Here is a 57671-nt window from a genome sequence, read left to right on the forward strand (position 1 = left end):
TTGGCCAACCTTTGTATTCGTGATGTCATAACCGTTCACTTCGGATTGATATCCCGCTACTGGTTGTTCTTTCACTTCATACTTGTAGGCTACTCCATTCGCATCGTATGCCGCTAAATCTTTAAATGTATATTTCCAACCTGTTACTTCACTTACTTCTTTCGTATCAATCTTTTGACCGTTTTGAAGTAAGTCTACTTGAATTGTTTTCGGACGTTCTTTCGCATTGTCGTCTTTCCACGTTTTTGTTCCTTCTACTTTTGTTTGGCCAACCTTTGTATTCGTGATGTCATAACCGTTCACTTCGGATTGATATCCCGCTACTGGTTGTTCTTTCACTTCATACTTGTAGGCTACTCCATTCGCATCGTATGCCGCTAAATCTTTAAATTCGTATTTCCAACTTGTTGCTTCACTTACTTCTTTCGTATCAATCTTTTGACCGTTTTGAAGTAAATCTACTTGAATCGTTTTCGGACGTTCTTTCGCATTATCGTCTTTCCACGTTTTTGTTCCTTCTACTTTTGTTTGACCTACTTTTGTATTTGTGATGTCGTAACCAGTTACTTCTGATTTGTATCCCGCTACTGGTTGTTCTTTCACTTCATACTTGTAGGCTACTCCATTCGCATCGTATGCCGCTAAATCTTTAAATTCGTATTTCCAACCTGTTGCTTCACTTACTTCTTTCGTATCAATCTTTTGACCGTTTTGAAGTAAATCTACTTGAATCGTTTTCGGACGTTCTTTCGCATTATCGTCTTTCCACGTTTTTGTTCCTTCTACTTTTGTTATTTGTACCACTTTTGTATTTATAATGTCATAACCTTTGACTTCTGTTTGATATCCATCTACTGGTTGTTCTTTTACTTCATACTTATATCCTTTGCCATCTGCATTGTATGCCGCTAAGTCTTTGAATTCATACTTCCAGCCTGTTGCTTCGCTTACTTCTTGCGTTGCGATGACCTGACCATCTTGTAGTAAGTCTACTTTGATTGTTTTCGGACGTTCTGTCGCATTATCGCCTTTCCATATTTTTGTTCCTGTAATGAATGTAGTTTTCACTTTATTCGAAATCGGCAACTTAACTCCATTTACAGCACCTGATTTAACTTCAAAACTTACTTTTTCCTGAGGATTGAAATCAATATACTCTGGAGCTGAAACCTCTTGCACATAATATTTACCTGATTGTAAATTAGGAATTTCAATTATTCCTTTTTCATCCGTTACATATACATCTCCAACTTGTTCACCTGACTCTTTATACAACTTAAACGAGACATTCGGTATTACTTTGTCTTCATCCGTTCCAAGGTGCTTAACAATTCTTAATGTTCCTTTAGGAGGTAAATCACCTTGAGCACCACCACCAGATGTTATATTTGTGACTGTGGCACTACCCGACTCAGAAACCGGTTGTTTGTATAGAATTTGATAATCAATCTTATAATCATTCTTAAAAGATTCTTGGCTCTTTCCACTTTCCGTTATAGTACTTGTATAAAAAACGGTAAAAGACCTAGCACTTCCCATATTCCAATTAATCACGACTTTAAATGAATGACCGTCGTCATTAAACTGAACATATCCATAACGTTGATCTTCAAATTGTTTAATTGATAAAGACTCTCTGTCATTAACTGTTATCCGAAAACTATCTTTATTAAGTGTTTGACCTTCCTGTAAACTGTCAGACACAACAATATCTCTACTTAAATATTCTTTGTTTAAGTTTATATTCAAGAACCAACGCACTTCATCCGGGGTATCTGGTTGAATATCACCAGTTTTGTAGAAAAACGGTTTAGAGCCTGTACCACCACCACTGGTTGGACCGGTAATCGTTACAGTTTGCTTATCTAAAGTTGTGCCTAAATTTGTTTCAACATCTTTCGTTTGATCCGTTCCTACATTAGTAGCTTGAACTGTAAAATTAAAATGCCCTTTAATATTGTGGAGTTTCTCCACAATATCATTAAATGTACATACCACATTACCTGCACTTACTTTACAAGTGCCAAAATTATTACCTTGCCCATCATTTAACGGAATCGTTCCGTTAAATCCTTGTAATTCTGGGGGCAGCGTTAATGTTAGTGTATCTCCAGACTTCATATTATTTCCAGATTTATCACTAAAAGTTACATTTATTTTAGCCTGTTCGCCGTAACTTAGTTTTGTTTTATCAATCTTAAAACTATCCACAAATCCTGTTGTATTTAACTCTTGTGCATTTGCTATTATAGGCATTAAACTTTGACCTATTGTAAACATAAAAAGCATTAGAATTGAAAAAATCGAAGTGACTCTTTTTACCATATCATTCTCCTATCAATTATTTTTAGATGGCTTCTAATATGAATATGCTATGACAATGACTCAATAGGCTGATGGTATTTTTCTCTTTCGACTGTTATAAGCTTAAAAGCTTGAAAATAGATCTCTATAAATGATTCTTCTACTCTCCATACATCTTCATTTTTTCTAATGTAACACTAAATCTATTAATTTTAATATTTACATCCCTAACATATCATGATAGTATTACAACTAGGAAAATTATATTCTCTCACCATTCCTATCAAATCTCAAAATCTTAAGTTGTATCATATATGCCATCTTATTGTGAGCATAAATTTCTGGTTAATAATGTTTTCATTTAAGTGCTATTGGTTTATTCATATTACTTTCCGTTATTATTAGATTCATAACATCATTATGTCCAAGTTTGATAGCACCTTTTTAATGATTCACAATTTTATTCACCAGAACCCTTCACCTCCCTCTTAAAGGCATTTTCCATGCTCTCACCCGTAATATTAGGACTATTTCAACAATAAAAATAGTTTTTGTAACTTTTGTAACCAATTTTGTAATTAAAGAAACCTAACAGTTGTTCCAACATGGATAAATACCAAATTTCGGATAGACCTCCTGTTTTATAGTCCCTCCTATCTGTACCGAAATATCAATTTTTAATGCTTAATATATATAAAACAAAGAAAGAGTAGTAAACATACACGTCAATCAGATGAAAGTTAAAAAGCTGAATTTTCAGTCTTTTTTATTTTAAAGGAGGATATTTGCAACTACTCTTTCTTTGTGATTATGAGTTTAACACTAAACATAAGGTATAACAAGACAAAAATATACAATTTTCTGATAAATTCGACAATTATTTGAAAGTTAATATAACACCACTTATCGTTAATTAATATGTAATACAAAGAGGCTATTTCAACAAAAAATATTTAAACATTAAAAAAGAAGAACCCTCACTTACTGAAACTCTTGAAGTGGCTCATAAGCGGATTGAGCCAACTGGCGTTTCCCTTTCTTCTGATGGTTTGAATCAACATTTTATTTCTCATACCTATATCTAACAAAAATAAACCAGATGCTGAAAAACATCTGGTTTATTTTTGTTAACTTCATGACCATGGATGGTTGTCCCATCCTTTCCACCTATCAATTATCATTCCTTTTCGTCTTCTTCTTTCACAAGATACGCTTTTTCATATGCAGGCTTCAATGTAGATTCATCTTCTTTATCGACTTGCTTAAAATGAAACCTCCTTTGTTTATCTTTACGATCCTCATACTCTGTCCGAAGTTTTGCGGTTCGATTTTGCTGATTCTCGAAACTACTCTTTGATATTTCTAATTTCACTGCGAGGCCATTGATAAATCGAATGATTAAGTTACCATCTGCTAATTCTTTATTGTTTTCAATATGAAAGTGAGACAACCAGGCACATTCCTTTCTAGAATAAGAATACGTAGGAAAAAAGTAAAGTTGATCTGTCGGACTAATCGCAATGGGTGCTTTGTGCGTAATACGTGTCAACTCTTTTGTACCGTCTTTTCTACCTAAAAAACTAGATCCGTGCTTGCGGCAACTTCGTTCGACAATATCAAGTGGCTTTTGAAACATGAAAAAAGAGTCTTCTACTTCAACCACTCGCGTTACAATACGTTTTTCTCCTAAAATAACTGGAAGTAAGGCCATAGTGTTCTTGTTTACGACATAGTTTTCGACGTAGCGTTCTACTTGTTCACCCATCTTACATTCGCTCCTTCATTATTTTTTCTTACAATCCATAACAGCAGCTGCATGGATAATTGTATCACCCAAAACCCAAAATAGTTAATATTTTCAAATATTTTACATTTTCTTATAAAACTTTAAAATTTCATAATATTCCTTCATATAAATATCTATATAAAATCTCCATATTTCTCTACAGGAAAAAGATATATTGTTATATAAAAACAGAAATTTTCTTTTTTGAAATATTTGTAACATAACAAAATCTTGTTTCACATATATGATTTAGTAAACTTGTACAAATTACCTATTCCCTATATATTTCCACACCCATTTACGTATCTCTCTTACAGGAAAAATAAAACTTTTATCATTTTTCGGTAGATGTTTTACAATCGTTGGCTTAATTGTAAAGGAAGTTTTTTTGCTACGCTCAAACTCGAATGGAAAGATGATTACAAAATTCTCAACAAAAAAAAGGATGGCATATGCCATCCTTTTTTATCGCGTACTATAAAATTATAGTTTTACAACGTTTTTAGCTTGAGGTCCGCGGTTGCCATCTTCGATTTCGAAGCTAACTTTTTCGCCTTCTTCTAAAGATTTGAAACCTTCAGTTGTGATTGCAGAGAAGTGAACGAATACATCGTTTCCGCCTGGAACTTCGATGAAACCGAAACCTTTTTCGTTGTTAAACCATTTTACTTGTCCTGTTACTGTCATAATTATTTCCTCCTAAGAAAATATAAGTTTTTTTAGTCTTCATACATAAAAAAAGAATCCACACATTATCAAATACGAAACATAAAACAGTTCTCACATACTTTTTCTCGTTCGTTTTCAGCACTTGATAATATATGGATTGCTTGATTTAGTTATTCAACTGAGATAATCATAGCATACTTAAAATAGAATGTACAATATTTTTTGAAATTCTAATTTTCTAATTTTTGGTATCCCTCATAAAATACAGTATTCCTCGCTGATAGAATGTTTTCACCCATCGAGCTTTTTATGAGCAATTATTGTTAAATGGCATTAATCATTACAATCGAAACAATGAGATGAATTACGCCGTCTGTCCAGGAATAACATTAAACGGTGTTAACATAAACAGCTTCATACCAAAATCTAGCAACAACATTTTCACTAACGTAATGCTTACTATACTAACTAATGCAAAATATAAACTTTGCATAAATGTTAATTCGTCCTGTATCAAACCTAAACTTAATAGAAACAGCAACAACATAATAATATTAAATTCCGGATAACCTGTTACTGTCACCACGATTCCAAGTAAAATTGTAAAGACAATACTTAAAGCGATTACCATTGTATAGGACAGGCGATTGTAACGAATTAATTGAATGTATAATAAGACGTGACTAATACCAATCAACATAATCGCGATCATATCATAAACATACATTACAGCTCACCCTTTAACAGTTGACGTACTTTGCGCACTAAACAGCGGAATACATACAAAAGAAAAGCAGGTGCCCTTAAAGGACACCCGCTCCCTCACTTATTTCGTAAACTGCGCCTCTTCCGTAGACCCTTTCAGAGCCGTTGTAGAAGATGTTCCGCCTGTAATCACTTGTGCTACTTCATCAAAGTAGCCTGTTCCAACCTCGCGCTGATGACGCGTTGCAGAGTAGCCGTGCTCTTCTGCTGCAAATTCTGCTTGTTGTAATTCAGAATATGCTGCCATACCGCGCTCTTTATAGCCACGCGCGAGTTCAAACATACCGTAGTTTAATGCATGGAATCCTGCAAGTGTTACGAATTGGAATTTGTATCCGTATGAAGCAATTTCTTTTTGGAAGTTTGCAATCGTTTTTTCATCTAATTTTTGTTTCCAGTTAAAAGATGGTGAACAGTTATACGCTAGTAATTTCCCTGGATATTTCTCATGAATTGCTTCCGCAAAACGCTTTGCATCTTCTAAATTCGGTTCAGATGTTTCACACCAAACAAGATCTGCATACGGTGCATATGCTAAACCGCGCGCAATTGCTTGATCAAGCCCTGCGTTTGTACGGTAGAACCCTTCTGGTGTTCTCTCTCCTGTAATAAATTCTTGATCAACTGGATCAATATCACTCGTAATTAAATCCGCAGCATCTGCATCCGTTCTTGCTACAATAATTGTTGGCACGCCCATTACATCCGCAGCAAGTCTAGCAGAAATTAGATTACGTACCGCTGTTTGCGTTGGTAGTAATACTTTTCCGCCTAAATGTCCGCATTTTTTTTCTGAAGATAATTGATCTTCGAAGTGAACGCCTGACGCGCCTGCCTCAATCATACCTTTCATTAATTCAAATACGTTTAACTGTCCACCAAATCCTGCTTCAGCGTCCGCAACAATTGGTACAAAATAATCTGTATCACCGCTTCCTTCCATATGCTGAATTTGATCTGCACGCTGCAATGTTTGATTAATACGCTTTACAACAGCTGGTACACTGTTCGCTGGATATAAACTTTGGTCCGGATACATGTGCCCGGATAGATTGGCATCCGCTGCCACTTGCCAACCGCTCAAATAAATTGCTTTTAATCCTGCTTTCACCTGCTGCATCGCTTGGTTTCCTGTTAACGCACCAAGCGCATTAATATAATCTTCTGTATGAAGTGATTTCCAAAGCTTCTCTGCCCCGCGGCGTGCTAATGTATGTTCAATATCAATTGACCCGCGCAGACGAATTACATCCTCAGCAGAATAAGGACGCGTTACCCCTTTCCAACGTTCATCTAACTCCCAGCTTTCTTGTAACTTTTGTACTCTTTCGTTTTTCATCTCTTCCATCCCCTTTTCCTTTTATAAAATCTCGTAACCTGGTAATGTTAAAAATGTTTCAAATTCATCATTACGCACCAAATTAGTAAAAAGCTTTGTTGCTTCTACAAATCTACCTTTCTCAAACTGTTCCTTGCCAATCTCTCGTTCTATTTTCGCTAGCTCTTCCGATTTAAACTCTTCTACTAAAGCAAATGTAATCTTGCGACCATCGTTTAGCTTCCCGCCTTCATGACGAATCCATTGCCACACTTGCGCACGTGAAATTTCTGCCGTTGCTGCATCTTCCATCAAATTATAAATCGGTGCTGCCCCGCGGCCACTTAACCATGATGCAATATATTGAATGCCGACGCTAATATTCATACGAAGCCCTTCTTCTGTAATCGTTCCCACTGGTACTTCTAACAAATCCTTTTCTGTTACATCAATCTCTTCACGCTTTCTAAAAATTTGATTCGGTGTTTTCATAATGTGATTAAACACTTCCAGCGCAACCGGTACAAGTCCCGGATGGGCAACCCAAGTCCCGTCATGTCCATCTAAAGCTTCACGTTCTTTATCAGCACGAACTTTTTCAAAAGCAGCTTCATTCGCTTCCGGATTATTTTTAATCGGAATTTGTGCTGCCATTCCGCCAATTGCTGGTGCATTCCGGCGATGGCACGTTTGAATTACTTTTAAAGAATACGCACGCATAAACGGAGCCGTCATTGTAACTTGCGCTCTGTCCGGAAGTAGAAATTCGTTATGATTACGAAAGCTTTTTAAGAAACTAAAAATATAATCCCAACGCCCGCAATTTAGCCCTGCTGAATGATCACGGAGTTCATATAAAATTTCATCCATTTCAAAAGAAGCGTGGATTGTTTCTAATAACACTGTTGCTTTAATCGTTCCATTCGGAATCCCGATATATTTCTGTGCAAAAATAAAAATATCATTCCACAACCTAGCTTCTAAATAGCTCTCCATTTTCGGTAAGTAAAAATATGATCCGCTTCCTTTTTCTAATAATGTTTTTGCATTATGGAAAAAGTACAAACCAAAATCAACGAGACTACCTGACATCTTTTCTCCATCGACTAACATATGTTTTTCTTCTAAATGCCAGCCACGCGGACGAACAATAAGTACAGCTGTTTTATCACTTAAACGATATTCCTTGCCACTAGGGTTTTTATATGAAATCGTTCCCTTCACTGCATCTCTTAAATTAATTTGGCCATCCATCGCATTTTGCCACGTTGGCGAATTAGAATCTTCAAAGTCTGCCATAAAGAGATGTGCGCCTGAGTTTAAAGCATTAATAACCATCTTACGATCTACTGGTCCTGTAATCTCCACACGACGATCTTCTAAATCTTTTGGAAGCGGGGCAATCGTCCAATCTCCAGCACGTATATGTGCTGTTTCTGGTAAAAAGCTTGGAAACTCCCCTGCATCAATTCTTTTTTGCTTTTCCACACGTTTTTGCAGTAAATTTTTACGGCGTGTATTAAAATTCTCATGCAGCTCTTTTAAAAAAGTGAGCGCTTCCGGTGTCAAAATTTCTCCATACGCCGGTAATACTTCTAAAGCGAGTGTAACCCGTGAAGTTTGCGTCGACATATTAGCATCCCCTTCGTAAACTGTTTTATAACAGATTTGATTTTATGTTTATATTATATAACAAATTTTCTGAAAGTGAAGGAGTTTTTTGAAAATTTATCCTTTTTCTATAACATCCATCTATTCAAAACCGGTACTTTTCTTACTAGTAAATGAGGTAGCATCGTATTTTGCAGCATATTTAAAGCTCTTACCTGTTACCCTTTACTAAAACAAAATGAGTGCAGTTGTTATATAACAACCGCACTCGTTTTGTTGATTATGTTTTACTTTCCTCTAATACTACTGTCTTTGTTTTGGATTTTTGAAAAGTAAACGCCATCCCAACAAAAATCAAAATAATTCCCGCTGTCTGCATCGTGGTCGGACGAAACCCTGTAAATGCTGTATCAAGTAAAATAGCTACACCTGGATCCAAAAATACTAATACAGAAATAAGCCTTGTTGGTAAATCTCTTAAACTATCAAAAAATAGGTAATAAACAAAGCCAGTATGAATAAGTCCTGTCGCTGTAATCGCAATCCAATTACTCTCTGTTAACCCTTGAAACGCTCCAAAGTCTACAAATGGTAGTAACAGAAATATCCCTAAAAAAGTTTGCAAAAATGTCATTGCATATGCACTTGTTTGTTTAATCCCTTTCCCTAACAAGGTGGTAAATGCATAAAATAATGCTGCAAGAAGTGCCCAAACCATCCCAGAGGACATTAACTTTTCTATCGAAATACTTCCATCTACTCCCGCTACTAAAACAGTACCGAGAAAACAAATAACAATTGAAATAACAGATAGCACTGTTAATTTTTCTTTAAACACAACACTCCCAATCATTAATACGATAATTGGTGCAAGATGATACACAGAAATTGCAATTGTCACTGACATGACTTCGAAAGCTTTAAACAGAAACACCCAGTTAAAAACAAGAAAGACACCACACGCTAATATTTGCAGTATTTCTTTTCGATTCCACTTTTCTTCTTTAAACTGACCTGTTGCAATCCAACATAACGTTAAAAATATAGTGGCACAAATACAACGAACAAATACTAATTCAAATGATGGTAAATTTGTTTTCACTGAAAAAAATCCGATTGAGCCAAAAATAGACATCGATATGATCATTTTTATAGCTGGCGATGATTTTGTTTGGAATAACCTATTTGTGGCGCTCTTTTGAAACAATATAAACAACCCCCATTAGTTTAAAACGAACATTTACATTTCAAGTTTCGTAATATTCTCAATTTTAAATATACAATAAGATGAATGGAATGTAAAAAATCGTAAAGATACTTAAAGCCATTTATTCTCACGAAGTGGCATTTGCAATCCTCATTCCTTTTACAATGTAAAGCATCATTGTAAAAAATAAAGATGATAAAGGGCAATATAGAAATACTCGTTTTCCCCGTTATAGCCACCTATATATTTTACCATATTTTACATAAAAATATTTTTTCCTAAACAATCTATTTTGATTTTCTAACATATACATCACGGCTATGTAAACAAAGAGTGACATCCTCTCTTTTGTTTTCACATGGCATGGGGCGAAAATAGGTACTGATCCTTCTATGCATGGACAGATCCTGTTGTAGCTTTGGAATAAAGTTTGATCCAAAACATGTTGTTTATTTTAGAATTGACATGAAATTATATTAAGTTTATACTGTCAGTAACATATCACTGTTAATGACAGTATAATGTTATTAACAGTAATATGTTGCTGTTATAATAACAAAACTATTTTTCACATTTCATTAAGGAGGTTAGATGTTTTATGAAACATACAGGGAGACATACAGGTGCATTTCTTTTGCTGTTTTTAACAGAGGGAGATAGCTATGGAGGGAAACTTCTGCAGAAATGTGAAGAAGAGCTTCCCATCAATCCAATTGATAGTGCCATTATATACCGCACCCTAAAAAAATTAGAAAACGAAGGTGCTGTTGAGTCTTATTTGGACACATCTGATCAAGATAAGCCGAGAAAGATGTACAAAATTACTACAGTGGGAAAAAAACAATTAGAAGAGTTTCAAATAGATATTGAAGAAAAAATTAAAAACTTATCATTTTTCTTAGACAAATATAAAGACTGGAAAGAGTCTAATCATGATTAATGGCGCTCTCCTTTACTCTTTAGCCATTATTCTTATCAGTATTTCTTTTGTAAAGGATCGGAATAAAACAAAAGATGCTCTATTAAAGTCATGGAAAATGTTTCGTAATCTTATACCTTCCATGCTATCAATTATGCTTTTCGTTGGACTATCACTATCTATATTAACGCCTTCCTTCATTTCTTCCATCATTGGGGAAAAATCTGGATTCATCGGTATTGTTTATTCAGCAATAATTGGCTCTGTTGCACTCATTCCAAGCTTTGTTGTGTTTCCTCTTGGAAATACATTAGTCCAAAATGGTGCGGGCCACCCTCAAGTTGCGGCGTTAATGTCTACATTAATGTCAGTAGGAATCACAACTTTACCGATGGAACAGAAGATATTTGGGCGAAGTTTTGCTTATTCTCGAAATGCATCTGCATTGTTAATGTCTCTTATATTCTCGTATATTATTTGGGTGGTGATGGTATGAATGAATTAAGAAGATATCGTTTCTTTTTCATTTTACTATTGGGACTCATTATATTGACTTTTATAAACCAATCGTTGGGATGGAACGCATTGCAATTAACAGGGAAAAGTATTTTAGATATGCTGTTTCTACTTCCTCCTGTCTTAATATTCGTAGGGTTGCTTGACCAGTGGGTGAAGAAAGAGACATTAATTAAATATATGGGAGAAAAATCTGGCATCTATGGCATCTTGTTCTCCCTATTATTAGGAGGAATTGCAGCTGGTCCCCTCTATGTTGCTTTTCCAATCGCGGCACTTTTATTAAAAAAAGGAGCGAGCATACGGTACATTGTATTTTTTTTAGGAGTTTGGACAACTGCAAAATTACCGGTTATTGTATATGAATTTTCTTCATTTGGAGCTAAATTTACACTCATTCACATTTGTTTTGGTCTATTATTTTTCTATTTAATGGGTATTATTTATGAGAAGTTCTATGATAAACGACAATTGTTGAAATATGATATAACTAAAGAAGGATAGAGTTAGAGGAATCGTTCTTTAAGCCTCTAACTTTTAGCTCCTTTCGTAACTGTAACTTTTAATTGAACTCTCCCCACCTTCACTTCGTTTAGAGGAGAAGACTTCTCAGTTAAAATGATAAAATTTCACAAAAAACACTTCATACTTTTGGGATTTCCGCATATAAATCACAGCTATGTAAACAAAAATTGACATCCTCTCTTTTTGTCTTAACACGGCATCGGGCGAAAAAGGGCTCTGACCGCTTCTATCCATGGACGGACGCTCTTTTCCACACCAAAAGGATAAGGTTTTATCTCTTTTCCTAAACTTATACGCAAAGAAATGAGAAGCAGCGTCACCGCTGCTCCTCATTTCTTCTGCTTCTCATACTGCTCAAACACATGAATTCTTTCAAAAATTGGCGGATGTGTATACAAGAAAAACTTCACTAACGCCGGTGGATTCACTTGACTTAAACTTGTTTTCGATAAATACTGGAACGTCTTTACACCAGACTTTCCATCTTTCGTCATATCTAAAGCATATTGATCAGCTGCCCGTTCTTCTATACGTGATACGTAGTTTGATAGCGGGCTTACTGCAAAAGATAACACAGAGGAGATAAGAAAAAATAATGGGATAATCGATAAGCACGCCATCTTTGATAGGCGCAATGTATCTCCCCATTTTCTGAGGCACATATTGATAATACGGCTAATCAAATACATCCCTACAAACGTTAACACAATATAACTCGCCACACCCCTATATATATGTTTCATCACGTAATGTCCCATTTCATGAGCCATAATAAATAAAATCTCTTTATCTTTTAACTGCTGGAGCGTTGTATTCCACAATACAATTCGAGAATTCAATCCAATTCCTGTCACATATGCATTTAGGGCCGTTGTTTTTTCAGACATGTTCACTTCATATACATGCTCAGCTGGAATATCTGCCCTGTCCGCAATTGCTAAAATTTTCTTCTCTAAGTCTTTATTTTGCAATGTAGAAAAATCATTGTATAACGGATCAATTACAACGGGCTGTACAAAGGTTAAAAAAATTGTAAACGGTACTGACAAAGCCCAACCAGCTAGCCACCACCGCTTCGGAAATTTATAAATCAGCCATAAAAGAACAGAAACAACGAGAAACATCATAATATAATTTACCCAAAAATCAATTACATGATCTTTTATCCAACTCGCTGTGGATTGCGTTGAAATACCGTAATCAATTGAGATTTGATGCCCCATCCATTGCAGAGGCAATGCAAGAACGGTTGTAAGCAATGATAAATAAAAGAGATAGATAGCAACTTGAATAACCCGTACTTTCGTCGTTTCTTTTGACCATTTTTCAAAACGATTTGATATACCTAAAACAAGCACAAACAATAAAATAATCCATTCAAGAGGCGTCGCTAAAAAAAAGAGTAAATTTTTCACACGCGAATAATCTTGACTTAATGTAAGTTCCTTTGCATTCATAAACGTCTCTGGATCAGCACTCGTTCCTTTATACATATCTGGAATAATTTCATGATTCCATCCAAATAAATACCAATATATAAATAACGCAAAACCAACGTACAAAAAAAGTGACCACTTCACAACCTTCTTCACGGTATCTCCTCCTCTATGCTGCCTGTCTCTTATTATTGTAAGTTCGTTCCTCCTAAAATAGAACAAGCTAATACATCGAATTGTCATGCAATTTTCAATCCCTTCCCATGAATTTTCGGATTTTTCTTATAAAATAAAATTAGGAGGAGGATGGAAATTGAAAAAAATTTATATTACGTTTACATTAGGTTTAGTCATCGTAATTGGAATTGGAATTTACTATTTTACAGATTATCGTAAAGCTTCTGCTGAAATACCACGTGGAATCGTTATGGAGGATGTAAATGGTACAACGCTATCTTTTGATCAACTACCAAAAAAGCTTAAACTCGTAGAATTTATATACACAAAATGCCCTGATATTTGTCCCGTTACTACATACAAAATGAAGCATTTACGAGACGAACTAGAAAAGGATAAACTATTTGGTAAAAAAATTGAATTTATTACAATTACCATTGATCCTAAGTTCGATACAAAAGAAATATTAACTACATATGCCAACACATTTGAAATGAAAAAAACGAAAGGGTGGCACTTACTGCGCGGTGATAAAGATGAAACGAAAAAACTAGCAGATACATTTAACTTTCAGTACCGCGATCCAGGAAGCGGACTCTATATTCATACTTCTAACTCCTATCTACTCGATGAAAATGATCGTTTAATCGAAGTCTTCGGTATGGGAGAACGTGGTTTTAATAGCAAAAAAGTGCTTGAGAAAATTAAAAATGCATTATAAAAACCTCTTCATCATTCGAAGAGGTTTTTCACACATATTATTCTATATAAACTATGCTACGAAACTTTAAACCTATCCATTCTACACTCTCTATTTATCCCGCATTAACGGGCAGTAAAAGCCCGATTGGTGAGGGCTTTTACTCAGTGGGTGATGAAGAGCCCCCCACTGATTAAAGTTTCACTTTATCTCTCTGTATGTTTCTTCGGCTCATATGTTGGAATAAGAAGCGCACTTGCAATCCAGCAAACAAGACCGAAACCACTTATATATTTCCCGTATTCATAATGGTTTAGATAAACCTTCCCTACAAGAATTAAGATAAATCCAAGTAACACAACTACATAGCCAACTTGTTTTTTCGACAATACCAATCAGCACTCCTTATTGAAAAATGTTAATAAAAAAATTTAAATCCTGAAAAGAAATGAAGCTATATTTCATAATTCCTTGTACAGCTAGAAGTAGTATAAGACCAAGTACACATATATAATTAATTCCATCTTCACTTCTTTTCTCAACTACAATTCCGCCCCCAATGCATAGTAGCCCTAAAAGATGAAGTGCTAAATAAACAAAAAAGTATGCTTCATTCCAGCGAAAGCCTACGTTCACTGTTGTAATCACAATTAAACTCACCATGATCACATAAAACAATTTATTTGATTGAATTGTTTCATTCATAGAATCATATCCATTCCTTTCTATATAAATCTTTTTTGATTTTCCAACATACAAATCGCCGCTATGAAAACAAAAGGTGACCTGTATTTTTATTTTCACTTAGCATGAGGATGAAATAGGCTCTGACCGCTTCTATCCATAGACGGATTCTCTCTCCAGCCTAAAAAAGATAGGTATATCTTTTTTATTATTCAATAAATTCTACGTTCTCTAACCTATATCTCTCATTTTATTCGTATATACTACCGACACCTCTTTATTCATATAACGACGATTCACGAACAAAAAGACGAGTACTAAATTTAATCCAATGATAAAAATAATAAGTCCTGTAAAAAATGGAGTTTGATTAGAAAAATCCGCAAAGCTTATCATTTCTTCCTTACTGAACATAAAAGATGTAATAAGTACGATTGCATTATTTAACATATGAATACTAATCGGCATCAGTAAGCTTTTCGTCCGAATGTATACAATTGATAGTACGATACTAAACATGACAGCACTAAGGAAATCAATATGAAAACATCCGAAAAGAAGCGCTACAATAACCATCGCTTTTCCGGTTCCCCATTTCGCTGCAAAACGCTGAAATAGAAATCCCCTAAATACAAATTCACATACAATAGGAGCTACTAGTACAATTATTATAAATTGATATATGTATCCGCCTGCACTCCCTATAATCGGTTCATGTAATATATTTATAATAAAATCCGGTGTAATCCATACAAAGCTATACATATACAATACAAGATATCCATAACTAAAAAGGCATAGCATTCCCGTAATCATTAAAACTTGTAAAAGATTAAATGCTTCTCTTCTATTCACAAATAAAGTAAATGGAATACGATGGCGCTTACATTGATACCATAACCAAAGTGATGGAAATATGTAGAGTACAAGTATGCTTGCAAAAGAAGACATTGATATATGAAATGTCTTCTCTAACAATTGTTTACTAATACGTTCAATCAAAACAAGTAGTGTAAATACAATCAAAAAATATCTGGCTCGCATCGAACAAAACGGATTCACACTCATCTCCTCCCCTATGTTACATTTATCATATCATTCGAATCTTATTTTTAAGCAAAGAAAACCTTAAATTTTCCTTAAAAATCCCATAACTTACAATAAAATGTTATGATATTCGATGAAAATAGGGGGCGATTCAGATTGTATAATGCAAATGTTTTACTTGTTGATGATGAAACGGCAATTTTACAACTATTAACTACTATTCTACAAAAAGAAGGATTTTCTCATATTACAACTGCTACATCTGCAGAAGAAGCTTTACAATTCGTAGAACAAAATCGTTATGATTTAATGATTTTAGATGTCATGCTTCCCGGGCAATCTGGTTTTGATATCTGTCCAATTATTCGTCAAAAAACAGATTGTCCAATTTTCTTCCTAACAGCAAAATCATCTGATTTAGATAAAGTATCTGGTTTCTTATACGGGGCAGACGACTATATTACAAAACCATTCAATCCACTGGAAGTCGTCGCTCGTATGAAAGCTCAACTTCGAAGACATATGAAACAAACTACACAACCTATGAAAGAGACACACTTTATTTCATTTGGGAGATTTCAGGTCGATAAACATGCAGCTGAATTGCAAGTAGATGGGAAAATTGTGGAATGTTCAGCTCAGCTCTTTCAACTACTACTCTTTTTCTGTGAACATCCTAATTACGTGTTTTCAAAAGAAGAAATATACGAAAAAGTATGGGGGGCTCCTGCCTATAATGGAGATGACAACACAGTTATGGTTCATATTCGAAAACTACGTGAAAAAATTGAGCTTGACCCAAGTAACCCTCAATACATAAAAACTGTTCGCGGACTTGGTTATAAGTTCATCGCAAAGTAGGTACCAACTATGAATTTAAGTAGAAGGATTATTATACAATTTATTATACAACATATTTTCGTCTTGTTTACTTTACTCATTGCAGTCATCGTCGCTTTCGTCTACCTGGGGCATCTTTTTAGTACGACCCTTTATGAACCAAATGTTCCAGAGTTTGATAACTTTACTATGTCTCAGCATGTTTCTTCAGAAAACGGACGTATTATATTAAGTTCTGAGGTAAAAGAAATGATTGAGGAGAAAAATGATTGGCTTCAAATTGTCGATAAAAATGGAAAGGTACTCTATGACTTCAATACTCCTGAAGATGTTCCTGGTTCTTATACAAAAACAACATTAGTTGCTTATTTGCAGCATCATATACAAAGCCCTTACAAATTTACGTATTGGGACATTGAAGTTAAAGAGAAGACAGCAATTGTGATTTATGGTGGAAAGCTAAAGAGTAATACTTTACTTCAAGAGTTAAAACAAGAACACGGTTCACCATTATCAGCTGAATTTTCTTTAACAGAAAAAGAAAAGAAACAGCTTACCGCAGAAGGTGCTACGCTGCAAATATTTAACGCACAAGGAGAAGAGATTTTTGCTTATCCTAAAACAAAAAGAAACTCCTTTTCAGCCATTCAAGCTGTACTTTCTGAAAAAGAGCCTTGGAATCACAAAGAAAATATCTCGAGTTTATATAATCCAGAGGACCAAACCTTATTTACCATAACAGTAAAAAATGATCATTACTATCCATCTGATATGAATGAAGATTTATTAACAAAAAAAATATTCATAGGATTTGGAGTTATTATTCTAATCGCTTTTGTCTACTTAGTTATTCTTTCTATTTGGTACGGAAGAAAATTTGGTAAACCATTATTACACACAATGCGTTGGCTCAAAAATATAGCTAGTGGAAAATATGAAGAACCGGTAAGTAAAAAAGGAAGAACAGTTCGCTTCCGGCGCTCAGGTAAAGAAAAATGGTCATTCAGACTGTTTAAAGATGTAACAAATGCTCTAGAGCACCTTTCTATTACACTCAAAAAAAATGAGTCCATACGACAAGTTATTCAACAAACACGTGAGGAATGGATTACTGGCCTCACTCATGATTTAAAAACACCACTCAGTTCCATTTATGGGTACTCTCTATTACTAGAATCGAAACAATATAACTGGGATGATAACGACATTCAACAATTCGGTCGTGTTATACGAGAAAAATCTCAATATATGACAACATTAATTGATGATCTAAGCTTAACTTACCAATTAAAAAACAACGCGATTCCCTCTCAGCACGTTAAAGTTGAGATTAATCAATTTGTCCAAAAAGTCTTGTTACAATTTATTAATAACCCGACACTTCAAAATCAAAACATAGAATTTGTTCCTAGTTCCAATGCAATTCATTACTCTATTGAAGAAAAATGGTTCCAACGTATCATTGAGAATTTATTAGCAAATGCAGTAAAGCATAATAATGAAACGACAAATGTTATTGTAAAACTTGGACAGAATAAACAATCTTTTACACTTTCTATTTCTGATAATGGAAAAGGAATGGATGAGCAAACGAAAGAGCTTTTATTTGAACGATATTACCGCGGTACAAATACTGAAGAAAACAACGCAGGAACAGGCCTTGGCTTAGCGATTACAAAACAACTTGTTCTTGCACATAACGGTACGATTTCCATTGAAAGTGAAATTGAAAAAGGAACAACCATTACGATGGTGTTCCCATTCTCACCTAATAGCAAAAAAGAGTCCTAATATAAAGTGAAACTCTAATCAGCAGGGATAAACTCCCCCCGCTGATTCAAGTTTCACTTTAGTTATCATTTGCTCCAATTCTAATGGTTGAAATGTATATGGTTGTACATCATATCCGATGTTGTAAGTAAAAGACAGGTAACAATTTTGATATTAGGAAAGTACTACTATAGTTAATAGGAAATCCGTATATAGTAGTCCACCAATAATACGTGGTACTACATTTCATGAAACTTTGTACTATGAAACCATCTACTTTTTAACTTTTGTTTTGAATTAACCCTTATTTTCCCTATAATATATGGACCTATTTTTGTCTTATTTAGGAGATATACCACAGGAATTGGACATAGTATACCAACCAACATATCAATACTTATTGTGCCAAAAAGAGTATTCAACTGAGGCATTTTTGCTAATATCATATTAGATATAGTCCGATGAAAAAACGGATGTAGCAAATAAATTCCAAATGAGTATTGATTGATTAGTATTAAAAATTTAGGTACATGTTTTATTTTTGATGCAATATGGAAAAGCACCATTATTGTAGATATTGTAAATAAAAGAACATCCACTCTTTTAGAACTAGTAACAGTTAAAATATTAAAATGTTGAAAAAGAATAACGATGATTCCTGTTAATATCCATGAAGAAATGATCCATTTACGGTTTTTATTTAACCATGTTTTAAAGTATTCATAATGAGCACCTGCATAATATCCAATAAAGAAGTAAATGATCCAGCCTGGAAATGGAATCCAAGAGTAGTAATACCAAATATCATTTGCATATGGAATATCAAACGGTTGAATAAAATTAAAAAAGCCTAAGTAGATTAAATTAATCAGTAACGAGAAAATAAGAACAAATTTAGGAGAAAAAAACTTCTCAATTTTATTAAAAATAATGTGCAAAAAGTAGAACTGAAATATAATTAAAACAAAATAGCCATGGAACTCTCCTAATACAATATTTCTTATAGATTGTACTAAGATTGCATGGAATCCATTCGTATAATTTGAAATAGCTGCATAAAAAATACCCATACATATAAAAGGCAATAAAATAAATTTTACTCTTTTTAAAATGAATTGATTAGGTACTTTATCCCTATAATTATAAGCTATTACAAATTCAGATATAAAAACAAACATAGGTGTACCGTACATAAGTAGTAATTGAAGATACGATACCAATACATCTATTGTATTTTCAGATGCAAAATTTGCAGAACTTCGTGTTATGGCATGTATGAGAACTACACTTAAACATGCTAAACTTCTTAATATAGTAATTTCTGAAACTTTGTTTTTCATAAATTCCACCTTCAACATAAATTACATATCCATAATTCCAAATAAATTTTCGACATAGCAAATTTATTTGGAAAAGCAACTTATTTTTCAAAATCCACAGCCGCATCTATCTCAATTCCTGTTTTTCTTTTAATGATAAGAAAGTAGTTTGTTAAGTGAATAATGATAGTGAGATGCCAGTCCTATTACACCATCATTAAATTTTTACGTATTTTGAAATATTTCCACATATAACTGTTCTTTCATTTTCTTTACTTTATTTCTTTATTTTCCCTATTAAGAGTAATATAGACAAGAGGAATAGGTACTTAAACGTGGTAAAAAATAAAGTGAAACTTTAATCAGTGGAGGTTTTTTTCATCCCCACTGATTATTAGCCCGACCAATCGGGCTTTTACGGGATAAAATAGGATTTGTAGAATAGATATGCAAATCATATGATACTGGCTATTTCTTAAAAAAAGCTTAAAACCGATTAAAGCGGTAATGGATAATTCAAATTTTAATCCAATCAAAATTATCAAAGTACATTTCCAATTTTTCTAGCTAATTGTTTCAAAGCATATGGTAACATATATTGTTGTAATTCTTGAGAAACCAATTCTAGTTTATTAGAAATCGATAAATTTGTTCAAAAAACGCCATACTTCCTGCATACTTTCTGCATACTTATATAAAAAAATGGCATTTTTCTAATTATTTAGATACAAATTCACCTCAGCATAATAGCAATGAAATGATATTCTATTAGTATGTAAGCCTTTCAAACCTTTTGAAGGATTTCTTCATTCACATAGTCTTTGCTAACAGAAATATATATAATTCGTTTAAGAAAACATAATTCTTTTTACTATTCAGTATGCTTCTTCGTAAATAAGGCCGTTCACAGCCCAGAGACGCCAAATACTTTATTCGATTGTTTTATTTCTTTCATTCTACGTATTTCTACTTTAAAAAAACCTCTAAAGATATCTCTAAGCTTTTCATCTGTAAAACCTAATCCACTTTTAAGATTTTGTAGTTTGTACACTTCCCAATCCGTTTCATACGAATACTTCATGAACAGCCCCTACTTCCATACCATCGTCACTTTTCATAATCGTTGGACGCAGCGCCCGAAGCCGAGCTATCGTTTACACAACTTCTTTAATATGATTAATCTTAGCCTTAATACGAAAAAAAGTTTCCTAGAATCTAGGAAACTTTTTCTCTTCTTATTGTTGTTTCTTCTGCACCGGCAACCAAATCTCAACTTGCGCAAACTCGCTCTTATCCTCATGACAACGTTCATCGTATAATTCAAACTCTGTAACTCCAGCATGTTCATACCCTGAGTGCGGGAACCATTCTGTGAAAACTGCATTCCACGTTTGTTGAATGGAAGATACCATATCTTTATGCGGTACTTTAGGCGTTGTAAATACAGCGTAAGTTGCTTCTGGGAACGTGCGCTGCGCTAGTTCAGTCGGTACCCCATCAAAACTTGTAACTTCCATTCCAATAATATACGTAAAATCCCCTGTTTCTAAATTAAAATCCGTGCACATTCCAAGCTCTACATATTGATCTGTATGTTTACGGTTTGTAATGTTACTCGCAAGATTGTTTTGTAAATAACGGTCCCAAAATGCCGGAATATCTTTAAGGTTTTTCCCTTCTTTACTAGACGTCTTCATCTCATATCCAGCCACATGAAACGCTGGTTTTTTTTCAATACGAAATTCCATTTGTATTCCCCCTAAATATGGATTGAACTTCCGCTGCTTCACATTTGCTTTATAATACATCGGTGTCTTAATTCCTTGCCTTCGGTAGCTACTTGGCGTCATCTGAAACAACTTTTTAAAGGCTCGAATGAACGTTTCATGAGATTGAAAGCCATGTTCTAATGCGATATCAAGAATTTTTTCTTCCGTATGAGAAAGCCAATAAGCTGCCCGGGCTAGCCTCCTCCTACGAACATACTCCATGACAGTATCGCCTACTAGCGCTTGGAATACGCGATGAAAATGATACTCCGAGAACCCTGCAATACGAGCCAAATTACTTAATGTTTGCTTCTCCATTACATCTTCTTCAATATAATCAATTGCTTTTTGAATTTGTGTTTCATAGCTTTCCATCTCTGTTCACCCGCCTTATGTATTATCATAAAAGAGAAGACAATTCTTTTCTTGACGTTTTTTGCTTTTATTTTACAGAAATTTGTAACTTTTTCATATTACATTCGTTGTTATAAGTGAAAGGAGGGAGATAATTGAAAAAACATGGTGTGAAAGTGTACGGTATTGTCATTACTGGCCCATCGAAAGAATTAGTAAAATTACAAAATTCTCCTCATGTTCGCGACGCTACTCTTGGAGATATTGAGTTTTGGAATTGGTTTAAGCGTCCAAGTGGTTCTCGTCACTAAAGTGAAAACAACCATTCGAAGTTGAATGGTTGTTTTATTATTACATCACTCAAAAGTAACATCGATCTGAATAACTTCCGACCGGCTCCCAAGTCTAAGCGGCGGACCCCAAAATCCGAATCCAGAAGAAACAATCGCATGAAATGTTTCCTTTTGTAAGTATCCCCAGTCCAGTTCATACATTCTTCTAGTAATAAGATGATTTGGTGCCATTTGTCCTCTATGCGTATGGCCCGATAATAATAAATCAACGCCAGATTCCGCTGCCTGTTTTAATTCAAACGGCTGATGATCCATCGCTATAACAGGAAGCGATTTATCTACGGTGCTCATTAACTCTTCGAAACTTTGACGATCTCGCTCCGTTTTATCTCTTCTTCCAACGAGATAAAAAACCTCTTCCATTTTGATTACTTCATCTAACATGATATGAATATCGATTTTCTTCATTTCTTGCAAAAATTCTGGAATGGCTCTTCCGTAATATTCATGATTTCCGAGTACTCCATACACACCAAGAGGCGCCTGCATTTGTTTCATCACTTGTCCCATGTTCTTTTTTATAAATTCTCCAGGATGGTCATCAATGATATCCCCTGGCAACAAAATAATATCGGGCTTCATTTCATTTACATGGTGCACGAGTCTTTTCAAATGAGAAACACCTGATAATTTGCCAAAATGCATATCAGACGCCATCGCAATGCGAAGCGTTTTCCGCCTTTTCGCTTCTTTTGGTATGTGAATTTCATACTTTCGAACAATCGGACTATATGCATTAAATGTTCCATAACCAAATATAAAAAGAAACATAATAAGGGTAACAATTCCTGTCCAAATAATAGCTGTATCTCTCGGCACCGCTACCAGTTGTAAGATAAATACTGCTATATCAGCTAGCGGCAGCAAAATAAGTGCATATTGCATTACCGCAAACCAATAGGAACCAATTGTCCTTAAGAACGGAAGGAATTTGAAAACCTGGACGATTACATACGCATATGAGAATAATGCAACTAACAAAGCATAATATCCCCAAGATTGCCAACCAAAACTTGTTTGAAGCCAAACCCATCCGTTCCATCCGATGTAGAACATCAGTAATGTATATAGAATCAAAATAGTAACTATATTAAAATATCGACGAATTTTCACAGCGTGCCTCCTTTTCTCTTTCTTTTATTATAACTCGATAGCTATTCAAACTATAAATATTACGTATCATGAACGACTAACAATTCCCTATCATTTCATAAAATGAAGCTTTAATTAGTTAGGATTTTCTTCCTCTCCCCCTAACCTCTTTGCTTTTGCTGAATGTTGTAGTACGTACTATCCAAAAAAGTTTGCTCATTTTAGGATACGTTTTGTTGAGCAGGGACATTTTCTTTTATTGCAAAGTTTCAATACCTTCTGCTATATTTAAAAAGAAACTAAAGGAAGTGCTACTTGATGAAACAGGCTCTAGTAATCATTGACATGCAAGAAATTTTCTTTAATTATCCTCAAAACTATTTATTTAACAATGAGCAATTAGTTACAAATATAAACGAACTAATTAAGCAAGCTCATGAAAAAAATGTACAAGTTATCTTTATTCAACATACGAGTCAAATCGAACAAGACGAACTTTTTGAAGGAAAAGATGACTGGAAACTTCATAAAAATTTATTCGTATCCCCTACCGATAAAATTATCCAAAAATCAAAATGGGATTCATTCTATCAAACTGAACTCTTAGATTACTTAAAGACCAATGAAATAGAACAACTTATTTTTGCAGGAGCACAGACGGAATTTTGTCTCGACACAACGATTAGAGCTGCCTTTAGTTTAGGGTATCAAAAAAATCTACTTTTCAAAGAAACACATAGTACAATAGATGGTGCTATTTTAGATGCGGGTGATATTATTAATCATCATCAATCGATTTGGAATAACAGATTCCTAACTGTCATTGATGGTAAAATAAAATTATAAATATAGAATTCTATTATAAAAATAAAACGAACCATCCTTATTTACGGACGGTTCGTTTTATTTTCCCTAACAGGTATCCATGTTTTATGCTTGCACTGCCTTTTCCCTTAACGCTCTTCTAAGTAGTTTACCAGTCGTATTCTTCGGCAACTCCTCCAAAAACTCGATACTCTTTGGCACCTTATATTTTGCAAGATGTAAAGAACAGTAATACGTTAACTCCTCTTCTGTTACCGCACCATTCTTCAGAACAACATAGGCGCGCACTGCTTCTCCTAAGTTTTCATCTGGAACACCAATCGCAACAACTTCCGCAACCGCTTCATGTTGATATAGTACTTCTTCTACTTCACGAGGATATACGTTATAACCGCCTACAAGGACAATATCTTTTTTACGATCAACAATATAAAAGTAACCTTCATCATCCATTCTTGCTAAGTCCCCTGTATACAGCCATCCATCACGAAGCACTGCCGCTGTGTCTTCTGGTGCATTATAATATCCTTTCATCACGTTTGGACCACGAACAATTAATTCACCTACTTCGCCTACAGAAACTTCTTCCCCAAGCTCATTCACAATTTTATTTTCCACATGCCAAATATTTGTTCCAATCGAACCTGGTTTACGCGGACGATCTAATGGATTAAAGCAAGTAACTGGCGAAGCCTCTGATAATCCATATCCCTCTGAAACAATAACATTAAAGCGATTTTCAAAATTTTTCAGGAGAGCAACAGGCATAGAAGCCCCGCCAGAAATACATAGACGAAGTGTCTGAACATCGTCTGCGCTTGCTTCCTCATATAAATATAAATAATTGTACATTGTCGGTACACCGGCAAATATTGTCGGTTCATACGTACGACAAATACGAAATACTTCTTTCGGACTAAACTTTGGTAGCATTAAAATCGTTGCACCGTTAACAATTGGGGCATTGACTGCAACGGTTAAACAAAACACATGGAACATTGGAAGCGCAGCAACAACGCGATCATCCGCAGTATATTGTAAATACGATGCTACATCGCTAGCATTACTATATAAATTTTTATGTGTAAGCATAGCGCCTTTTGGCTTTCCAGTTGTTCCTGACGTATACAAAATAACAGCTACGTCTTCTTCATTTAGCTCAGGACCTTCATAAGATAGGTCACCGGTTCCTATAAGGCTAGTAAACGTTTTCATTTTTTCGGTTTCTGTATGATTGAAATCTGCTGAGGTTTCACATATGATGATATGTTCAAGAGAAGGAAGTCTTGTTGTAAGAGATTGTATAACAGGTAGAAGAACGTCGAGTGTGATGATTGTTTTTACATCTCCATTTTGTAAAATATAATGCATTTCGTCTGCTGTATAAATTGGATTAATTGGAACGACAGTTGCTCCAGCTTTCATTGTTCCATATAAACCAATTAAAAAATGTGGTGAATTACCAACAACTAATGCAACATTGTCCCCTTTTCCAATGCCCATTTTTGCTAAATTACTAGAAAACTGCGTGACCATTTTATTTAATTGGTCATACGAGACCGACTGATCCATAAATATATAAGCCGGTTTCTCTCCTTTCTGTTTTGCTGTTTCAGCTAAAGATTGAACGAGATTCACACAAACCCCACCTTTATAAAATTTAGAAAATTTAAAAATTCTAAATACATTATATTAAAAGAAAATTAAACTAGCAAGTAACATTTAATTAACTGCATATAAATGAGCATTCATTCATTTTTTTATTAGAGACTCTATTTCTTGTTTTTATGCGCTTTTTTGCAACAAAATAAAAAACAGTCATACGGGCAATATGACTGTTTTTACGAGTTAAAAGAATAACGCTAAGAAATCTTCTTTTGTTATATTACCAAAGTAGCGTTTTACATCTACATCTTCTAAAGCCGCGGCAAAAGCTTCTTTATCAAACTGTACTCCTGTTAAACACTCTTCAATATCATGAACATCTTCCACGCCGAAGAAATCACCGTATACTTTACATTCAGTTACTGTTCCTTTTGTTACCTCTAGGCGAACATCAACTTGTCCAACTGGGAAACGGTGTGAATGTTGTAAGTTGAACTTAGGAGACTTTCCGTAGTTCCAATCCCAATTACGGTAGCGCTCTTCAGAAATTTTATAGATTTCTTTCCAATCTTCTTCTGTTAATTCATACGTTGGAATTTCTGTTTCTCCTTCAAAAATCGTCGCTAGAAGAAGCTGTTTAAATTCTTCCGTTGTCATTTTTTCATTTAAAAATTCCGTAATGTTCGCTACGCGGCTACGAATTGATTTAATCCCTTTTGATTGAATCTTATCCATTTTTACTTTGAGTGCAGATACAACGTGATCGATTTCAGAATCAAATAGTAATGTACCGTGACTAAACATACGACCTTTCGTTGAAAACTGCGCATTACCTGAAATTTTTCTACCTTCAGCTAAAATGTCATTACGACCGCTAAGCTCTGCATTTACACCTAATTTTCCAAGCGCTTTCGTAACAGGCTCTGTGAACTTTTTAAAGTTATGAAAACTATCCCCATCATCTTTCGTAATAAAGCTGAAGTTTAAGTTCCCTAAATCATGATATACAGCGCCTCCGCCAGACAAGCGTCTTACGACATGAATACCTTTTTCTTTTACATAATCAGCATTAATTTCTTCTACTGTGTTTTGGTTTTTTCCAATGATAATAGAAGGTTCGTTAATGTAGAACAAAAGGTATGTTTCGTTAATATCTAAATTTTTCACGCAGTATTCTTCAATCGCTAAGTTAATTGTTGGATCTGTAATTCCTTTATTATCAATAAATAACATCATATCTCACCTCATGAATTCCAAACATAACCGCTGTGCGCAAGCGTAATGCGGCCGTCAAAAATTTGTTTTGCTTCTTCTACTAAATCAGATATGTTTCCTGTGTGCGGCAGATGCGTTAACAGTAATTCCTTTACATTTGCATTCTTTGCAATATCCGCTACTTCTGTACTATTCATATGCCCTGCTTTTGCAGCTTCCTGATGTGCATACATATTACACTCACAAATAAATAAATCTGCATCTTTTGTAAATGGAATAAATTCAGGAATGTAGCTAGAATCAGCACTATATACGATAACGTTATCTCCTACCGTAATACGCATCGCATAGCATATAACAGGATGCACCGTCTTTAAAAATGAAATAGAGAACGGCCCAATCTGTAATGTTTCTTCCGGATTGTACACAATCCCTTTCGTGTATGGTGCATGTGTTAAGGAAGAGAATCCTTGCACATCAAATCCATGTCCATAAATCGGTAGTTCTGGTAATTGCCCTTTTGCCATGCTTGTAATTAATCTTGCATATTGCAATACTCCAATATCCGCAACATGATCGTGATGATAATGTGACAACAGAACCGCATCTATATCAGATGGTGTTATATATTTTTGAATCTGTGCTAGTACACCACTACCACAGTCAACAAGTAAACGAAAACCATCGTGTTCAAACAAATACCCCGACGTTGCTTCTCCCACTTCTGGAAAGCCGCCCCAAAAGCCAACAACAGTCATTTTCATATGTATCCATCCTTTCTAAACCACTAGAAATGCAGTATTCTTCCTCTAATGAGAAAGATTTTTACTTACACTCTACATTGTTAACTATAATCCATTTCCTAAACTTTTTCATTATTTTTCACTTTGTTATAAAACAGTTGTTGACATTTTATTTTTGTACTAATACAATGATACTAAGAAATGGAAATGGAGGGATTTACATGATCGATCAACCGATGGAATTTTTCAGAAATTTACCAACAAAAACGTGTGCGCACTGTGGGAAGGAAATTGATGAGCAACACGAAGCATATCATAATAAATGTGACGATTGCGTTCACGAAGAATAATAGTTTGTAAACATAAGAAAAACCTAGCAGACATTGTCTACTAGGCTAGTAACATCGTATTCTTCACCGTTGAACCTTTCACCAAGAGCTCCAGTTCAAACTCATACAATTCTTTTTTGCGATAATTTTTCGTATGGATTTTATCCATCATTAAATCAACAACTTTATGAGCCATTTCATCAATTGGCTGTTCAATCGTTGTAATACCCGGTTCTGTAATCTGTGATAAAATTTGATTATCAAAGCCAACTACAGCTAAATCATCAGGAATGCTCCAGCCATGGCGTTTCGCTTCTGCGATAATTCCAGCTGCGACTTCATCGCCTCCTGCCAAAATAGCGGTAGGATTTTTTTTGTCCTTTAATACTTCATGGAATATTCTTTTTCCATCTTCCCAAGAGAAAGCGTTTTCAAGAAAATCAATCGCTTCTACTTCTTTGCTCTTTTCAGTGATTGCACGTAAAAAGCCCATTTTTCGCTGTTGGCTCACTACTTTTGTTTCATTTCCACGGCAAAAAATAAGGTTGCGATAATCTTGTTCTAGCACATGTTTCGCAGCTATGTATGCCCCTTGTGCATGATCAAATTTAACCGTTGGAATATTTGCTTCTTCAATGTATTCATTACATAACACGATTGGACCGTGTTGTAAATATGGCTCCACGTTCTCCCATGGATTCTCAAGTGAACATAAGATAATACCATCAACTTGTTTTGTTGATAACAGTTGTAAGTATTCCATCTCTTTTTCTGGTAAATATCTTGTTTGACAAATAATCAGTTTATATTTATGTTCAGAAGCAGCAATTTCAATTGCTTCAATAAATCTACTGAAAAAAGGATTTGTAATTCTTGGAACAAGAACTGCAATTGTTTCTGTTTTCTGTTTACGAAGTCTTCTTGCTGCAGAATTAGGAACGAATCCCAAATGCTTCATCGCCAATTGAACTCTCTTTTTCTTCTCATCTGATACATACGGATGGTTGTTAATCACCCGAGAAACCGTTGTTCTTGATAACCCCGCTAATTTCGCCACGTCCTCGATCGTTGACACGAAATTCTCCCCCTTTGTATGAAAACGTTTTCTTAAGTAGATTATATAGTATATTATTGGAAACCGCAATACAGGCTCGCATGATTTTACTATATTAATATTATACATAGGGAAAAGTCTGTTATTTGCAGGAAGATTTGGCTCATATTTAGAACTTCACAATAAGGATATTTATTACATATGAAGGATGATATTTCATGAATCGAACAGATCGTTTACTTTCTATTCTCATTGAATTACAGAGAAAGCAAATCGTCACAGCTAACAGCTTAGCTGAAAAATTTGAAATATGTAAAAGAACAATATACAGAGATATGCAAGCACTCAGTGAATCAGGTGTCCCAATCTTTTCAATGCCTGGACAAGGTTATTCTTTAATGGATGGTTATTTCTTGCCGCCCATTCAATTCAAACCAGAAGAGGCAGTAACTCTTCTATTAGGAAGTGATTATGTCGAACAAAATCTCGACTCAGCTTTTTCTACACATGCAAAATCTGCTAAAGAAAAATTAGAAGCAATCCTCCCTTCTGAACAGCAAAAGAAGGTCAAGGATTTAAGAGGAACTTTTCGTTTCCTCTCCGGTACTTTCTCTCATCAAACATTTGCTCAAGAACAACTAGAGAAACAACTTCTTCTATTACAAGAATCTATTCAGGAACAACAATGTGTTTCTTTTTCTTATCGTAAACCGAATCAAAGTGAACAAAATAAACGTACGGTAAATCCTTATGGTTTAGTCAATATTTCAGGGATTTGGTACATTGTTGCCCATTGTCTACTTCGGCAACAAATACGTCATTTCCGTTTGGATCGCATGGACAACTTACAGCAAGAGCAAACGTTCTTTACTAAACCGGAGAACTTTTATTTACCAGACTATCAACCTGAAAATAATCGAACCATTATCATTCATTTATTATTTCCATCCCATATTGCACACAAAATTATTGAGTCTCGCTACTTTTTTATAGATTCCTATGAACAAAAAGATGATGGCTTTCATGTGCTTCTAACATCAAGAAGTATAGATGAAATATTTCCATGGGTATTGAGCTGGGGAAGCCAAGTAAAAGTGCTAGAACCGACTATTCTTTCTGAGAAACTTCGAGAAGAAGCAAAGAAAATGCTACAAATGTAATTTTTTCTTTCACTGCTGACATAATGGTGTCAACATCACTCGTTTATAGTGATCCTTAAGAACCACATTTTATAAAAGAAAAGGAGCTAATCCTATGAATCCAAATGTCATTTTAGAGAATTTTGAAAGTGTAGCAATGTATTACATAAAAGAATTAGAGAAATACTCCCTTGAACAATTGAGAAGAAAACCTTCCGAAGACGAATGGTCTCTTGGACAAATGTATAATCACTTACTTACAGCTTCAAATATGCAATTAGATGCCATTGCAAAGTGTACAACTGATTCTGCAACTATAGATGGTAAGAAAACAGAAATGGGTGAAAAAGTATATGCAATGGGTGCTTTCCCTTCAGTACAAATAAAAATACCTGATCGCCCTGGATACACGCCTGAAAATCCTACAGATAAAGAGGAAATTAAACAAGCATTGTTACAGATCATTGAGAAAATGAAAGGGATTGAGCCACAACTCCCTTCAATTCTAGCCAATTATAAAGTGGCACATCCAGGACTTGGGTACTTAAATGCTGTAGAGTGGTTTCAATTGATTTATATGCATTTCTCTCACCACCTTCATCAGAAGGAAAGGCTGGAGCAGCATATTATTCTAAAATAAGTGATACTTTATGACTAGAGATATAGTTGCTTATTAATTTAAAAGAACTCCTGGTGAATAAGAAAAAGGATTCCCTATATTTTAGGAATCCTCTTTTTGATCTGGAACAGAAGTAAACTAGTACACTTACTTAAAGATTATTTTCAAATTAATTTAACCTGATTTATCCCGCATTAACAGACAGTACCAATCCTTTTAGGCTAAGTCCTCAGTTACTAACATAGAACGGTTTTGAAGGCCTTTGGAACGCAGACTATACCCGACTACTTTTTTCTTGTATTGTTTGATTACATCAACGTGATCGTCGTAACTGTACACAGAAAAACGAACATCGGTTTTTCCTTTTTTCGTATTAATAACTACTGGAGTCCCACTGCTCTGTGGCGGAAAATAATATTTCTCTAAAAATATCGCTTCATTAAATTGATCAATAATTTGAATTTTATCTTTACCTTCTAATTGCTTTCCGTCGATGGTTACAGTGACAGCCGCATCACTAAGTTTTGGATGCAATTCAAATTTGCTGGAAAGCGACTTCACAACAGAGCTTGGAAGGCACGTCACTATTATTTTAAGACCACCGAGAATAATTAACATAACTATAAAATATGTCGTCATATTGTATCATCTCCATTACGTTCTAAATTAATATGATTACATTATTAATATTACCATAGTGTAAATGGTTATTTTTTGTACATTATGTGAAACTTGGTAACACAAAGAAACATACTAGGATTAGTGTGTTTTTCTATAATCTATAAATCCCCCCACTTATTCCACGCTTCCTTGGCATTTACATGATACATACTTTTATTCCGATCCATAAATCCATGAATGATGAATTCTCTTCTAATTGTACAAAAATCTTCATGATACTGTTTATTGAACTACTCCCACCTACCTCTACACGAGCTTGAGGTGGGGATCTTCTCGGTTAAAATGATAAAAAACCTAGAGGATCACTCCCCTAGGCTTCTATCGATTTTTCTTCTACTAAATTCCGAAATTGTCGCTTATGCATCCAAGTCAACGAACCAATTGTTCCAAGTGATAATATAACAATAAAGATTATTAATATCCCTGCATTTTGCCACATAAATCCGAAGTCTCCACTTGATACAACTGCTTTAAATCCGGATACAGAATATGTCATTGGTAACCAAGCGTTAAAGTGTTGTAAGAATTTCGGGATTAACTCAAGTGGGAATGTACCTGCGCTTGTTGTTAACTGCATAATTAATGTTAAAATCGCAATAAAACGTCCTGCATCTCCAAAAGCTGTTACTAAACATTGAATTAACGCAATAAATGCTAAGCTTGTAAGAATACTAAACAGAATGAAATATGGAACACTCTGTACTTCCACACCTAACCCTAGCAATAGCACTAAATCCGCTACTAAAGCCTGAATAATACCCACTGATAATAAAACACCAAATTTACTAATAAACCAGCTAAATCCTGATTTTGGAACACCAACTGTATCACGTAATGGATACACAATCGATAATAAAAGTGCCCCAACAAATAAACCTAGAGATAAGAAATATGGTGTAAATCCTGTTCCGTAGTTTGGAACCTCTGACATCTTCTCAGTTTGTACTTTCACCGGATCTGCAAACATATTATATGTTTTATCAGTTCCTTTTACCTTACCTGTTTTCTCAGCCCCCTCGCCGAGTTTTGTAGCGAGTTCACCTGTTCCATCATTTACTTTTACTAATCCATCTGTTACTTTTCCGGAGCCGTCTGCTAGTTTGTTTACTCCGTCGATTAATTGGCCAGATCCATCTGACATTTTATTTAGACCCCCATTTAGAGTGCCTAAACCATTTGTCACTTTATTTGATCCGTCTGCTAACTTGTTCACACCTGCTACTAATTGACCAGATCCATCTGATAATTTATTCAAACCTCCGTTTAGTTTACCTGCTCCATTCACTAGTTCACTTACTCCGATCACTAGTTTTGGACCATTTGCAGCTAATTGACTAATACCCTCATTTAGCTGCAGACCTCCTGTTGCTAATTTCTCTGCTCCAGTTGTCGCCGTACTTAATCCTTTACCAAACTCTTGAAATTTACCAACAAACTCATTTTGTCCTTTTGTTAATGCTTCAACACCAGCAACTAAAGTGTTTAGCTTCTCAGGATTTGGTAATTTCGTTTGTAACCCGTTTGTTGTTTCATTTACCTTGACCGTTAACTGGGATACCTCTTTTTTCAACTGAGTTGTTGCGCCTGCTACTTCAGCTGATTTCTTTTGAACAGTAGCTGTACTATTTGCAGCAGTTGTTATAAATGGCTTTAGCTTCTCTTGAGATTCTTGGGGTAACTTTTCAATTTGTTCTTTTAAAGCCGCTACATCTTGCGCTGCTTTGTTCGCATCACCTGCATTTGACTGCGCAACTTCATTTAATTGATTTACTTTTCCTTCCGATCGAGTAATTTGCTCATTTGCTTGTTTCAATACAGCTGGTACGTTCGTTTTCATATCTGATAATCCTGTTGCAGCATTCTGCAATTGGTTATTTAAATCTTGTAACCCTTTTTGAATTTTTTGTGCTCCTTGTTCCAATTGTCCTTGTGCACTACCAAGTTGTTTCATTCCACTTGAAAGGTCGGTAGTACCTTTTTGCAACTCACTAGATCCATCTGAAGCACGTTTTAAACCATCATTAAATTGAATTGATTTACCAGCTAGATTATTTAGCCCTTCATATAATTGCCCAGATCCATCTACTAACTGACCAACTCCATTTTTCAGTTCACCTGTTTTACTATTTAATAAGTTTAAACCACTTGATACTTGACCTGACCCATCTAGCAATTTACCAGATCCATCTACTAACTGGCCAACCCCATTCTTCATCTCTCCAGACTTCCCTTGCAGCGTATGCAAGCCCTCTGTTACCTTGCTAGAACCATCTTGCAATTCCACAGATCCATCATGTAGCTTATTCGCTCCATCTGCCCCATCTGCGAACCCTTTGGAAACATCTTTTATAGAATCAAACATTTTCTCTGCATACGTTTTTGTTAACGTATTAGATACTTCACCTTTAATTTTTTCAATAGCTGTTCCGCCGATTTGTGAAGATAAGAAGTTCAAGCTTTCGTTTGGAATATATTCTAAGTTTAATGGTCTTGGATTTTCTTTTAACAGCGTTGTCGCATTGTCTGAGAAATTTTCTGGAATCCGAACTAACATATAATATTTTCGATTTTCCATTCCCTCTTTTGCTGTTTTTTCACTGACAAACTCCCATTTAAAACTTTTATTGTCTTTTAATTCGTCGACTAATCCTTTACCAACTTCAATCGGTTTCCCATCAAATACTGCACCTTTATCAAGATTGACTACTGCAACCGGCAAATCATCTAATTGTTCATACGGATCCCAAAACGCCCATAAAAACATGCCCGCATATAAGAGTGGTACAAATAAAACAGCAATAATAGGTATTAAGATTTTTTTGCTTTTTATAATTTCCGTAAATTCCTTACCAAGCAACGTAAATCCTCTCATTCGTTTTCCTCCTCTTCGTTTATGACCGAAATGTTCAATCAGTCATTTTAGAGTAAATAAAAAGGTTACATCCTGTTCTACATATTACCTAACCCTAACTTTTATCCCGCTATTTGCGGACAGTAAGACCTCCGTGGAATCAACTTTCCATAAAAGACCGATTAGTGAGCGTTAATAATTAGCCGGGGATGAAGCGCACCTACTGATTAACGTTTCACCTTATCTCTATACTCTATGCACCTTTTTATTTTGAATGACTATTAAATTCATTTGGTCAACGTGAACGTATTCAAAAATTATCTTTTCACAACCTTACATACGTAATCTGATTTTTTCTCTACTTCCCCCTTTTGGACTTATGACCAATTTGTTCAATCGGTCATTTTTAACTATAATAAAAGGATTATCTTAGTTTGACAATCCCTTTAACAAATAAAGTTCAAATAATTCTGCAATTCTTTCCTTTTCTAATGGTTCATGATTCTTTTCCCAATCGAAAATAAGTGATACATATAACCGAAGCATGATAAACGCCGTAATTTCTGGATCACACTTACTAATTTCACCTTTTTCAATCGCAATTTCTAAATAAGATTGAATAACAGATACAATTTCAACATCTACTTGCTGCATAACATCTTGTACTTCTTTTGTTCCCATATCTCGCTCTTCTTGAATCAGTTTAATCATGAGCTGATGTTCTTTTCTAAATTCTAAGATGTTATATAATGCTCTATGTACATTTTCAAAAAATGAAACATCTGGACGAATTGCTTCTTTTGCAACTTGCTTCATTTCAGTAATTAAATTAGAAATAATTTCGCCAAATAATTCTTCTTTATTTTTGAAAAAAGTATAAATTGTTCCTTTCCCTACATTCGCTAATTTTGCGACTTGATCCATTGTTGTCGCCTTATAACCAAATGCTGAGAAAGATTTTGTTGCAGCTTCAATAATAGAACGTTTTCGATCGACAGCCACATCTTCACCTCCAAAAATGACCAATTGGGTAATACGGTCAATTAGTACATTTTTGATATTATCACGGTTTTCCATTGTTTACAAGTTCTCTTTTTATTTATTTCCAAGTATAAAACATTTAAATCTATACATCGACCTTTATTTAAGCTACCACTGTCATAGTGTATCAAAAAAAGGGAGAAAATGAAAAGGTAAAGAAACATAGTAAAATCCATTAGCAAATATTAAGCAACAAAAACAATATCTTTTATGAATTTTCCCTCTTTTTCAAATTATCAATTGAAAAAACAAGAAATTTTTTACAATTAGTAGTAATATAGAACATAGATATATTTATTAAAAATAGTGGGGGCTCTTTCAATCATGATACGTGCACTTAGCTTACATATAAAACAAGCCTTTTTAAATAAGATTTCTCTCACTCTCTTGTTTAGTTGGTTGATTCTTGTTTCAATTTATCATTATTTCTATATTTTAAAATATTTAGGAGGGGTACCTGACGAGCTTTTAGCAACGGCTTATAAATGGATTGGCTTTCGTGATGATGAAATGGATGTGTATTTGCTTTTAATGCCTGTACTAGCAGCACTCCCTTTTAGTACAAGCTATAACTCTGATCAAGCTGATAAATTTAAATCATTTGTAAGTAAAGAAGTTCCCTTTTTTCCCTATGTATGTACGAAATATATCGTTACCTTCCTAAGCGGGGGGCTTCTTTATATTCTCCCATTCGTATTTTCATTGCTTTTTTGTAAGCTGACAATCCAAGATGGTATTCCTACACCCGCCTTAAGTATTATAAAAGACAACGGTATGTTTGCATCATTGTATTTCTCTTCTCCAATTACTTATATTTCCCTATATATTGGGATTAATTTCTTGTTTGCTGGTCTTATGGCGGTATTGGGTCTCTCTGCATCCATATGGTCCAGAAAAGATTACATGGCAATTCTATTCCCTTTTGCTATAACCTCTCTACCATATGTTGTTTTAAATATCGTATTCCCTACGATTGGAGGAGCACCTATTCATTTATACGACCCAAAACAGCCGCTCCAAGGAATGTCGCCTTACATTTTAATCATGCAATGCACCGTATTTTTTGGAATTAGTTTATTTATGTATATGAAAGGTGTACAGAAAGATCGGAAAAAATATATGCGTAGACTTCAAAAAAGAATCCGGTGTAAAAAATCGATTCAAAAATCAGTTAGTATGTAATATAAAATATCCCACAGCAATTATGCTGAGGGATATTTATACTTAGGAAGCTTTTTTTAAATCAATTTGCGCAAGCACTGGATCATGGTCACTTACACGGCCATGTTCTTTCATAATGTTTGAATTTAAATGTACCGGATCGACAACTGTATGCGGTGCAATATTATTCGTTACTAAAATATGATCTAATACTTGTGCATTTCCGTCATGAATATACGTGTAACGATTTTCTTTCGAAACCGTTTCTAACATATCTTGCATGTTTTCTGCTTTTAATGCTTGCAGTGGTTTCGAGAATTCGAAGTCATTCATATCACCAACTATAACAACTGGTGCATTCACATCTCGTTTTTGAATTTCTTTTACAAAATTATTTGCTTCTTGTGCAAGCTGAATTCGTTTCTCTTCACTCTTTAATACAAGTGGTTGAATTTTCCCAAACGGCGTCGCATCACCAAGTTTTGAATTTAAGTGATTTGAAACAACGACGATATTTTGTCCTTGGAATGTAAACTCCGCAGCTAACGGTTTACGAGTATTATCAAACAGCGAATTTTCTTGTCCTATGCGCGTTGGATTTGTTTCTAACAGCTTTGGCTTATCTGCCAATTTCACACGTGATGGATTATAGAAGAAACCAACGCGAATGTTCGCTCCTGGCGCTCCTCCATCTTGATTATTTTGCGGAGCAACTTCTACATATTCATATTTTGGCCCACGAATCTCTTGCACAGCATCAATAATACGCTTTGCACTTAATGAAGCATCTGTTGTTCCATCATTGATTGATCCATTATTATCTTGCATTTCTTGTACACCAATAATATCTGGCATCTTTAAATTATATTTAATAGAATAAGCAATTGCTTTTACCTTTTCATCAGATGTTTCTTTTGCATTCGCTGAAAAGTTTTCAATGTTATATGTTGCTACTGTTAATTTTCCAAGGCGAGGCTGAATATTTGCCCCTACTTGTTTAAATCCACCATCTGTTACTGATGGTAATTCTGTTACTGGTGAAATTCGATACGCACCATAGTCATACCCGACTACACCTGTTATATCTCCAGTAAACTTGTCTCCTGCTTTCGCTACATAATCACGAGGTACTTTTAAAGATAGACGCTCTGGATTGAATTGGTTCTCGCCTAATAACGGCGTTCCATATTTCGTAGTTACTTTATCTCCACCATTTGCAATTGTTACATATAAATTCCCATTTTTCTGCGGTCCAACAATTTGAGGAGTCGGCATTGTAACACGCATACCTTCTAAACTCTCATAAAAGTCAATTGCATCCTCATTTGGATCGAATACACCAAATGCATCATTATCAATAATTTGATCAGGAATCTTTACGCCATTTTCACCTAATACAATCGCAGATGGCAATTGTTGATTATTTGCTTTCACAGCAATATTGCTTGCTTTAATTTCTGTGATGGATAAATCTGTATCAAATCTGTCAGCATATCCAGATCCAATGAACTCTTCGACTTCTCCATCAATTTGAACAAGATCTCCGGCAGCTACATTTGCCTCTTTTTTATATACATAAATCCCTTCTGAAGTTGCAGGATCATTATCAGGCTGCGAGTCTTGCATATAAAATCCATTCTTATCTAGCGCTGTTACAATACCTTCTACATTTCGTACTTTTTTCCCATTATAAGGAGAAATATGTGATGCACCTTGAATATCATGAATGCGAACTTGCTCATTTTTTACAACCGTAAAAGAAAAAGTAGCAACGGCTGAAGATGAAAGACCTTCTTTTACTCCAATTGCTTTTAGAACACTGTTTTCATTTAAAACAATCGGTTCATTATAACGAATACTTTTATTCGTAGGAACAGATCCATCTAACGTATAATAGATTGTTGCCCCTTCTGTATTTGTTGTTAATGTAACTGCCGTTCCCTTTGCAATTTCTCCACCATTTGGTGATGCAGTAACATCGCTAACACGATTTTCTGTTTCACCTTGAAATTTATATGCTGTTACTGACTTTAAACCAGGACTATTAAAATATAATTCAAGTGTCCCCGTTAAACGAACCTTCTTCCCGACATTTTCAGGATGATCCTTTACATTCACTGCTGTTCTCACGTCACCTTTTGGCAACTGAACAGGCATAATTTTCTCTGGATCCGTCTCATTTGGCGAATCTGCTATCGCTACATTCGTATCTCCAAACTTCGCTGGATCCTTTGTGTATGTAGATGTGCTTTGCGTATATCCAACAATATACCCTTCCACTACCCCTTTACTGCTTCCTTGCTGCTTAAACATTTGAATCGCATCCTGCACAGACAATGCAGAACGTTCTTCTGCTTTTACTAAAGTTCCAGTAAATGAAATCAGTAGTATAAATGATAGCAAGATACTTACTAGTTTCTTCAAATTCATCGTCCTCCCCTAATTTTAATATTCTCTTAGCATGTATTATCATAACAAAAAATTCTTTATAAAGAACTTAAAATTCGACAAATTTTACAAAAAATTAATCTCATACTTCCGTATGAGATTTCTATTATGATTCCCCTACTATTTTCTTACAGTATTCCATTCCTTTTATGGATTTTATTGACAGCTGATTTTCTTACAATATAAGTAAGAATCATACAGAAAGAAGTGAAGTGAAATGTTCCTCTATATATTCTGTAGCGTTTTGGTCTTATCTTTTCTCTACGACCTTATATTTGATGCAAATTCATTACCATCCATTGCGCTGAATGACCAACCTACTAAGCAACCTCGTGAGTATGAAAGAGAGTATTATAACAGCAAAAGCACTCTTAAAAGATTTATCTAGACTAAATTGTAAAAAGTCATGGCTATCATAATAATAGCCATGACTAATATTATTATGATAGCCTTTTACGTGTATCTAGGAAATGTGTAAGCTCTATATTATTTTTAATATGGTTATCTTTTAAATACATATTTAGTACCCTTATCATTTGAAGACAACTCACATTTAATATTTAATATCTCGCATGTTTCTTTAATTATTAAAACGCCTAGCCCTTGATGAGAGTCCCTCACATTGAACCCTATTCCATTATCTTGTATAACAATAGCACCATTTTCTATCATTACATGAATAGAACTCGCCTTTGAATGACGTTGTGTATTTTGAAATACATTATCAAGTACTCTTTCTATCCATAATTCGTTACTGCGCCAAACAAGTTTCTCATCCTTAACCATATATTTAATCTCTATATTTTTATTATTATATATATATGTCCATTTCTTAATTATTTTTTCCATTAAGTTTGCTATATCAACGTTTTCATAAATTATATAGGATTTTTTAACAGACTCTAAATCTTCTTGGTTCAATTGATTTACTAATTTTGAAATATACTCAATTTGTTGATAGAGCGATGAAACAGATTTTTCTTCCAGCATCCCATTCTTTTGAAACAAAAATAGCTCTAATCTCATTGCTGTTAAAGGTGTATTAATATCATGAGACAATTTATTTAAATACTCTTTTTTAAAGGATAACTCTGTGTTTAACATAAGTTCTTTATGAGCTAAACGATCAATTAGTATGTTGATTGATTCAGCTAGCCAACCAATCTCATCATTTTTTCTTACTGGTAACTTTTCAGGTAACTTTTTGTCTTGAGATATCTTTTTGATTGTTTTATTTATTTCGTTGATTTGTCGCAAAATATGATTAATTGATTTAGAAGATATTACGATTAATAAAATCAGTAATCCAAAGAACACTCCAAATATGCTTGAATAAATTAATGTTTGATTATACGGCTGTTCTAAGTGAAAAACTGTTGATATGACTAAATAAAGTAAAAACAGAATGAGGTTAGTTAGTAAATATAAAATTGGTACAAAAAAGACTATAGCTGCTAATAACAAGTAATATTTTTTCTTAAGACTCATCCGTGATTAAGGGTATTTAATCTGTACCCTTCTCCATGAACTGTTTCAATAATATCATTATTTTCATCCAAAATTTTCTCTCTGATTTTTTTAATATGAACATTTAATACACTGTTTTTAGAATACTCTAATGGCCATAAATAATTGAATATCTGTTCCCTAGTTAAAATTCTGTCTCTATTTTCATATAAGTAAAAAAACAGCTTCCTTTCTGTTGCTGTCAATTTTATTTCAGAATGTATGTTTTGTTTAAATATTTTACAACCAACTGCATCAACGTATATATTTTGAATTTGAGTAAATAAACCGTATTTATTCTTAAGTATCAAGTGTATCCTTGCTAATAGTTCACGTGGGTCAAACGGCTTTACCAAGTAGTCTTCTCCAAGAGATAACCCTTTTAATTTACTATCTATATCACTTCGGGCTGTAAGGAATAAAATCGGAAGTGAATATCCATTCGCCTTCAATTTCTCTGATATTTCATACCCGTTTTCACCTGGTAACATGATATCGATTATTATAAGATCAGCGTATTTTACTTCTTTTAGGACTCTTTGACCATCAGTTATCCAAAGTACATGATACCCTTCTCCTTTTAATATCTCTTGTAACATGGAACCGATGGCGTGATCATCCTCAATAATTAAAATAGTATATCCATTCATTAGCAAATCACCTCTTTGAATTGTACGATTGAATAGTCCAAAATTAACCAGTATTTAACTAAACTATATCACATGATAATTCATCGCCCTACATGAACTCCGATAATATTTTCCAAGTGCCTTTTAACATTTACCTATTTTGAAACACAAGAAACAATACAAAAAATAAAAAATACGTAATAAAAAGTATAAGAATTGGTCTTAACTTTATTTCCTTCATTTTCCTTACTCCCTTAAAAACTACTTCGTTAATAAGCAAAGCTATTGAGAAAATGAAACTAACCATAGAAATTATTAAACTTACTGCTGATAATACACCCATTAACAATCAACTCCTTTTAGTGAACTTATCTTTATGGTAATGGGTATTTATAAAGATTTTATTAACACTGAAATGATTATTTTTGAATTTCTTGTTAATTAATAAACGGTGTATAGCTTGCAAAGAAAGAGGATACTATGTCCTCATGTGGAACATAGTATCCTCTTCTAATTATATAAATACATTAAGATTGTTTTTCTCATTGTTCAATCCATTTCGTTTCAAACAATACACACTTTACTGTCACCTCTTAAAATACACCTTTCTATTAAGTTGCTAATACTATTAAAGCGTCTGTCCATTATCAATTGTAAATACCTGTCCCGTAATAGATTCCTGAGTCAATTGAAAAAGGATAGCCTCTGCAATATCATTTGGTGTTGAAATTCTTTGAAGTGGTAGATTTCCCGCAAGTTGGTACATCTTCTCCTCATTACCTGACCACCATCTCGTATGAACTGCACCAGGAGAAATACTATTTACTCTGATGTCAGGTGCTAATGCAATAGCGAGCGACTTTGTCATCGTATGAATGGCTGATTTTGTTGCTGCATACGGTATAGATGATCCTAGTCCCGTTATCCCTGCAACGCTCCCCATATTCACAATCGCACCCGATTTTTGCTTCTTCATATAAGGAACAACAGCTTTTATACAATGAAACATCCCTTTCACGTTTACACTGAAAAGAGAATCCCACACTTGATCCGTTACGGACTCTAGGTCATCCATCGGTATTTGAGCTGTTATACTCGCATTATTCACTAAACAATCTACTGTTCCAAAAAAATGAACAGTTTGAGATACCATCGCCTCCACTTCTTCTTTTTGTGCTATATTTGCTTTCAAAGTGATCGCTGTACCTCCTCGCTGCTTTATTTCATTCACTGCTTCTAACGCTTCTTTTTCTGAACGACTATAATTAATCACAACTTTTGCTCCTAAACTAGCTAACTTCAAAGCAGTAGCCTTTCCGATACCCGTACCGCCACCTGTTATAATAACTACTTTATCTTTTATGCCCATTTTAAAATCTCCCCACTGTACCTGATTCCATTTCATTTTATCTTCGTTCATTTGAGGAGTATAATACTGAATAATGAAGCCGATATCATTTTAAATGATATCTAGTGGAGGGATCTATTCTTGGAAAGCCATGACTTATGGATTTTTAAACATGTTGCAGAACTACAATCAATATCTAGAGCTGCTGAGAAATTAGGATATGTACAACCGAATATAAGCCAGCGCATTAAAAATTTAGAAGATGAATTAGGCGTTAAAATATTAAAGCGTAATAATAGAGGGGTCACATTAACGGAAGAAGGAAAAGTGTTATTAGATTACACAAATGAAATTATGCTTTTAATGAATGAGGCAAAATCAAAAATAAACCCTCAGAAATGGAGAGAATCTTTAACAATTGGAGCATCTCAAACCATTTCTGCGGTGAAAGTGCCTCAGCTATTCTCTTCTTTTTTGGCATCCTATAAAAATATGGATGTGAAAATAAGAACGAATGATAACGCAAAGTTACAGGAAATGCTTTTATATGGAGAACTTGACGGGATTTTTTTAAGCGGGACATACAACCACTCACAACTCGAAACCGTGTACAGTTATTATGAAAATATCATACTCATCTCATCAAAACATAATCCACTCGAAAATCAAATTTTACTCGTGAACAGTGATCCAAATTGTATATATAGACAACAACTTTTAGATTACTGTAATAAGAACGACTTTGACCAGAAAACGATAATGGAGTTTGATTCACTTGAGTCTATTATGCAAGCTGCTCATGATGGGCTCGGTATTAGTATAATACCAGCTAATGTTGCGTATAGCCGAACAAAGACAAAAGCGATTCATTATGAAGAACTACCTGAAACAGTCAAAATTGACTTTGTGATTAAGCGTAGAAAACAACAACCGCAAAGCTTAAAGAAATTCATTCGTTTTTTAAAAGAGTTATAAATTTTAAACAAAGCCCCTTTAGTTTTTCAAAAGGGACTTTGTTTGAAACCTCACTTGAACAGAAGATACGTTTTTCCCCTCTCCTAAATCAATATGGGTATTTATAACAACAACGATTCAATTAGTTTCATAAGTTGTTGTTTTGTTTGGCTCAAATAGTTTCTTTTTTTAGAAGAAATTAATAATCCTATAGGCACTTTAGGATTAAATCCTTTAATCTTAAATGATATATTACTTTGTTTTAAGACCGTTCCCTTAGGGAGAATACCTATGGCGTTTCCAAAAACCATTTGTGGAATGAGATGTACCGCACTACAATTGTAGACTCTTTGAAAAGATACATTGTTTTCTACTAAGAAAGAGTTTACAGCTTTGTAATAATTACAACTATTTTCTCCAATCAAGATTGGATAATGAATGATATCAGATATTTCAACTGACTCTTTTTTTAATACTGGATGATTCGGGTTATTGACTATAAATTCGATTTGTTCTTTGCTAAGTGGGGTGAAATTTAGATTAGAAATATTTTCGTTGTTTGCACAAACAGCAAAATCAATCTTATTTTGCTCTATCATTTGTGATAAAAGCGCTGTGTTTCCTACAACAAAATCACAATGTATGTACGGTTTCTCATCGTTTAAATATTTTAATATGGGGGGAATTAATTTTTCTGCAACAGATTCTAATATCCCGATTCTTAATGTTCCTTTCTCCTCATTACTTATACGCTGCGCTTGAGATATTGAATAATTCCAATGCATTAATAAGTTATCTACTTCCTCTGCAAATAAAATGCCTTCCTCTGTTAACCGAGCATCCCATCCACGTTCAAATAGAAGAAAACCAAGTTCATTTTCGAGTTTTTTTATATGTGTTGTTACTGTTGATTGAGCATAGTTTAATTTTTTGGCCGCAAGTGAAAAAGTTCCTTCCTGGACAATCATTTTGAACGTTTTTAGCTCTTTTATTTCCATTTTCACACCTAATCTCGATCGATTTTATTGATAATTGTATTATATATTTTCAATTATACAAATCAAAATCGCAGCAGTAAAATAAATCCATAAGAAAGGGAGTGAATATATGCCATTTGTTACTGTTTATTATCCAGACGGTCAATTGCATAGAGAAGAGTTAAAAAGAGTAAGCAATCGTATTCACTATTCATTAATTGAACATTTTAGCATTCCAGAAAATGATTACTTTCACATGTTTTTACCCTACCCACCCAATCATTTTTTTTACGACCCGCATTATCTCTTAGAAGAGGAGAAAAAGAGAACAGATAAAATGATACATGTTTCTATTACATGTGGACCTGAACGAACAATACAGCAAAAAAGAAATTTGTATCAATCAATCTCAGAAGCTTTTTATGACCATTTAAACATCTCTACAACTAATATTTTTATTACATTGAATGAAACATCTGCTGAAAACTGGTCATTTGGTCAGGGAATAGCCCAAATGGTTACAATGAAGGAGAAAAAGAATCATGAATGATCGTATCGAACTCAATATTTCAAAGAAAATGAGGGATACTGCTCCCAATTTTGTTGATTATAGTGAAAATGTGTTATTCGAAAAGGTATGGAGAGACCCTGCTTTAACACCAAAAGAAAGAAGTTTCATTACACTTTCTGCTTTAATTAGTATTGGTAATACTGAACAACTACCATTTCATCTACAACTAGCCGAAAAAAACGGAATGAACCAACAAGAAATCATTGCTCTCATAACACATTTAGCCTTTTACGCCGGATGGCCAAAAGCAGCTGCAGCACTGAACGTAATACTGCGTTAAAAATAAATGACTTATTACATTATCATCTGTTTCCTATTGGCATTCGGAAACTTATTAAAGACTTTCAGACAGGTAATCACTCTAGTTCTGTTTATATAGGGGGAATTGATTAAATGAAATCACAAACCCTAATTTAGCAACTAACGTAAAAACTCCATTTTGAATAAAGATTGTTCAAAATGGAGTTAATTCTTTAAATTATGTTTTTGATTTTTATAGAAAAGTTTAATCATTTCTTGCGATTATTATTAAAAAAGCGCCTGTTAACTTAATAATCACTCTTATGCTTCGCAAAATAGGTTAGAAAAAGTATGACCACCTTCTAATTTAAAGGTGGTCTGTTTCATTATTGCGCAATTAATTCCGCTTCATCTATTTTTTCTAAATAGGATAATACATGCTTGACTGCCGCCTCACCTTGATCAATACAATCTGGAAGACCAGATCCAGCATAAGAACTACCTGCTAAATAAACACCCGGTAATTCTTTATCCATAAATGTTTTTAACTTTGTCATACGTTCTTTATGTCCCACTGTATATTGCGGCATTGCATCTTTCCAGCGGCTTACAACAGTAAAGTCTGGATCTGCCTTAATATCCATTGTTTTTTGCAAATCTTCTAATATAAATTGAACAATTTCTTCATCTGTTTGCTCTACGATTGCTTCATCACCAGGACGCCCAACGTAACAACGAAGAAGAACTTTTCCTTCTGGTGTTGTATGCGGCCACTTCTTATGTGTCCACGTACATGCTGTAATAGAAAAATCACTATTTCGAGATACAACGAAGCCCGTACCATCAATATCACGCTTGATTGCTTCTTTCGGAAAAGCGAGTGCAACATTCGCAACCGATGTTGATGGAATATTGCGGAAGAAGCGGAACTCTTTATACTGTGCAAACATAGATGGCAATACTTTATGAGACGCAGCAACAACGATGGAATCCGCCTCAATTTCTTTTCCATTACTTAGTGTAATATGATAACCATCACCCATTTTTACAACTTTTTCAATGCGAGTGCCCTTCACAACAGTTCCATCTTCTAGCTGCTCTTCTATTTTTTCTACAATGGATTGTAAGCCTGTTTTTAATGTTAAAAAGATCCCTTTCGGCTTTACATCTTTTATTTTCTTCGGAGCCAACGTACGCATACCTAGTGAAATACTACGATATTTTTGCTCCACTTGATAAAATTGTGGGAACGTGGCCATTAAACTCATTTGATCAATATCCCCCGCATAAATTCCAGATAACAATGGTTCGATTAAGTTTTCAACCACTTCATTTCCTAGACGACGACGGAAAAATTGACCAAGTGATTGATCAGAAACAGGTTTTGAACGTGGCAATACAAAATCAAAACCTGCTCTTACTTTACCAATCGGAGAGAACAATCCTGAAAATAGAAACGGGGTAACTTGCGTTGGAATGCCCATCATAGATCCGCTCGGCATCTTATGTAATCGATTGTTCACGAGAACAAATGATTGACCAGTTGCATTGTTTACAAGCTCATCTCCAAGTTCGAGTTCTCTTGCTAGTCTAGCTGCACTCTCTTTTCTTTCTAAGAAAGAATCTGGACCACGCTCAATTGTAAATCCATCTTTTCGAACGGTTTGAATTTTCCCTCCAAGTTTACCCGATGCTTCTATTAACAATGTATCAATCGGCAATCCTTTTTCGCGAATTTCTTTTTGTAAGTAATACGCTGTTGTTAAACCTGTAATTCCACCACCGATGATAACAACTTTCTTCTTCAAAACGGCTCCTCCTTTCCCAAGGTATTACGAAACATCCATTTGTTTCTTTAACACTACATCTGCTAAACAAGAAATAAATGAATCTGATGCATTTGGCATTTCTGGACGATAATACTTTGCTCCAATTTCTTCTGTAACGATTTTGCATTCAATATCATTGTCATATAACACTTCTAAATGTTCAGCTACAAATCCAACCGGTGCATATACAAATGAAGTGTAGTTATACTTTTCATGTAGCTCTCTCGTTAAATCTTGTACATCTGGCCCAATCCATGGGTCCGGTGTATTTCCAGCACTTTGCCAACCGACTGCATAATTTCGAACTTCCGCACCACGTGCAATATAATCAGCTGTTTCATTTAACTGTTCTGGGTAAGGATCACCTAACGCAATAATTTTCTCTGGTAAACTATGCGCAGACACGATTAACACTGCTTTTTCACGTTCTTCTTCTGTCATACCATCATATATTTTTTTCACTTCGTTTACCCAATACTCGATAAACTTCGGTTCTTTATACCAGCTATCGATACCATGAATTGTTAAGTTTCCAAGCTTATCTGCTTCTTCTTGCGCCCGGCCGACATAGGACTTTACGCTGAACGTAGAATAGTGCGGAGCAAGAACAAGGGCAATTGCCTCTTCAATCCCATCATTATGCATTTCTTTCACAGCATCCTCAATGAAAGGTTCTATATGTTTTAAGCCAAGATACATGTGGAATTCCACATGATCCTGCATTTCGTTTAAACGCTTTTCTACTTTTTTCGCTTGTTCTAATGTAATAGTAGCTAAAGGAGAAATACCACCAATCGCGCGATAGCGTTCCGTTAAGTCCTTCAGCATTTCTGGACTCGGCTTTCGCCCTCTGCGAATATGCGTATAGTACCGTTCAATATCTTCTTCTTTATACGGTGTGCCGTATGCCATTACAAGCAAACCAATTTTCTTTTTCATACACCTATTCTCCTTTACTTCGCTAACTGTTCTTTAGAATACTCATGAATAAATGTCGTCAAGCGTTTTAATGTATCTGGATTTACTTCTGGGAATACACCGTGACCTAAGTTAAATACATAACCAGGCTGCTTCATTCCTTGATCGAGAATCCCTTTTACATGCTCTCTGATAACGTCCCATGGTGCAAGTAAGAATGAAGGATCCATATTGCCTTGTACTGCTTTATGAATGCCGCGTGCACGCGCTTCTTCAATTGACAGGCGCCAATCAAGTCCGACTACATCAAGAGATAAGTCATTCCATTCATTTGCTAAATGTCCTGCTCCAACGCCGTGCATAATCATCGGAACGCCCATCGTGCGAACTTCCGTGAAAATACGCTCCATTGCAGGTTTAATAAACAAACGATAATCTGCTACATTCACTGTTCCAACCCAAGAATCAAAGACTTGCACTGCTTTTGCCCCTGCTTTGATCTGTGCCTTCAAATATGTAACTACCATATCTGCAAGCTTATCCATTAAAGCAAACCAAGCTTTCGGTTCTGCATACATAAACGCCTTCGTTTTGTGGTAATTACGAGAAGGTCCGCCTTCGATCATATAACTTGCTAATGTAAATGGCGCCCCTGAAAAGCCAATTAGCGGAACATCTAACATCTCGTTTGTTAATAAACGAATTGTATCTAATATGTATGGAACATCCTCTTCTGGATGAATTTCACCAAGTTTTTCTACGTCCTGTAAAGAACGAATTGGGTTATCAATAACCGGTCCAATCCCAGATTTAATTTCAACATCAACGCCAATTGCTGGAAGTGGCGACATAATATCTTTATAAAGAATCGCTGCGTCTACATTATATTGATCAACTGGAAGCTTTGTAACATATGCACATAACTCCGGATTGTGTGTAATTTCAAATAAAGAATACTTCTCTTTTATCTTTCTATACTCAGGTTGTGAACGTCCTGCTTGTCGCATATACCATGCTGGTATATATTCTGTTTGTTCCCCTTTACATGCTTTTAAAAATGTCTCATTTATATTTCTTACCAAAACCCTTGCTCCCTTCCTTACCTATACGAACCCTATCCTATTATTTATCTTTTTTTACTATACAGCTTGTAAAAACAAAATGCATAACATTATGTACGTTGTTCATGAAATTGACACAAACGCTCGTAAAACCGCTTACTATTTTCATAACATTCTTATTATATCACAAGCAAAAATTACGGTTTAGCTACTTTTGTCTTTTCTCCTTCTCGATTTGTTTGTGGATTGTACGGAACTACATAAAAGCTTGGTTTAGAGAATATGTTAATAAACTTTTCCTCATACTCACCAATCCCTTTTGCCGTTCCAACGTGAATATGCTTCCCTTGTTCTACTTTATAGATTCTATATACAACCCGTTTATCGGGAAGTGGAGTCCAGTGTAATTTTGCAGTAAACAAGCTAAATGGACTAAAAGATAACTGTGCTTCCACGTTCTCAATTTTACTTAGGCGGATTGGTTTTCCAATTGTTTCGACACCTTTTGGCCGCTTGAAATTTGAATTATCTTGTACATTTGCCTTCGTTAAAATCTTTTTAAATAATTCTGTTGCAGATAGCTTTCCATCATAAAGTTGGTGTTCTTTATCCGTACGATCATACCCAATCCATACCGCGCCTACTAAACTCGGAGTATATCCAACAAACCAAATATCCCTAGCGCCTTCACTTTGATTAGGAAGTGACGTTGTACCTGTTTTCCCAGCTAATGCACCGTTATATACTCCCGCTCTCGCTGTCCCCTCCCTTACAACCCCTTCTAACATTTTTGTCATATACCATGCTGTTTGTTTTGAAAAAACTTTCGTTTCGTTTTTAGGTGATTCTCCAATCACCTTTCCGTGTCGATCGAGTACCTGTTCAATAACATGCGGCTCAATAATTTTTCCATTCGCTAAGAACGCACGGTACATCTTTACAAGTTCAAATGGAGAGACCCCTTCTTTAAGTCCGCCAAGTGCCGTACTTAAACCAGATTCTGCAATATGAATATTTCCCTTCTCTAAATATTGCTTCCCTTGCTCTACACCCATTTCATGTAATAAAGATACAGCCGGTACATTCGCCGATTCTAAGAGTGCATCATACATCGTTACTTCTTTTGAATACCTATGATTATAATTTCGTGGTTCATACCCTTCAAAAGATGTTTGCTCGTTTGTTAATAAAGAATACGGATTATATTTTTTTGTTTCCAGCGCTGGTGCATACACAATGAGCGGCTTTAAAACAGACCCTGGCTGTCTTTTCGCAAACACTCTATTAAATCCTCTTGGGACATACTCTCTTCCGCCAATTGCGGCTTTAATTCCTCCAGTTGCATTATCCATTAATAAAAAAGCACCTTGTGCCCCGTTTTCTTTACCTGGAAAATTTCGTGCATCTTGAAATTGATCATAAGCTACTTTTTGAATTTTTTCATCCATAGATACAATAAATGTATATCCTCCGCGAAGCACTTCTTGATGTGACAAACCATATAACTGCGCTGCTTCATCTACAACCATATCCACATATGGTATATAAGCAAGTTCTCGCTCATCTAAACTTTTATAAAGAGCAATTGTCTTTCCTTGGTAACGAACACTCTCCTCAGCTGATAAATATCCTTGTTTATGCATAAGAGATAAAACTAAATCACGGCGCTCTTTGTTCTTTTCCGGATATAAAAAGGGAGAATATCCATTCGGTGCTTTCGGAAGACCTGCAAGCATCGCCCCTTCTTCAACTGTTAATTTTTCTACATCTTTATTAAAATACAATTTCGCCGCTGCTTGAATCCCGTAAGCACCATGACCAAAATAAATATGATTCATATACATTTCAAGAAGCTGTTGCTTCGTATATTTATGTTCTAATTGAAGAGCGATTGCCACTTCTTTTAATTTACGTGTAAATGTTTTTTCATGAGTTAAAAAAACATTTTTAACTAACTGCTGCGTAATTGTACTTCCGCCTTCCACTTTCTCTCCTGCTAAAATGTCTTTATACAACGCGCGAAACACAGAAGGGTAATCGATTCCATAATGTTCATAAAATCTAGCGTCTTCTACAGCTATAAACGCCTCTGCTACATGTTTTGGAATTCGCTCAATTGGTACAAGCTCTCTATTTTCTACATATAACTTCGTAATTTCTTTTCCTCGCTGATCAACGATACGTGATGAAGAGTGGAAAACAAGCCGTTTTTCATCCATTATATAACCACCAGCTAACACAATCAGTTTATAGAATACAATCGCCACTACAAACACTGCTACGCCGCCCATTAGGCTCCACTTTATTTTCTTCATACATCGTCCTTCTTTCCAAATGATGGTATGTTTATTATTTGAAAAACGATTATCTTTATGTATATAATCTTCGAAGTTTTTTGTAAGAGTTGCTATAATGAAACTAAACTCATAAAGGGGGCATTACAATGAAAGCGATTATTTCATACGAAACACCTCTAGAACAACCACATTTCACTGCAAAGAATGATGAGAAAGATATGTTTTATAAAGAAAATACCGAGGAAACTGTAGAAGGATCACTTCAATATGACGTGCTAGATGCAGTCGGGGAATTTAAAGGACAACCTGGCTATATTGTGTGTAACAACATTTCTGTTACAGATGAAGGCCGTCCTGTTTTTGAAAATCGTTTTAAAAACCGTGCAGGACTGATTGAAAATGAGCCTGGTTTCCAAGCAATCCGCGTTCTTCGCCCATTAAGTAACGATACATACGTCATTATGACAATGTGGGAAAATGAACAAAACTTTAAAGATTGGACAGAGTCACGTTCTTTCGAAAATGCACATAAAAAACGCCCTGCACAAACAAATGCAGAGCCGCAAAAGAGCATTTTTTCAAGACCTTCTTTTGTGACTACTTTTGATGTGTTAGCTTAAACAAAAAAGCTGTAACTTCGATTGAGGAGAAGCTACAGCTTTTTTCTCTGTCTTCCACGAACTCATCGCTCTTTTATCTTGAAATACTTTCCACTTCATTTACGAATTGCTACATATTATCCCATGTCCCCAACATAAATTGCGGACTTCCTACTTTGAAGACCATATTCTGTTAAGAACGGTATGATTGCTTTTGGATAAAGGTTTGTGTTTAAAAAGTCTTCTAGCGGCAACCATTCAAGTGCTAGTTGATCAGGATCAAATTCTGTCCCTTCCCCAAAAGAACGATTGTCATCCGGATACAGGCATTCAAAAAGATGAACAACGACATGTTCATTACAATCCCACTCGGCATGTTCATGATTCTTTCCTATATACTCATCACTTACAAATAGCAATTCTCCTGCTTGTACTTTTAATTCAGTTTCCTCCAAACATTCTCTGACAACAGCTTCTTTTAAAGTTTCCCCCGGCCTTTGACCACCACCAGGTAGGATGTTCATAAAGTGAAACTTTAATCAGTGGGGGTTTTCTCCATCCCCCACTGATTATTAGTTGAACCAATCGGGCTTTTACGGACAGTTCATCTCCCACCTAACTTTCTTGCTTTCGCTGAATTTTGAGGTGGGAGTGTTACTGTCCGTTAATGCGGGATAAACTTGTTATAGTCATATTTCTTAATCGTTAATATTTGGTTGTCTCTAATTATAATCGCCTGCACTGAATTCTAATTTTCACCTATCTCTTCCCTCTTTCACAATACTTGCGTCAAAAGCACTTCTATCTTAAAAATGACCATAAAATACATGCAATAACATACAAAAAACCCGAATAATAGAATTTTTGAATTATCCACTATCCGGGTTATATATCTAACTTTTTTTATTTTTGCTTATACCATTCATGAATACAGGCTACATCCTCTTCACGCACATGCTTCAATTCATAATGACGTCCCGCAACACTGCCAGCTACTGCTACAATATACGTATACAATCTATCTTTTCGCTGAAAGTATGATTGCGTTTTTGTCATTGCTTGTACATGTCTTCTTTTCACAAATCCTGTATACTTTGCAATGCCCCTGTACACAAGCGTTAACTGATCAGATTTTATCGCATATCCACCCGTTTTATACTTGCCATATCCAAGAATCGTAAAGAACAAAAATAATGGCACTAATACAAATAAAGCACTATATTGCTGAAAATATACACTCGCTCCTATAATCGGTACTGCTACAGCTACAAAAATCATCCAACTCATAATGAGATAGCGGCGTAATGCTGCTTTCGGTAAATGGACGATCTCCTCTTCCATTTCATAAGGCAAATCTAAATATGCCAGCAACTCTTGCACATCTTTTTTCTTCATGAGCGGGTGCAATATGACATTCATATTATTTGTATCTATGCTCTGAATGACTTCTACTTCAATAGAACAATACCCAAACGGTTGACGAAGGATTCCTTCTTTCATTGTCAATGCCTGAATCCGGTGCAGTTTTAACACAATCTCTTTCTTTTCAAGTAGCCCTTGTGAAATACGAATTTCATTTCCATTTCTCTGCACTGTAAAGTTCGCATGTTTTAAAGCATAACCAATTGTAGAAATGATCCATGAGATTACAATTAAAATAGCAACCATACATAACAAATCATACACACTATTGTCTTTCACATACGTTTCTACTTTTTCTATTAACCATTTCGGAAGAACGTTATCAAACTGTGTATAAAGGAAAATCAACCCAGAAAATAATAAACCGAACCGACCAGATGTAATAGATGCTAGCAAAATTTCTTTTGGCGTTAACTGATAGACAGTTGTATTTGTTTCTGACGGTAGGGTTTCCTCTTCTTTTAAAGTTTTCTTACTTTCTACTTTATTTAATAAGGCGATTAATTCTTTCGCTTGCTCTTCCTTAATTCCAGCTAACGTCACCTCTGGGTCCTTTCCGCCACCAGCCGTCTCAATTTTGAGCTTCGTTAACCCAAATAACTGATAGATGATATTTGAAGCTGTACTAATTGTTTGCACACGCTCTTTATTTAAATAGCTTTCTTTTTTGACAAATACCCCGTGTTTTATATGTAAAATATTATTTTCAATCCAATACACTTTAAAGTACCATTTCACAAACGAAAATATGGCCAAAATCAACAAAAAACCTAGAATGAAAATGGGAAATAAGTACCAAGGCTCTACTTCATCTTTAGGACCAAATAAAACAATGATAATAAGGGGAAATAAACTAGAAATCCTTATATCAACTAATATAGTAATCGGATGTTGCCTCTTATACATCCTTATCACTCACTTTCGCAAGTTCCCCAATTTGTCGTTTCAACTGTTCTGCCTCTCTCTTTGTTAGTCCTGGAATACTATGAGAAGTCGCTGCCGTTGAAATTTGTAATTCTGCTAGTTCATATTTTCTCATAATCGGCCCTTGTTCAATCGTCACATGCTGAACACGAATCATTGGAACTAACACACGCTTTACAACAAACATCCCTTTTTGAATTTCAATCTCTTCTTCATCTAATCGATAGCTATAATAACGCTGACGTAGTTTCGGAAAGATAAAATAGTCTAGTGGCGTATATATAATCGTGGCAACGACCAATATACTAAACAACCAACCCCACCAATTAAACTTGATCATAAAAAAGAGATATGCTAAAACGATACTTACAAGTACCCCTGCACCAATTAATGCATGGATTTTCCACACTTTGACCATATTAGGATGAATTTCATTTTCTAATGGCTGCATTTGATCACTCCAAATTTAGAAATCTATTAAATATGTATACTTTGTAATATGCCATAATCATAAAATACAAAACAAGGAAGAATAAACATTTTTTGTAAAAATAAAACTTGTTATTTTCTGAATATGTAGAATACAACCAACAATAGATTAGATTTACGTATTTTACTTTTCCAGTCATTGAATATTTCCCTGAATTTGAGTCAATATATTTATGATAGAACTGAACCTTTTAACTATATTACACTATTAATAATGTGCATATTAAATTATAAGTATGTAGTGAACCGTTGAAAGTAAACTTTTAATAATAGATAAAAATACTTTGTTATCCATATCATCCGTAAACATAAATATCCAATAAAGATATTTAATTACAAATATATTTATTTAATTTATAATTATATTTAGAAAATAGAATAGGAAGGTCTTGGTGATATGTTAGGTATTGATGTTATAAAAACAACAGAGGAACTAATTATTAAATGGCAATTAGCAAAAGTTAGTATTCCATTAAATGAAATTATTGAAGTTACTGAAGATGATACTTATGCTGGTATTGAAAAAGCTGATGCGATTCGAATAGGAACAGCATATGGCACAACTGATCGCATTTTAATTAAAACTAAAAAACAGAATTATATATTATTTACCACTAATAAGGTTTCAATTTTAAATAAAATAAACGCTTAATTACTTAATGATTTAACATGATTTTTTAGAAAAAAAGGCGACTAATGTAAAGTCGTCTTTTTTTCTTCTTATAATAAATATGAAAGTAAACCTCTTATTATTAGTTTACTTTCAAGATACTTGTTAACTAAATAATTATCTTCAGCAAAATAGGTTGATTTTTTCTACCCCTCGTGAATTTCTTTAATACTTTTTCCTTCTAAAAATGCATGTCCCGTTTTAATTTTTTCTACTGTTTCAAATCCATACTTTTCATACACTTTTTCTACTGTTTCGTTAATTGGGATCACCCAAAGATTATCTAGCCCTCTATTCATTACTTCACTTTGAATAAAGTGAATAAGTTCACCTATTAACCCTTTACCTCTAAACTTTTCAATTGTAGCTACACTTTCCATTCGGGCCTGTTTTTCATGTTCAAAAATACAAGCGATGGAACATGCTACTCCATTGTATCTAAGTAGATAGTGAGTGAATGCTGGATGTTGGAATTCATCTTGAAAAGCTTTTTTTCTAACTTCGCCTCCTAACTCTTTTATACTACATTCAATATCTAAAGCTTCTTCAAAATTTAATTCAGATACCTTTTCAATAGTAACTTTTTCATTTTTATCTTTTTCAGTTAATTTCTTATTCCATAATTGGATTGGACTTATTAATTCTTCAAACCCAAAATTCTTTATTTGTAATTCAGAAATCAGTTTTTCTTGCATATCTAAGTTATATATATAAAATCTAGGTACTATATTTTTAGTCTTATAGAAATGGACTACTTCATCTACTATCATTTGTGGATTTAAACTTACTACACTTACATGTGCATGATTTGCATCATAATAATATGGGTTACTTTCATTACAAAATATAGAACCCCATGATTTCTCTATTCGGCTAGTAAAGGTTTCAAGATATGCAAAATCAAGCTCAAGAACATTTTTTAAACTAGTCATACGATATTCCCTCTTCTCTATTTTTTCTTCAATATCTTCTGTACTTTATTATACATTTAAATATTTTAATTTTCAGTTTTTTAGTCGAAATATATCTCATACCATTCAAAAAAATATTTTCAAGAAAAAATGAAAAAGAAAACTGAACTAAATTAACCATCTAGTCCAGTTTCTTTTTCTTGTATAAACGATTTATCAAATCAATAATCCAAGAATTAATAATAACTACTGTGAAAATAACTAAAATAGCAACAATATTTTGATTTGAAGATATGTATGGTATCAGTGGGCCACGTACCACCCAAAAAAATATAAGAGCAAAAACTAAAGACCAAATAAATTTCAGCATTAATTCGTCCCCTTTTCTAATAAATATAGCACAAACAAATTAAAATTTTAAAAATCAAATGTAAACTTTTTATTATTAGTTTACTTTCAAATCCTCTGATATCCTCAAAACAAACAATAAAAGTATATATTCAAAACAATATAAATAAAGGGATTAAATCCCATACAAGCAAAAAAATGAGTATCTCATCACTATTGAGATACTCATCAAAGAAAGCATAAATTAACTAGTAGTATTTAGCTCCTTACTGTATTTCTTTACAAAAAACGCCATTATTAACGTAATAATTCCTATACTTAAACCAAGTAATTGATCTAACGAAATTACATCACGAAAAATCCAACGTATAATAAATCCCATACCAAATACTAATACAAGTAAAAAACCAAAATATCTTAGTCCTCCATATACGTCTTCCATACCCACACCCCTTTTAACTTCACAACTAAATTATACCATATTGTGGAATTCAAGTAAGGGTATCTAAATCAGTTCACATAACCCCACTTATCAGTAGCAAAAAAGAATCCAAAGATCGGATTCTTTTTTATTTTACTTATATATGACGGGACCCCCATGATGCCCATCAACTTAAGAATTTTATAACACCCCAAAACAAAAAAATGCACATTTTCTCCTGGAGATGTCAATTTTTTCATTTTGGGGTATTCGTTATATCCCTGCTGGGCATCGGTGATTGCAAGCTTTGAATAGACCTCCAAGGACTTGCGGCCATGCCCCTGCCCGCTTCCACTCCGTCCAACCAACTCCGCGTCACGTCCTGATTCTGCCCCAATAAGGTCGATGGAATTCACCAGCCTTTTTTTAAACAAACGACGAACCGCGGGCTCGGTGTCAGTCTTCGATTGCCTGGTAGACCATGGTCCAGAAGTCGTGGATAAGCCGTGCCGAATTCGGGACTGACAGCCCGACCTGAGTAAGCAGGATTCCGGTGAGCTGGTTGTCCGGGTCGGCGTAGGCCGTGGTGCCGCTTCCGCCGTCCCAGCCGAACTGGCCGATGGGCGCGTAGTCGCCACGATAGGTGCGCACCGCCATCCCGAAGCCCCAGCCGCCGTGCTGCCCT

The 57671-nt window shown here is 34.6% G+C and carries 53 protein-coding genes and 4 pseudogenes (1 of these 57 running past the window's edge); 17 read left to right on the forward strand and 40 right to left on the reverse strand.

The genetic code is table 11. The features are described 5' to 3' along the window. The 7 genes and pseudogenes from ORL93_RS08905 to ORL93_RS08935 form a co-directional block, all read right to left on the reverse strand. Positions 1-2325: Cna B-type domain-containing protein (locus ORL93_RS08905; RefSeq protein WP_483298356.1), on the reverse strand; the 2325-nt coding region annotated here is incomplete at its 3' end. Positions 2326-3481: 1156 nt separating this feature from the next. Further along, positions 3482-4069, reverse strand: coding sequence for a competence protein ComK (locus ORL93_RS08910; RefSeq protein ID WP_097794894.1), 588 nt, complete (start codon positions 4067-4069; stop codon positions 3482-3484). Positions 4070-4573: 504 nt separating this feature from the next. Beyond that, positions 4574-4777: a cold-shock protein gene (locus tag ORL93_RS08915; RefSeq protein ID WP_003195857.1), complete on the reverse strand. Its 204-nt coding sequence runs from the start codon at positions 4775-4777 to the stop codon at positions 4574-4576. 323 nt (positions 4778-5100) lie between these two features. Beyond that, positions 5101-5486, reverse strand: a pseudogene (locus ORL93_RS08920) (histidine kinase); the annotation flags it as partial. Positions 5487-5585: 99 nt separating this feature from the next. Continuing rightward, positions 5586-6863, reverse strand: coding sequence for an isocitrate lyase (gene aceA / locus ORL93_RS08925; RefSeq protein WP_097794893.1), 1278 nt, complete (start codon positions 6861-6863; stop codon positions 5586-5588). A 21-nt stretch (positions 6864-6884) separates the two neighbouring features. Then, positions 6885-8474, reverse strand: a complete 1590-nt coding sequence (aceB, locus tag ORL93_RS08930) for a malate synthase A (RefSeq protein ID WP_097794892.1) — start codon at positions 8472-8474, stop codon at positions 6885-6887. Between the two features lie 259 nt (positions 8475-8733). Next, a complete protein-coding gene (locus ORL93_RS08935) occupies positions 8734-9660 on the reverse strand; it encodes a DMT family transporter (RefSeq protein ID WP_371389019.1) in 927 nt (308 codons plus the stop codon). Between the two features lie 598 nt (positions 9661-10258). Here ORL93_RS08935 and ORL93_RS08940 point away from each other — a divergent pair. The 3 genes from ORL93_RS08940 to ORL93_RS08950 are packed head-to-tail and all read left to right on the forward strand — an operon-like array spanning position 10259 to position 11599. Continuing rightward, on the forward strand, positions 10259-10600 hold the full coding sequence (locus tag ORL93_RS08940; protein WP_003195853.1) for a PadR family transcriptional regulator: 342 nt from the start codon (positions 10259-10261) through the stop codon (positions 10598-10600). Next, entirely contained in the window at positions 10593-11075 is a 483-nt protein-coding gene (locus ORL93_RS08945; RefSeq protein ID WP_265958908.1) for a hypothetical protein, read from the forward strand. Before ORL93_RS08940 ends, ORL93_RS08945 begins: the two co-directional genes overlap by 8 nt. Further along, a complete protein-coding gene (locus ORL93_RS08950) occupies positions 11072-11599 on the forward strand; it encodes a permease (RefSeq protein ID WP_265958910.1) in 528 nt (175 codons plus the stop codon). Before ORL93_RS08945 ends, ORL93_RS08950 begins: the two co-directional genes overlap by 4 nt. Before the next feature lie 350 nt (positions 11600-11949). Here ORL93_RS08950 and ORL93_RS08955 read toward each other — a convergent pair whose 3' ends face one another. Then, positions 11950-13212, reverse strand: a complete 1263-nt coding sequence (locus ORL93_RS08955; RefSeq protein ID WP_265958912.1) for a M48 family metallopeptidase — start codon at positions 13210-13212, stop codon at positions 11950-11952. Between the two features lie 157 nt (positions 13213-13369). Between ORL93_RS08955 and ORL93_RS08960 the strand changes: the two genes are divergently transcribed. Beyond that, positions 13370-13954 (forward strand): SCO family protein, encoded by a 585-nt coding sequence (locus tag ORL93_RS08960; protein WP_097794889.1) that lies wholly within the window; start codon positions 13370-13372, stop codon positions 13952-13954. Between the two features lie 185 nt (positions 13955-14139). Here ORL93_RS08960 and ORL93_RS08965 read toward each other — a convergent pair whose 3' ends face one another. From ORL93_RS08965 to ORL93_RS08975, 3 genes are all read right to left on the reverse strand, one after another. After that, positions 14140-14328 carry a hypothetical protein gene (locus tag ORL93_RS08965; protein WP_003206100.1) on the reverse strand — a complete coding sequence of 63 codons (189 nt, stop codon included), beginning with the start codon at positions 14326-14328 and terminating at the stop codon, positions 14140-14142. 10 nt (positions 14329-14338) lie between these two features. Further along, entirely contained in the window at positions 14339-14638 is a 300-nt protein-coding gene (locus ORL93_RS08970; protein ID WP_097794888.1) for a hypothetical protein, read from the reverse strand. Between the two features lie 210 nt (positions 14639-14848). After that, on the reverse strand, positions 14849-15685 hold the full coding sequence (locus tag ORL93_RS08975; RefSeq protein WP_097794887.1) for a CPBP family intramembrane glutamic endopeptidase: 837 nt from the start codon (positions 15683-15685) through the stop codon (positions 14849-14851). Between the two features lie 135 nt (positions 15686-15820). Between ORL93_RS08975 and ORL93_RS08980 the strand changes: the two genes are divergently transcribed. After that, positions 15821-16525: a response regulator transcription factor gene (locus ORL93_RS08980; RefSeq protein WP_097794886.1), complete on the forward strand. Its 705-nt coding sequence runs from the start codon at positions 15821-15823 to the stop codon at positions 16523-16525. Between the two features lie 9 nt (positions 16526-16534). After that, positions 16535-18295, forward strand: coding sequence for a sensor histidine kinase (locus ORL93_RS08985; RefSeq protein ID WP_098161254.1), 1761 nt, complete (start codon positions 16535-16537; stop codon positions 18293-18295). 218 nt (positions 18296-18513) lie between these two features. Here the strand turns inward: ORL93_RS08985 and ORL93_RS08990 are convergent, their stop codons facing one another. The 3 genes and pseudogenes from ORL93_RS08990 to ORL93_RS09000 form a co-directional block, all read right to left on the reverse strand. Beyond that, positions 18514-19614, reverse strand: coding sequence for an acyltransferase family protein (locus ORL93_RS08990; RefSeq protein ID WP_255262503.1), 1101 nt, complete (start codon positions 19612-19614; stop codon positions 18514-18516). 883 nt (positions 19615-20497) lie between these two features. Then, positions 20498-20656, reverse strand: a pseudogene (locus ORL93_RS08995) (SAM-dependent methyltransferase); the annotation flags it as partial. 172 nt (positions 20657-20828) lie between these two features. Beyond that, positions 20829-21737, reverse strand: a complete 909-nt coding sequence (locus ORL93_RS09000; RefSeq protein WP_097794883.1) for an AraC family transcriptional regulator — start codon at positions 21735-21737, stop codon at positions 20829-20831. 134 nt (positions 21738-21871) lie between these two features. Here ORL93_RS09000 and ORL93_RS09005 point away from each other — a divergent pair. Further along, positions 21872-22027, forward strand: a pseudogene (locus tag ORL93_RS09005) (anti sigma factor C-terminal domain-containing protein); the annotation flags it as partial. Between the two features lie 45 nt (positions 22028-22072). Here ORL93_RS09005 and ORL93_RS09010 read toward each other — a convergent pair. Further along, positions 22073-23182: a metallophosphoesterase gene (locus ORL93_RS09010; protein WP_265958922.1), complete on the reverse strand. Its 1110-nt coding sequence runs from the start codon at positions 23180-23182 to the stop codon at positions 22073-22075. 297 nt (positions 23183-23479) lie between these two features. Between ORL93_RS09010 and ORL93_RS09015 the strand changes: the two genes are divergently transcribed. Next, positions 23480-24007: an isochorismatase family protein gene (locus ORL93_RS09015; RefSeq protein WP_097794881.1), complete on the forward strand. Its 528-nt coding sequence runs from the start codon at positions 23480-23482 to the stop codon at positions 24005-24007. A gap of 84 nt (positions 24008-24091) precedes the next feature. Here ORL93_RS09015 and ORL93_RS09020 read toward each other — a convergent pair whose 3' ends face one another. The 3 genes from ORL93_RS09020 to ORL93_RS09030 all read right to left on the reverse strand — a co-directional run bounded on the left by ORL93_RS09020 (position 24092) and on the right by ORL93_RS09030 (position 27570). Continuing rightward, positions 24092-25624, reverse strand: coding sequence for a fatty acid--CoA ligase family protein (locus ORL93_RS09020; protein WP_265958925.1), 1533 nt, complete (start codon positions 25622-25624; stop codon positions 24092-24094). Positions 25625-25834: 210 nt separating this feature from the next. Further along, the gene (gene lplA, locus ORL93_RS09025; protein WP_029427577.1) at positions 25835-26824 is read right to left on the reverse strand and encodes a lipoate--protein ligase; all 990 of its coding nucleotides are present in this window, start codon (positions 26822-26824) and stop codon (positions 25835-25837) included. An 11-nt stretch (positions 26825-26835) separates the two neighbouring features. After that, positions 26836-27570 carry an MBL fold metallo-hydrolase gene (locus ORL93_RS09030; RefSeq protein ID WP_265958927.1) on the reverse strand — a complete coding sequence of 245 codons (735 nt, stop codon included), beginning with the start codon at positions 27568-27570 and terminating at the stop codon, positions 26836-26838. Positions 27571-27770: 200 nt separating this feature from the next. On the opposite strand from ORL93_RS09030, the gene yhfH reads away from it, so the two are divergent. Further along, positions 27771-27899 (forward strand): protein YhfH, encoded by a 129-nt coding sequence (gene yhfH / locus ORL93_RS09035; RefSeq protein WP_000567010.1) that lies wholly within the window; start codon positions 27771-27773, stop codon positions 27897-27899. 40 nt (positions 27900-27939) lie between these two features. On the opposite strand, the gene ORL93_RS09040 is transcribed toward yhfH, so the two are convergent. Beyond that, a complete protein-coding gene (locus tag ORL93_RS09040; protein ID WP_003195828.1) occupies positions 27940-28953 on the reverse strand; it encodes a LacI family DNA-binding transcriptional regulator in 1014 nt (337 codons plus the stop codon). A 197-nt stretch (positions 28954-29150) separates the two neighbouring features. Here ORL93_RS09040 and ORL93_RS09045 point away from each other — a divergent pair, with 197 nt between their 5' ends. Further along, positions 29151-30092 (forward strand): helix-turn-helix transcriptional regulator, encoded by a 942-nt coding sequence (locus tag ORL93_RS09045; RefSeq protein WP_265958929.1) that lies wholly within the window; start codon positions 29151-29153, stop codon positions 30090-30092. Between the two features lie 94 nt (positions 30093-30186). Next, the gene (locus ORL93_RS09050; RefSeq protein WP_265958931.1) at positions 30187-30711 is read left to right on the forward strand and encodes a DinB family protein; all 525 of its coding nucleotides are present in this window, start codon (positions 30187-30189) and stop codon (positions 30709-30711) included. A 195-nt stretch (positions 30712-30906) separates the two neighbouring features. Here the strand turns inward: ORL93_RS09050 and ORL93_RS09055 are convergent, their stop codons facing one another. From ORL93_RS09055 to ORL93_RS09070, 4 genes and pseudogenes are all read right to left on the reverse strand, one after another. Next, the gene (locus tag ORL93_RS09055) at positions 30907-31329 is read right to left on the reverse strand and encodes a YfmQ family protein (protein ID WP_018766587.1); all 423 of its coding nucleotides are present in this window, start codon (positions 31327-31329) and stop codon (positions 30907-30909) included. A 140-nt stretch (positions 31330-31469) separates the two neighbouring features. Next, positions 31470-31601, reverse strand: a pseudogene (locus ORL93_RS09060) (DUF2087 domain-containing protein); the annotation flags it as partial. Positions 31602-31681: 80 nt separating this feature from the next. After that, entirely contained in the window at positions 31682-34243 is a 2562-nt protein-coding gene (locus tag ORL93_RS09065; RefSeq protein WP_265958934.1) for a YhgE/Pip domain-containing protein, read from the reverse strand. A 408-nt stretch (positions 34244-34651) separates the two neighbouring features. After that, a complete protein-coding gene (locus tag ORL93_RS09070) occupies positions 34652-35224 on the reverse strand; it encodes a TetR/AcrR family transcriptional regulator (RefSeq protein WP_018766595.1) in 573 nt (190 codons plus the stop codon). Positions 35225-35587: 363 nt separating this feature from the next. Here ORL93_RS09070 and ORL93_RS09075 point away from each other — a divergent pair, with 363 nt between their 5' ends. After that, a complete protein-coding gene (locus ORL93_RS09075; RefSeq protein WP_098161258.1) occupies positions 35588-36445 on the forward strand; it encodes a hypothetical protein in 858 nt (285 codons plus the stop codon). Between the two features lie 42 nt (positions 36446-36487). Here the strand turns inward: ORL93_RS09075 and ORL93_RS09080 are convergent, their stop codons facing one another. The 4 genes from ORL93_RS09080 to ORL93_RS09095 form a co-directional block, all read right to left on the reverse strand. After that, entirely contained in the window at positions 36488-38854 is a 2367-nt protein-coding gene (locus tag ORL93_RS09080) for a DUF6359 domain-containing protein (RefSeq protein ID WP_265958937.1), read from the reverse strand. Positions 38855-39373: 519 nt separating this feature from the next. Beyond that, positions 39374-40360: a HAMP domain-containing sensor histidine kinase gene (locus ORL93_RS09085; protein ID WP_018766598.1), complete on the reverse strand. Its 987-nt coding sequence runs from the start codon at positions 40358-40360 to the stop codon at positions 39374-39376. Then, positions 40357-41028 (reverse strand): response regulator transcription factor, encoded by a 672-nt coding sequence (locus ORL93_RS09090; protein WP_018766599.1) that lies wholly within the window; start codon positions 41026-41028, stop codon positions 40357-40359. Before ORL93_RS09090 ends, ORL93_RS09085 begins: the two co-directional genes overlap by 4 nt. Before the next feature lie 607 nt (positions 41029-41635). Next, complete coding sequence (locus ORL93_RS09095; RefSeq protein ID WP_018766601.1) at positions 41636-42376, reverse strand: SDR family NAD(P)-dependent oxidoreductase; 741 nt, start codon at positions 42374-42376, stop codon at positions 41636-41638. A 120-nt stretch (positions 42377-42496) separates the two neighbouring features. On the opposite strand from ORL93_RS09095, the gene ORL93_RS09100 reads away from it, so the two are divergent. Continuing rightward, entirely contained in the window at positions 42497-43330 is an 834-nt protein-coding gene (locus tag ORL93_RS09100) for a LysR family transcriptional regulator (protein WP_018766602.1), read from the forward strand. 101 nt (positions 43331-43431) lie between these two features. On the opposite strand, the gene ORL93_RS09105 is transcribed toward ORL93_RS09100, so the two are convergent. Beyond that, positions 43432-44307 (reverse strand): LysR family transcriptional regulator, encoded by an 876-nt coding sequence (locus ORL93_RS09105; protein ID WP_018766603.1) that lies wholly within the window; start codon positions 44305-44307, stop codon positions 43432-43434. A 109-nt stretch (positions 44308-44416) separates the two neighbouring features. On the opposite strand from ORL93_RS09105, the gene ORL93_RS09110 reads away from it, so the two are divergent. Next, positions 44417-44836 (forward strand): tautomerase family protein, encoded by a 420-nt coding sequence (locus tag ORL93_RS09110; RefSeq protein ID WP_003195789.1) that lies wholly within the window; start codon positions 44417-44419, stop codon positions 44834-44836. Continuing rightward, positions 44829-45137 carry a carboxymuconolactone decarboxylase family protein gene (locus tag ORL93_RS09115; RefSeq protein WP_018766604.1) on the forward strand — a complete coding sequence of 103 codons (309 nt, stop codon included), beginning with the start codon at positions 44829-44831 and terminating at the stop codon, positions 45135-45137. The genes ORL93_RS09110 and ORL93_RS09115 overlap by 8 nt, the downstream gene beginning before the upstream one ends. 346 nt (positions 45138-45483) lie before the next feature. Here ORL93_RS09115 and hemY read toward each other — a convergent pair whose 3' ends face one another. From hemY to ORL93_RS09135, 4 genes are all read right to left on the reverse strand, one after another. Continuing rightward, the gene (hemY, locus tag ORL93_RS09120) at positions 45484-46905 is read right to left on the reverse strand and encodes a protoporphyrinogen oxidase (RefSeq protein ID WP_018766605.1); all 1422 of its coding nucleotides are present in this window, start codon (positions 46903-46905) and stop codon (positions 45484-45486) included. A 24-nt stretch (positions 46906-46929) separates the two neighbouring features. Beyond that, complete coding sequence (hemH, locus tag ORL93_RS09125) at positions 46930-47865, reverse strand: ferrochelatase (protein ID WP_006093870.1); 936 nt, start codon at positions 47863-47865, stop codon at positions 46930-46932. A 14-nt stretch (positions 47866-47879) separates the two neighbouring features. After that, entirely contained in the window at positions 47880-48926 is a 1047-nt protein-coding gene (gene hemE, locus ORL93_RS09130; protein WP_003195782.1) for a uroporphyrinogen decarboxylase, read from the reverse strand. 176 nt (positions 48927-49102) lie between these two features. Continuing rightward, entirely contained in the window at positions 49103-51220 is a 2118-nt protein-coding gene (locus tag ORL93_RS09135; RefSeq protein WP_026008642.1) for a transglycosylase domain-containing protein, read from the reverse strand. Between the two features lie 128 nt (positions 51221-51348). On the opposite strand from ORL93_RS09135, the gene ORL93_RS09140 reads away from it, so the two are divergent. Next, positions 51349-51822 carry an antibiotic biosynthesis monooxygenase family protein gene (locus tag ORL93_RS09140; protein ID WP_006093868.1) on the forward strand — a complete coding sequence of 158 codons (474 nt, stop codon included), beginning with the start codon at positions 51349-51351 and terminating at the stop codon, positions 51820-51822. A gap of 116 nt (positions 51823-51938) precedes the next feature. Here ORL93_RS09140 and ORL93_RS09145 read toward each other — a convergent pair whose 3' ends face one another. From ORL93_RS09145 to ORL93_RS09155, 3 genes are all read right to left on the reverse strand, one after another. After that, entirely contained in the window at positions 51939-52325 is a 387-nt protein-coding gene (locus ORL93_RS09145) for an NUDIX domain-containing protein (RefSeq protein WP_265958950.1), read from the reverse strand. A gap of 379 nt (positions 52326-52704) precedes the next feature. Then, positions 52705-54129: a PH domain-containing protein gene (locus ORL93_RS09150; RefSeq protein ID WP_097794873.1), complete on the reverse strand. Its 1425-nt coding sequence runs from the start codon at positions 54127-54129 to the stop codon at positions 52705-52707. Further along, positions 54122-54598 (reverse strand): PH domain-containing protein, encoded by a 477-nt coding sequence (locus ORL93_RS09155; protein WP_003195767.1) that lies wholly within the window; start codon positions 54596-54598, stop codon positions 54122-54124. The genes ORL93_RS09150 and ORL93_RS09155 overlap by 8 nt, the downstream gene beginning before the upstream one ends. Before the next feature lie 435 nt (positions 54599-55033). On the opposite strand from ORL93_RS09155, the gene ORL93_RS09160 reads away from it, so the two are divergent. Beyond that, positions 55034-55288: a SunI/YnzG family protein gene (locus ORL93_RS09160; protein WP_003195766.1), complete on the forward strand. Its 255-nt coding sequence runs from the start codon at positions 55034-55036 to the stop codon at positions 55286-55288. A 164-nt stretch (positions 55289-55452) separates the two neighbouring features. Here the strand turns inward: ORL93_RS09160 and ORL93_RS09165 are convergent, their stop codons facing one another. The 5 genes from ORL93_RS09165 to ORL93_RS09185 form a co-directional block, all read right to left on the reverse strand. Continuing rightward, a complete protein-coding gene (locus ORL93_RS09165) occupies positions 55453-56238 on the reverse strand; it encodes a GNAT family N-acetyltransferase (protein WP_265958951.1) in 786 nt (261 codons plus the stop codon). Positions 56239-56398: 160 nt separating this feature from the next. Then, positions 56399-56587 carry a hypothetical protein gene (locus tag ORL93_RS09170; protein ID WP_097796049.1) on the reverse strand — a complete coding sequence of 63 codons (189 nt, stop codon included), beginning with the start codon at positions 56585-56587 and terminating at the stop codon, positions 56399-56401. Between the two features lie 222 nt (positions 56588-56809). Continuing rightward, complete coding sequence (locus tag ORL93_RS09175) at positions 56810-57007, reverse strand: hypothetical protein (protein ID WP_018766616.1); 198 nt, start codon at positions 57005-57007, stop codon at positions 56810-56812. Positions 57008-57075: 68 nt separating this feature from the next. Then, positions 57076-57420: a hypothetical protein gene (locus ORL93_RS09180; RefSeq protein ID WP_265958952.1), complete on the reverse strand. Its 345-nt coding sequence runs from the start codon at positions 57418-57420 to the stop codon at positions 57076-57078. A 22-nt stretch (positions 57421-57442) separates the two neighbouring features. After that, positions 57443-57671 carry the 3' end of a serine hydrolase domain-containing protein gene (locus tag ORL93_RS09185; RefSeq protein WP_265958953.1) on the reverse strand. 1001 nt of this gene lie beyond the right edge of the window, so only the last 229 of its 1230 coding nucleotides appear in the window; the start codon falls outside the window, past its right edge; it ends in the stop codon at positions 57443-57445.

The sequence above is a fragment of the Bacillus sp. DHT2 genome, assembly GCF_026241455.1.
Taxonomy (GTDB): Bacteria; Bacillota; Bacilli; order Bacillales; family Bacillaceae_G; genus Bacillus_A; species Bacillus_A pseudomycoides.

Excerpts from the sequence above, each read along its gene's own strand:
- ORL93_RS09085 (WP_018766598.1), bottom strand. The coding sequence starts at position 40,360 with ATGAGTCTTAAGAAAAAATATTACTTGTTATTAGCAGCTATAGTCTTT.
- yhfH (WP_000567010.1), top strand. The coding sequence starts at position 27,771 with ATGATCGATCAACCGATGGAATTTTTCAGAAATTTACCAACAAAAACG.
- ORL93_RS08945 (WP_265958908.1), top strand. The coding sequence starts at position 10,593 with ATGATTAATGGCGCTCTCCTTTACTCTTTAGCCATTATTCTTATCAGT.
- ORL93_RS09050 (WP_265958931.1), top strand. The coding sequence starts at position 30,187 with ATGAATCCAAATGTCATTTTAGAGAATTTTGAAAGTGTAGCAATGTAT.
- ORL93_RS08915 (WP_003195857.1), bottom strand. The coding sequence starts at position 4,777 with ATGACAGTAACAGGACAAGTAAAATGGTTTAACAACGAAAAAGGTTTC.
- ORL93_RS09075 (WP_098161258.1), top strand. The coding sequence starts at position 35,588 with ATGATACGTGCACTTAGCTTACATATAAAACAAGCCTTTTTAAATAAG.
- ORL93_RS09055 (WP_018766587.1), bottom strand. The coding sequence starts at position 31,329 with ATGACGACATATTTTATAGTTATGTTAATTATTCTCGGTGGTCTTAAA.
- ORL93_RS09155 (WP_003195767.1), bottom strand. The coding sequence starts at position 54,598 with ATGCAGCCATTAGAAAATGAAATTCATCCTAATATGGTCAAAGTGTGG.
- ORL93_RS09030 (WP_265958927.1), bottom strand. The coding sequence starts at position 27,570 with ATGAAAATGACTGTTGTTGGCTTTTGGGGCGGCTTTCCAGAAGTGGGA.
- ORL93_RS09080 (WP_265958937.1), bottom strand. The coding sequence starts at position 38,854 with ATGAATTTGAAGAAACTAGTAAGTATCTTGCTATCATTTATACTACTG.
- ORL93_RS09165 (WP_265958951.1), bottom strand. The coding sequence starts at position 56,238 with ATGACTAGTTTAAAAAATGTTCTTGAGCTTGATTTTGCATATCTTGAA.
- aceA (WP_097794893.1), bottom strand. The coding sequence starts at position 6,863 with ATGAAAAACGAAAGAGTACAAAAGTTACAAGAAAGCTGGGAGTTAGAT.
- ORL93_RS09000 (WP_097794883.1), bottom strand. The coding sequence starts at position 21,737 with ATGGAAAGCTATGAAACACAAATTCAAAAAGCAATTGATTATATTGAA.
- ORL93_RS09015 (WP_097794881.1), top strand. The coding sequence starts at position 23,480 with ATGAAACAGGCTCTAGTAATCATTGACATGCAAGAAATTTTCTTTAAT.
- ORL93_RS09115 (WP_018766604.1), top strand. The coding sequence starts at position 44,829 with ATGAATGATCGTATCGAACTCAATATTTCAAAGAAAATGAGGGATACT.
- ORL93_RS09160 (WP_003195766.1), top strand. The coding sequence starts at position 55,034 with ATGTTAGGTATTGATGTTATAAAAACAACAGAGGAACTAATTATTAAA.
- ORL93_RS09140 (WP_006093868.1), top strand. The coding sequence starts at position 51,349 with ATGAAAGCGATTATTTCATACGAAACACCTCTAGAACAACCACATTTC.
- ORL93_RS09150 (WP_097794873.1), bottom strand. The coding sequence starts at position 54,129 with ATGTATAAGAGGCAACATCCGATTACTATATTAGTTGATATAAGGATT.
- ORL93_RS09095 (WP_018766601.1), bottom strand. The coding sequence starts at position 42,376 with ATGGGCATAAAAGATAAAGTAGTTATTATAACAGGTGGCGGTACGGGT.
- ORL93_RS08985 (WP_098161254.1), top strand. The coding sequence starts at position 16,535 with ATGAATTTAAGTAGAAGGATTATTATACAATTTATTATACAACATATT.
- ORL93_RS08950 (WP_265958910.1), top strand. The coding sequence starts at position 11,072 with ATGAATGAATTAAGAAGATATCGTTTCTTTTTCATTTTACTATTGGGA.
- ORL93_RS09045 (WP_265958929.1), top strand. The coding sequence starts at position 29,151 with ATGAATCGAACAGATCGTTTACTTTCTATTCTCATTGAATTACAGAGA.
- ORL93_RS09170 (WP_097796049.1), bottom strand. The coding sequence starts at position 56,587 with ATGCTGAAATTTATTTGGTCTTTAGTTTTTGCTCTTATATTTTTTTGG.
- ORL93_RS08940 (WP_003195853.1), top strand. The coding sequence starts at position 10,259 with ATGAAACATACAGGGAGACATACAGGTGCATTTCTTTTGCTGTTTTTA.
- aceB (WP_097794892.1), bottom strand. The coding sequence starts at position 8,474 with ATGTCGACGCAAACTTCACGGGTTACACTCGCTTTAGAAGTATTACCG.
- hemH (WP_006093870.1), bottom strand. The coding sequence starts at position 47,865 with ATGAAAAAGAAAATTGGTTTGCTTGTAATGGCATACGGCACACCGTAT.
- ORL93_RS08975 (WP_097794887.1), bottom strand. The coding sequence starts at position 15,685 with ATGAGTGTGAATCCGTTTTGTTCGATGCGAGCCAGATATTTTTTGATT.
- ORL93_RS09135 (WP_026008642.1), bottom strand. The coding sequence starts at position 51,220 with ATGAAGAAAATAAAGTGGAGCCTAATGGGCGGCGTAGCAGTGTTTGTA.
- ORL93_RS09065 (WP_265958934.1), bottom strand. The coding sequence starts at position 34,243 with ATGAGAGGATTTACGTTGCTTGGTAAGGAATTTACGGAAATTATAAAA.
- ORL93_RS08910 (WP_097794894.1), bottom strand. The coding sequence starts at position 4,069 with ATGGGTGAACAAGTAGAACGCTACGTCGAAAACTATGTCGTAAACAAG.
- ORL93_RS09175 (WP_018766616.1), bottom strand. The coding sequence starts at position 57,007 with ATGGAAGACGTATATGGAGGACTAAGATATTTTGGTTTTTTACTTGTA.
- ORL93_RS09145 (WP_265958950.1), bottom strand. The coding sequence starts at position 52,325 with ATGAACATCCTACCTGGTGGTGGTCAAAGGCCGGGGGAAACTTTAAAA.
- ORL93_RS09110 (WP_003195789.1), top strand. The coding sequence starts at position 44,417 with ATGCCATTTGTTACTGTTTATTATCCAGACGGTCAATTGCATAGAGAA.
- ORL93_RS09105 (WP_018766603.1), bottom strand. The coding sequence starts at position 44,307 with ATGGAAATAAAAGAGCTAAAAACGTTCAAAATGATTGTCCAGGAAGGA.
- lplA (WP_029427577.1), bottom strand. The coding sequence starts at position 26,824 with ATGTTATTTATTGATAATAAAGGAATTACAGATCCAACAATTAACTTA.
- ORL93_RS08970 (WP_097794888.1), bottom strand. The coding sequence starts at position 14,638 with ATGAATGAAACAATTCAATCAAATAAATTGTTTTATGTGATCATGGTG.
- ORL93_RS08990 (WP_255262503.1), bottom strand. The coding sequence starts at position 19,614 with ATGAAAAACAAAGTTTCAGAAATTACTATATTAAGAAGTTTAGCATGT.
- ORL93_RS09090 (WP_018766599.1), bottom strand. The coding sequence starts at position 41,028 with ATGAATGGATATACTATTTTAATTATTGAGGATGATCACGCCATCGGT.